Origin of the sequence: Mycobacterium sp. E2699, from assembly GCF_001666745.1 — a bacterium.
Taxonomy (GTDB): Bacteria; Actinomycetota; Actinomycetes; order Mycobacteriales; family Mycobacteriaceae; genus Mycobacterium.
The window spans coordinates 1-56,241 of sequence record NZ_LZJH01000048.1 but is presented as its reverse complement, the minus strand read 5'-3'; the positions used below and the strand labels follow the sequence as shown (position 1 = coordinate 56,241).

General features: G+C 68.5%; 56 protein-coding genes, 1 tRNA gene and 2 pseudogenes (1 of these 59 only partly in view). 29 read left to right on the top strand and 30 right to left on the bottom strand.

Annotated features, from left to right (window positions below):
* Together A5696_RS06070 and A5696_RS06065 are read left to right on the top strand one after the other, a co-directional pair.
* Positions 1–936: the end of an acyl-CoA dehydrogenase family protein gene (locus A5696_RS06070; protein ID WP_067874918.1), read on the top strand. The gene continues 990 nt to the left of window position 1, outside the view; the window shows 936 of its 1,926 coding nt (coding positions 991–1,926); the start codon falls outside the window, past its left edge; it ends in the stop codon at positions 934–936.
* Between the two features lie 22 nt (positions 937–958).
* Positions 959–1,963 carry a glutathione S-transferase family protein gene (locus tag A5696_RS06065; RefSeq protein WP_067874915.1) on the top strand — a complete coding sequence of 335 codons (1,005 nt, stop codon included), beginning with the start codon at positions 959–961 and terminating at the stop codon, positions 1,961–1,963.
* 73 nt (positions 1,964–2,036) lie between these two features.
* Here the strand turns inward: A5696_RS06065 and A5696_RS06060 are convergent, their stop codons facing one another.
* The 3 genes from A5696_RS06060 to A5696_RS06050 form a co-directional block, all read right to left on the bottom strand.
* Positions 2,037–2,903: an endonuclease domain-containing protein gene (locus tag A5696_RS06060; RefSeq protein WP_067874912.1), complete on the bottom strand. Its 867-nt coding sequence runs from the start codon at positions 2,901–2,903 to the stop codon at positions 2,037–2,039.
* A gap of 105 nt (positions 2,904–3,008) precedes the next feature.
* Positions 3,009–3,494 (bottom strand): DUF2771 domain-containing protein, encoded by a 486-nt coding sequence (locus A5696_RS06055; protein ID WP_067875269.1) that lies wholly within the window; start codon positions 3,492–3,494, stop codon positions 3,009–3,011.
* A 14-nt stretch (positions 3,495–3,508) separates the two neighbouring features.
* Positions 3,509–5,170, bottom strand: a complete 1,662-nt coding sequence (locus A5696_RS06050; RefSeq protein WP_067874909.1) for an MFS transporter — start codon at positions 5,168–5,170, stop codon at positions 3,509–3,511.
* Positions 5,171–5,289: 119 nt separating this feature from the next.
* On the opposite strand from A5696_RS06050, the gene A5696_RS06045 reads away from it, so the two are divergent.
* Positions 5,290–6,186, top strand: a complete 897-nt coding sequence (locus A5696_RS06045; protein WP_067874906.1) for a DUF3027 domain-containing protein — start codon at positions 5,290–5,292, stop codon at positions 6,184–6,186.
* Here A5696_RS06045 and A5696_RS06040 read toward each other — a convergent pair.
* Together A5696_RS06040 and A5696_RS06035 are read right to left on the bottom strand one after the other, a co-directional pair.
* Positions 6,183–6,638 (bottom strand): SRPBCC family protein, encoded by a 456-nt coding sequence (locus tag A5696_RS06040; RefSeq protein ID WP_067874903.1) that lies wholly within the window; start codon positions 6,636–6,638, stop codon positions 6,183–6,185. The genes A5696_RS06045 and A5696_RS06040 overlap by 4 nt on opposite strands.
* Before the next feature lie 18 nt (positions 6,639–6,656).
* The gene (locus A5696_RS06035) at positions 6,657–6,932 is read right to left on the bottom strand and encodes a DUF2530 domain-containing protein (RefSeq protein WP_067875266.1); all 276 of its coding nucleotides are present in this window, start codon (positions 6,930–6,932) and stop codon (positions 6,657–6,659) included.
* A 119-nt stretch (positions 6,933–7,051) separates the two neighbouring features.
* On the opposite strand from A5696_RS06035, the gene A5696_RS06030 reads away from it, so the two are divergent.
* From A5696_RS06030 to A5696_RS06020, 3 genes are read left to right on the top strand one after another with little or no spacing between them, the layout of a single operon-like run.
* A complete protein-coding gene (locus tag A5696_RS06030; protein WP_067874900.1) occupies positions 7,052–7,483 on the top strand; it encodes a MarR family winged helix-turn-helix transcriptional regulator in 432 nt (143 codons plus the stop codon).
* Entirely contained in the window at positions 7,480–8,304 is an 825-nt protein-coding gene (locus A5696_RS06025) for an RNA methyltransferase (protein WP_067874897.1), read from the top strand. The genes A5696_RS06030 and A5696_RS06025 overlap by 4 nt, the downstream gene beginning before the upstream one ends.
* The gene (locus tag A5696_RS06020) at positions 8,301–8,570 is read left to right on the top strand and encodes a DUF2537 domain-containing protein (protein ID WP_067875263.1); all 270 of its coding nucleotides are present in this window, start codon (positions 8,301–8,303) and stop codon (positions 8,568–8,570) included. Before A5696_RS06025 ends, A5696_RS06020 begins: the two co-directional genes overlap by 4 nt.
* Positions 8,571–8,597: 27 nt before the next feature.
* Here A5696_RS06020 and sepH read toward each other — a convergent pair whose 3' ends face one another.
* Positions 8,598–9,392, bottom strand: a complete 795-nt coding sequence (gene sepH / locus A5696_RS06015) for a septation protein SepH (protein WP_067874894.1) — start codon at positions 9,390–9,392, stop codon at positions 8,598–8,600.
* A 121-nt stretch (positions 9,393–9,513) separates the two neighbouring features.
* Positions 9,514–10,632 carry a phosphoserine transaminase gene (serC, locus tag A5696_RS06010; RefSeq protein ID WP_067874891.1) on the bottom strand — a complete coding sequence of 373 codons (1,119 nt, stop codon included), beginning with the start codon at positions 10,630–10,632 and terminating at the stop codon, positions 9,514–9,516.
* A 198-nt stretch (positions 10,633–10,830) separates the two neighbouring features.
* Between serC and A5696_RS06005 the strand changes: the two genes are divergently transcribed.
* Together A5696_RS06005 and A5696_RS06000 are read left to right on the top strand one after the other, a co-directional pair.
* Complete coding sequence (locus A5696_RS06005) at positions 10,831–11,856, top strand: diiron oxygenase (protein ID WP_067874888.1); 1,026 nt, start codon at positions 10,831–10,833, stop codon at positions 11,854–11,856.
* Positions 11,857–11,874: 18 nt separating this feature from the next.
* Positions 11,875–13,572: an FAD-dependent oxidoreductase gene (locus A5696_RS06000; RefSeq protein WP_067874885.1), complete on the top strand. Its 1,698-nt coding sequence runs from the start codon at positions 11,875–11,877 to the stop codon at positions 13,570–13,572.
* Here the strand turns inward: A5696_RS06000 and A5696_RS05995 are convergent.
* A complete protein-coding gene (locus tag A5696_RS05995; RefSeq protein WP_067875260.1) occupies positions 13,569–14,024 on the bottom strand; it encodes a VOC family protein in 456 nt (151 codons plus the stop codon). The two genes, A5696_RS06000 and A5696_RS05995, sit on opposite strands and share 4 nt — an antisense overlap.
* Positions 14,025–14,229: 205 nt before the next feature.
* Entirely contained in the window at positions 14,230–15,348 is a 1,119-nt protein-coding gene (locus tag A5696_RS05990) for a citrate synthase 2 (protein WP_067874882.1), read from the bottom strand.
* 116 nt (positions 15,349–15,464) lie between these two features.
* Between A5696_RS05990 and pdxH the strand changes: the two genes are divergently transcribed.
* Complete coding sequence (pdxH, locus tag A5696_RS05985; RefSeq protein WP_156738276.1) at positions 15,465–16,091, top strand: pyridoxamine 5'-phosphate oxidase; 627 nt, start codon at positions 15,465–15,467, stop codon at positions 16,089–16,091.
* Positions 16,092–16,277: 186 nt separating this feature from the next.
* Positions 16,278–17,573: a citrate synthase gene (locus tag A5696_RS05980; RefSeq protein WP_067874877.1), complete on the top strand. Its 1,296-nt coding sequence runs from the start codon at positions 16,278–16,280 to the stop codon at positions 17,571–17,573.
* 44 nt (positions 17,574–17,617) lie between these two features.
* Here A5696_RS05980 and A5696_RS05975 read toward each other — a convergent pair whose 3' ends face one another.
* Positions 17,618–19,177, bottom strand: coding sequence for an NAD(P)/FAD-dependent oxidoreductase (locus tag A5696_RS05975; RefSeq protein ID WP_067874874.1), 1,560 nt, complete (start codon positions 19,175–19,177; stop codon positions 17,618–17,620).
* Positions 19,178–19,209: 32 nt separating this feature from the next.
* Positions 19,210–19,473 (bottom strand): DUF2630 family protein, encoded by a 264-nt coding sequence (locus A5696_RS05970; protein WP_067874871.1) that lies wholly within the window; start codon positions 19,471–19,473, stop codon positions 19,210–19,212.
* A gap of 86 nt (positions 19,474–19,559) precedes the next feature.
* On the opposite strand from A5696_RS05970, the gene A5696_RS05965 reads away from it, so the two are divergent.
* The 3 genes and pseudogenes from A5696_RS05965 to A5696_RS05960 form a co-directional block, all read left to right on the top strand.
* Positions 19,560–20,558, top strand: a complete 999-nt coding sequence (locus tag A5696_RS05965; protein WP_082968933.1) for an OmpA family protein — start codon at positions 19,560–19,562, stop codon at positions 20,556–20,558.
* Positions 20,559–20,569: 11 nt separating this feature from the next.
* Positions 20,570–20,719: a hypothetical protein gene (locus A5696_RS27940; protein WP_197516900.1), complete on the top strand. Its 150-nt coding sequence runs from the start codon at positions 20,570–20,572 to the stop codon at positions 20,717–20,719.
* Positions 20,720–21,570: 851 nt separating this feature from the next.
* Positions 21,571–21,792, top strand: a pseudogene (locus A5696_RS05960) (hypothetical protein); the annotation flags it as partial.
* Between the two features lie 38 nt (positions 21,793–21,830).
* Here A5696_RS05960 and A5696_RS05955 read toward each other — a convergent pair.
* From A5696_RS05955 to A5696_RS05945, 3 genes are all read right to left on the bottom strand, one after another.
* Positions 21,831–23,171, bottom strand: coding sequence for a HAMP domain-containing sensor histidine kinase (locus A5696_RS05955; protein ID WP_067874868.1), 1,341 nt, complete (start codon positions 23,169–23,171; stop codon positions 21,831–21,833).
* A 13-nt stretch (positions 23,172–23,184) separates the two neighbouring features.
* Positions 23,185–23,895, bottom strand: coding sequence for a two-component system response regulator PrrA (gene prrA, locus A5696_RS05950; RefSeq protein ID WP_156738272.1), 711 nt, complete (start codon positions 23,893–23,895; stop codon positions 23,185–23,187).
* 81 nt (positions 23,896–23,976) lie between these two features.
* Positions 23,977–25,134 (bottom strand): FAD-dependent monooxygenase, encoded by a 1,158-nt coding sequence (locus tag A5696_RS05945; RefSeq protein ID WP_067874864.1) that lies wholly within the window; start codon positions 25,132–25,134, stop codon positions 23,977–23,979.
* A gap of 99 nt (positions 25,135–25,233) precedes the next feature.
* On the opposite strand from A5696_RS05945, the gene A5696_RS05940 reads away from it, so the two are divergent.
* A complete protein-coding gene (locus A5696_RS05940) occupies positions 25,234–25,782 on the top strand; it encodes a TetR/AcrR family transcriptional regulator (RefSeq protein ID WP_067874861.1) in 549 nt (182 codons plus the stop codon).
* A gap of 16 nt (positions 25,783–25,798) precedes the next feature.
* On the opposite strand, the gene A5696_RS05935 is transcribed toward A5696_RS05940, so the two are convergent.
* Positions 25,799–27,310: a carboxyl transferase domain-containing protein gene (locus tag A5696_RS05935; RefSeq protein WP_067874858.1), complete on the bottom strand. Its 1,512-nt coding sequence runs from the start codon at positions 27,308–27,310 to the stop codon at positions 25,799–25,801.
* Between the two features lie 26 nt (positions 27,311–27,336).
* Here A5696_RS05935 and A5696_RS05930 point away from each other — a divergent pair, with 26 nt between their 5' ends.
* Positions 27,337–28,071 carry an enoyl-CoA hydratase gene (locus A5696_RS05930; protein WP_067874855.1) on the top strand — a complete coding sequence of 245 codons (735 nt, stop codon included), beginning with the start codon at positions 27,337–27,339 and terminating at the stop codon, positions 28,069–28,071.
* A 5-nt stretch (positions 28,072–28,076) separates the two neighbouring features.
* Positions 28,077–29,195 (top strand): MBL fold metallo-hydrolase, encoded by a 1,119-nt coding sequence (locus A5696_RS05925; RefSeq protein WP_067874853.1) that lies wholly within the window; start codon positions 28,077–28,079, stop codon positions 29,193–29,195.
* Positions 29,196–29,199: 4 nt separating this feature from the next.
* Here A5696_RS05925 and A5696_RS05920 read toward each other — a convergent pair whose 3' ends face one another.
* Complete coding sequence (locus A5696_RS05920; protein WP_067874851.1) at positions 29,200–29,838, bottom strand: hypothetical protein; 639 nt, start codon at positions 29,836–29,838, stop codon at positions 29,200–29,202.
* Positions 29,839–29,971: 133 nt separating this feature from the next.
* Here A5696_RS05920 and A5696_RS05915 point away from each other — a divergent pair, with 133 nt between their 5' ends.
* From A5696_RS05915 to A5696_RS05890, 6 genes are all read left to right on the top strand, one after another.
* Positions 29,972–31,564 carry a serine hydrolase gene (locus A5696_RS05915; protein ID WP_067874849.1) on the top strand — a complete coding sequence of 531 codons (1,593 nt, stop codon included), beginning with the start codon at positions 29,972–29,974 and terminating at the stop codon, positions 31,562–31,564.
* A complete protein-coding gene (locus A5696_RS05910) occupies positions 31,561–33,951 on the top strand; it encodes a cation-translocating P-type ATPase (protein WP_067874847.1) in 2,391 nt (796 codons plus the stop codon). Before A5696_RS05915 ends, A5696_RS05910 begins: the two co-directional genes overlap by 4 nt.
* 34 nt (positions 33,952–33,985) lie before the next feature.
* Positions 33,986–34,171, top strand: a complete 186-nt coding sequence (locus A5696_RS05905; RefSeq protein ID WP_067874844.1) for an antitoxin — start codon at positions 33,986–33,988, stop codon at positions 34,169–34,171.
* A gap of 3 nt (positions 34,172–34,174) precedes the next feature.
* Positions 34,175–34,648: an SRPBCC family protein gene (locus tag A5696_RS05900; protein WP_067874841.1), complete on the top strand. Its 474-nt coding sequence runs from the start codon at positions 34,175–34,177 to the stop codon at positions 34,646–34,648.
* A gap of 198 nt (positions 34,649–34,846) precedes the next feature.
* Positions 34,847–35,629, top strand: coding sequence for a VOC family protein (locus A5696_RS05895; protein ID WP_067874838.1), 783 nt, complete (start codon positions 34,847–34,849; stop codon positions 35,627–35,629).
* Between the two features lie 10 nt (positions 35,630–35,639).
* Positions 35,640–36,074, top strand: coding sequence for a hypothetical protein (locus A5696_RS05890; RefSeq protein ID WP_067874835.1), 435 nt, complete (start codon positions 35,640–35,642; stop codon positions 36,072–36,074).
* Positions 36,075–36,078: 4 nt separating this feature from the next.
* On the opposite strand, the gene A5696_RS05885 is transcribed toward A5696_RS05890, so the two are convergent.
* The 4 genes from A5696_RS05885 to A5696_RS05870 form a co-directional block, all read right to left on the bottom strand.
* Positions 36,079–36,561 (bottom strand): VOC family protein, encoded by a 483-nt coding sequence (locus tag A5696_RS05885; RefSeq protein WP_067874832.1) that lies wholly within the window; start codon positions 36,559–36,561, stop codon positions 36,079–36,081.
* 2 nt (positions 36,562–36,563) lie between these two features.
* The gene (locus tag A5696_RS05880; RefSeq protein WP_067874829.1) at positions 36,564–38,078 is read right to left on the bottom strand and encodes a carotenoid oxygenase family protein; all 1,515 of its coding nucleotides are present in this window, start codon (positions 38,076–38,078) and stop codon (positions 36,564–36,566) included.
* A gap of 2 nt (positions 38,079–38,080) precedes the next feature.
* Entirely contained in the window at positions 38,081–39,307 is a 1,227-nt protein-coding gene (locus tag A5696_RS05875) for an acetyl-CoA acetyltransferase (RefSeq protein ID WP_067874827.1), read from the bottom strand.
* 229 nt (positions 39,308–39,536) lie between these two features.
* Positions 39,537–40,958 (bottom strand): MFS transporter, encoded by a 1,422-nt coding sequence (locus tag A5696_RS05870; protein WP_067874824.1) that lies wholly within the window; start codon positions 40,956–40,958, stop codon positions 39,537–39,539.
* Between the two features lie 313 nt (positions 40,959–41,271).
* On the opposite strand from A5696_RS05870, the gene A5696_RS05860 reads away from it, so the two are divergent.
* Complete coding sequence (locus A5696_RS05860) at positions 41,272–42,777, top strand: DUF4185 domain-containing protein (RefSeq protein WP_082956565.1); 1,506 nt, start codon at positions 41,272–41,274, stop codon at positions 42,775–42,777.
* 78 nt (positions 42,778–42,855) lie between these two features.
* Positions 42,856–43,143 (top strand): hypothetical protein, encoded by a 288-nt coding sequence (locus tag A5696_RS05855; protein ID WP_067874819.1) that lies wholly within the window; start codon positions 42,856–42,858, stop codon positions 43,141–43,143.
* An 87-nt stretch (positions 43,144–43,230) separates the two neighbouring features.
* Here the strand turns inward: A5696_RS05855 and A5696_RS27935 are convergent, their stop codons facing one another.
* The 4 genes and pseudogenes from A5696_RS27935 to A5696_RS05835 form a co-directional block, all read right to left on the bottom strand.
* The gene (locus tag A5696_RS27935; protein ID WP_156763164.1) at positions 43,231–43,593 is read right to left on the bottom strand and encodes a hypothetical protein; all 363 of its coding nucleotides are present in this window, start codon (positions 43,591–43,593) and stop codon (positions 43,231–43,233) included.
* Positions 43,594–44,148: 555 nt separating this feature from the next.
* Positions 44,149–44,221: transfer RNA gene (locus A5696_RS05845), tRNA-Arg, on the bottom strand.
* 229 nt (positions 44,222–44,450) lie between these two features.
* Positions 44,451–46,010 (bottom strand): annotated as a pseudogene (locus tag A5696_RS05840) (APC family permease); the annotation flags it as partial.
* 42 nt (positions 46,011–46,052) lie between these two features.
* Positions 46,053–46,274 (bottom strand): hypothetical protein, encoded by a 222-nt coding sequence (locus A5696_RS05835; RefSeq protein ID WP_067874813.1) that lies wholly within the window; start codon positions 46,272–46,274, stop codon positions 46,053–46,055.
* A gap of 200 nt (positions 46,275–46,474) precedes the next feature.
* Here A5696_RS05835 and polX point away from each other — a divergent pair, with 200 nt between their 5' ends.
* The 4 genes from polX (at position 46,475) to A5696_RS05820 (ending at position 49,898) form a co-directional block, all read left to right on the top strand.
* The gene (gene polX / locus A5696_RS05830; RefSeq protein WP_067874810.1) at positions 46,475–48,235 is read left to right on the top strand and encodes a DNA polymerase/3'-5' exonuclease PolX; all 1,761 of its coding nucleotides are present in this window, start codon (positions 46,475–46,477) and stop codon (positions 48,233–48,235) included.
* Between the two features lie 182 nt (positions 48,236–48,417).
* Positions 48,418–48,771 (top strand): ANTAR domain-containing protein, encoded by a 354-nt coding sequence (locus A5696_RS05825; protein WP_067874808.1) that lies wholly within the window; start codon positions 48,418–48,420, stop codon positions 48,769–48,771.
* A gap of 13 nt (positions 48,772–48,784) precedes the next feature.
* Entirely contained in the window at positions 48,785–49,006 is a 222-nt protein-coding gene (locus A5696_RS27585) for a hypothetical protein (RefSeq protein WP_068279376.1), read from the top strand.
* A gap of 7 nt (positions 49,007–49,013) precedes the next feature.
* Entirely contained in the window at positions 49,014–49,898 is an 885-nt protein-coding gene (locus A5696_RS05820) for a universal stress protein (protein ID WP_067874805.1), read from the top strand.
* A 28-nt stretch (positions 49,899–49,926) separates the two neighbouring features.
* On the opposite strand, the gene A5696_RS05815 is transcribed toward A5696_RS05820, so the two are convergent.
* From A5696_RS05815 to A5696_RS05805, 4 genes are all read right to left on the bottom strand, one after another.
* Positions 49,927–50,400: a DUF5709 domain-containing protein gene (locus tag A5696_RS05815; RefSeq protein WP_067874802.1), complete on the bottom strand. Its 474-nt coding sequence runs from the start codon at positions 50,398–50,400 to the stop codon at positions 49,927–49,929.
* A complete protein-coding gene (locus A5696_RS05810) occupies positions 50,397–50,849 on the bottom strand; it encodes a hypothetical protein (protein WP_156738271.1) in 453 nt (150 codons plus the stop codon). The genes A5696_RS05815 and A5696_RS05810 overlap by 4 nt, the downstream gene beginning before the upstream one ends.
* A 233-nt stretch (positions 50,850–51,082) precedes the next feature.
* Positions 51,083–51,250, bottom strand: a complete 168-nt coding sequence (locus A5696_RS27930) for a hypothetical protein (protein ID WP_197516899.1) — start codon at positions 51,248–51,250, stop codon at positions 51,083–51,085.
* Between the two features lie 213 nt (positions 51,251–51,463).
* Positions 51,464–52,801, bottom strand: coding sequence for a phosphoribosyltransferase family protein (locus tag A5696_RS05805; RefSeq protein WP_067874796.1), 1,338 nt, complete (start codon positions 52,799–52,801; stop codon positions 51,464–51,466).
* A 180-nt stretch (positions 52,802–52,981) separates the two neighbouring features.
* Here A5696_RS05805 and A5696_RS05800 point away from each other — a divergent pair, with 180 nt between their 5' ends.
* The gene (locus A5696_RS05800) at positions 52,982–54,154 is read left to right on the top strand and encodes a CapA family protein (protein WP_067874791.1); all 1,173 of its coding nucleotides are present in this window, start codon (positions 52,982–52,984) and stop codon (positions 54,152–54,154) included.
* Positions 54,155–54,163: 9 nt separating this feature from the next.
* Here A5696_RS05800 and A5696_RS05795 read toward each other — a convergent pair whose 3' ends face one another.
* Complete coding sequence (locus A5696_RS05795; protein ID WP_082968931.1) at positions 54,164–54,988, bottom strand: LLM class F420-dependent oxidoreductase; 825 nt, start codon at positions 54,986–54,988, stop codon at positions 54,164–54,166.
* A 24-nt stretch (positions 54,989–55,012) separates the two neighbouring features.
* Entirely contained in the window at positions 55,013–56,068 is a 1,056-nt protein-coding gene (locus tag A5696_RS05790; protein ID WP_067874785.1) for a poly-gamma-glutamate hydrolase family protein, read from the bottom strand.
* Positions 56,069–56,241: the final 173 nt, after the last annotated feature.

Sequence of the window (56,241 nt, the reverse complement as noted above, 5' to 3'; positions counted from 1 at the left end):
AGCAAGATCTCTTTCATCGCCGCCACCACCTATGCGCTCGACGCCGTGCTCGAGTTGTCCGCGCAGATGGCCGACGAAGGCCGCAACGACATCAGGATCGAGGCGGCGCTGGCCAAGTTGTGGTCCAGCGAGATGGCCTGCCTCATCGCCGACGAGCTCGTGCAGATCCGCGGCGGGCGGGGCTACGAGACCGCGGAGTCGCTGGCCGCGCGCGGCGAGCGCGCGGTGCCCGCCGAGCAGGTGGTGCGCGACCTGCGGATCAACCGCATCTTCGAGGGATCGAGCGAGATCATGCGTCTGCTCATCGCGCGGGAGGCGGTCGACGCCCATCTGACCGCGGCCGGCGACCTCGCCAAGCCCGACACCGGTCTGCGGGAGAAGGCCGCCGCGGCCGTCGGCGCCAGCGGATTCTACGCAAAGTGGTTGCCGCAGTTGGTGTTCGGTGAAGGGCAGCGGCCCACCGCGTACAGCGAGTTCGGCCCGCTGGCGGCACACCTGCGGTTCGTCGAACGCTCCACGCGCAAGCTGGCCCGCAACACCTTCTACGGGATGGCGCGCTGGCAGGCCAGGCTCGAGCAACGGCAGGGGTTCCTGGGCCGGATCGTCGACATCGGCGCGGAGCTGTTCGCGATGTCCGCGGCGTGCGTCCGCGCCGAGGGGCAGCGGGCCGCCGACCCGGCCGTCGGTCGGCAGGCATACCAGCTGGCCGAAACGTTCTGTGAGCAGGCGACGCTGCGGGTGGAGGCCCTGTTCGAGGCGCTGTGGTCCAACACCGACAGCAGCGACGTGCGGCTGACCCGTGACGTGCTGGCCGGGCACTACACCTGGCTGGAGGACGGCATCATCGATCAGTCGGAGGGCACCGGTCCGTGGATCGCCCACTGGGAGCCGGGGGCTTCGACCGAGACCAACCTGGCGCGCCGCTTCCTGACCTGAGTTCCCGGGCAGAATTGTCGCCATGGCCTCCTATGTCGCCCCGGCGGGCGAATTCACCCGTGACACCAACTACATCACCACCCGCATCACGGCCGACGGACGCGACGGTTACCCGGTGGAGCCCGGACGGTATCGGCTTGTCGTGGCCCGCGCCTGCCCGTGGGCCAACCGCGCGATCATCGTGCGGCGGCTATTGGGCCTGGAAGACGTTCTCTCCATTGGGTTTTGCGGCCCCACCCACGACGAGCGCAGCTGGACTTTCGACCTGGACCCGGGCGGCGTCGACCCGGTGCTGAAGATCCCGCGGCTGCAGGACGCCTACTTCAAACGCTTCCCCGACTACCCCAAGGGCATCACGGTGCCGGCGATCGTCGACGTGCCGAGCGGCGCGGTGGTCACCAACGACTTCGCGCAGATGACGCTGGATCTGTCGACCGAGTGGACCGCCTACCACCGCGACGGCGCACCGCGGCTCTACCCCGAGCCGCTGCGTGCCGAGATCGACGAGGTGAGCAAGCGGGTCTACACCGAGATCAACAACGGCGTCTATCGCTGCGGTTTCGCCGGCTCGCAGCAGGCCTACGAGGCGGCCTACGACCGGCTGTTCACCGCGCTCGACTGGGTGAGCGATCGCCTTTCCGGGCAGCGCTACCTGGTGGGTGACACCATCACCGAGGCCGATGTCCGGCTGTTCACCACGCTGGCCCGCTTCGACCCCGTCTACCACGGGCACTTCAAGTGCAACCGGAGCAAGCTGTCCGAGATGCCGGTATTGTGGGCCTACGCGCGTGACCTGTTCCAGACCCCCGGCTTCGGCGACACCGTCGACTTCGTCCAGATCAAGCAGCACTACTACATCGTGCACGCCGACATCAACCCCACCCGTATCGTGCCCAAGGGCCCCGACCTGGCCGGCTGGCTGACCCCGCACGAGCGAGAGGCGTTGGGCGGCAGGCCGTTCGGGGACGGCACCCCGCCCGGGCCGCCGGTCGAGGGGGAGCGAGTGCCGGCCGGCCACGGCGCCTGAGATCTTCCCGCCGAGCGTGGAGTTGTTGCGAGAAATTGTTGTGTTTTCACGCAACAACTCCACGTTGGGCGCGTCATAGTGGGCAACCAGCCGCGAGCAAGGCGCGATGCACGCGCGCGACGACGACGTCCGGTCGGTTTCGTAGCATCTCGGCGCTGACGCGGACGATCGCCCAGCCACGCGCCTCGAGTTCCGCCAGTCGGTCGATGTCGCGGCTTCGCTGCGCAGGATCGGTCCAATGGTGCGCGCCGTCGAATTCGACGCCCACCTTCCACTCCTCCCATCCCATATCGATCCGGGCCACCACCAAACCCCATTCGTTGAGCACCTCGATCTGGGTCCGAGGCCGTGGCAACCCGGCGCTGACCAGGGCCAGACGGGTCTTCGTCTCGTACGGCGATTCCGAGCCCCCATCGGCCAGGTGCAACACCCGTCGCAACTGAATCAACCCGCGGGCGCCGCGATGGCGGTCGGCGACCAGCTCGATGTCAGCAGCCTTCACCCCTGTTGCATGCATGAGAGCGTCCAGCCGAATCACGGCCGTTGTCAGGCCTTTTCGCCTTCCGAGGTCGAATGCCGTGCGGGCCGGCGTGGTCATGCGAATGCCGTCGCGCGCAGACGTTTCGTCGTCGTCCAAGGTGTCGCTGTGCACAATGATGCCGCGCGCCTTATGGCGGCTGGGTCGGTTCAGTTCGGCCGGCAGCCAGTGGTCGATCCAAGCCGTGCGGTGCAACGCCGCGGCGGACAGGCCCGCCAACGTCGCGGTCCGCTCGGACCACAGCCAGGCGGCGACCGCTCGGGTTACGGGCGTCAACTTCAGGCCGCGACGGATGTAGACGTTGCGATGGACCATCTCGAAATCGGTGCGTAACCGATGCCGGTTGAGGACTCCGGCCGCGAGCGCGTCGGTTCCTCTGAACGGCCAATCCAGGATCTCCATGCGCACACGGTGCCGGTCGCCACCGACACCCGCGGTCCAACGTCGAGTTGCTGCGGGAAATCACGTGGTTTGGGCGCAACAACTCCACGTTCGGCCAGCAATAGGTCAGGACGTCAGGCGCACCGACCATTCCGCGTGCGGCACGGCGCGCAGCGCGGCGGTGTCATTCGATTGGCCCTCGTCGACCACCAGCGTCAGCAACTGCACGACGATCCCGGTCAGCCGCCCGCGCTGCGGGTCGACCGACGGGATGGTCACCGCGAAGCGGCTGTCCGGCCGGTACATGGTCACGGTCGTGTTGGCGGGATCCTCGTAGACCCGCAGCAGGCGCCACGGCGCCCGCGCGATCGCTTCCGGGACGGAAAGCTGCACCGGGTAGCGCTCGTTGAACGGCAGCTCGCCCTGGGCCTGCGGCGTCTGACAGTCGTTGAGGTTCAGCACATTGCAGTACAGGTACGGCCCGACCCGGGTCAGGTGCCCGTGCGAGTACGCGCTGATCTCGGGCCGCTGCACACCGGGCCGTCGCACCAGCAGCCACGCCCCGACCCCGGCGCCGATGCACGCGAGGGCCACCACGGCCGCGACGATCATGACCGTGGCGCGTTTCACTCAGGCACCGCCGCCGGCCTGCCGGCGCGCATGCCCTCCTGCTCGACCATGACGGGCCGGTTGCCGCCGAGGCCGGGGATCAACGAATTGCCGCGGAAGCTGACGAGGGTCTGCGCCAGGCCCAGGATGAGCAGGGCGCTGACGGCGGTGAAGCCGACCCACAGCTCGGTGTACACGAGCACGCCCAGCGCACCGCCCAGCACCCAGGCCAGCTGCAGCGTGGATTCCGATCGCCCGAACCCCGATGCGCGCGATTCCTCGGGCAGGTCGTGTTGCAACGAGGCATCCAGCGAGGCCTTGGCGATCGCACTGGACCCCGAGGTGACCAGGGTGGCGATCACGGCCGCCGCCAGGGTGCCCGCCACCGAAGCGGCCAGCGCGACCGCGGACACCGCCACGGTGCAGCGCACCACCAGCACGGCCGGCCTGCCCAGCTTCAGGCGGGCGCTGGTGAAGTTGCCCGCGAAGTTGCCGATCCCCGCCGCGGCGCCGATCATGCCCAGCATGGCCAGTTGTTCCCACCCGTTGGATTGATGGGCCTTGGCGACGAACGCCGGGTACAAGAACAGGAAGCCGACCATCACCTTGATCGTGCAATTGCCCCACAGCGAGGTGATGATGTTGCGGCCCAACGGTTGCCGAAGCGTGCCGCCGACCTTCCTGACCTCCTCAGGCCAGCCCCGCCGCGGCGGCCCGCCGTCATTGCGGTAGCTCAGGGTGGCCGGGACCTCGCCCGCGGTCACCTCCACCCAGCGCGGGATCCGCATCGACAACAAGGCGCCGGCGATCGTGACGGCGACGACGACGAACAACGCGCCGGGCAGCTTGAACAGGTGGGTGCCGACGAACTCGACGCCGCCCGCGATGGCGCCGCCGGCGATCGTGCCGCCCAGGAGGCCGAATACCGTCAGCCGGGAGTTCACCCGCACCAGGTCGATGGACGGCGGCATCACCCGCGGCGTCACCGCGCTGCGCAGCACGCTGAACGATTTGGAGAGCACCATCATGGCCAGTGCGCACGGGTAGAGCACCATCGACGGGTAGCTGCCAGTGGCGCCGTCGTAGTTCATGATCAGCAACACCGCCAGCGCGGTGCGCAGCGCGAAGGACAGCGCGAGAGCGACGCGCCGGCCGTGCTGCAGCCGGTCCAGCGCCGGGCCGATGAGCGGCGCGATCACCGCGAACGGCGCGATGGTGATCAGCAGGTACAGCGCGACCTTCGACTTGCTCTCCCCGCTGGCCGCGGCGAAGAACAGCGTGTTGGCCAGCGCGACGGCCATCGCGGCATCCACCGCGAAGTTGGCGACCACCGGCCACGTCAGTGCCGTCAGGCCGGACTTGTCGGCGCCGTCGGCGGTGGCGGCCCGCTGCACCATCCAGTACATGCGGGAACCCATCTCGCGGCTGCGCATCGCCGCGGCGCGGGTGACCGTGATCCGTTCGCCGGCGGTGGGACCGCGTGGGGGTGTGTCACCCGTGCGGCCCGGCTCGGCCTGCTCGCCCAACGGCGGCAGATACCGGTTCGCGCTGGGCATCGGCGGGGGGCGCCGCGACCGCGCCCGGCCGGCGTCATCGGCCGGGTAGTTGGCCATGCCCGGGTGCTGGCCCGCCGAGCCGTTGCGGTCCGGGCCCCTCCGGCGACCCGGGTTGGAGGCCACCCGGCCCCGATCGTCACGCCGCCGTCCGGACACGAATCAATTCTGTCTTATGCCGGCAGGCAACCGGGCGTGGCTCGCCAACCTTAGTATTGGAGACGCAGTGCAAGAGAGGGGACAGCGTGACCGGACCCAGTGAAGGGTCGGTGGAACCCGCCGCGACGACCGTGGCCGACTGGCCCGACGAGTTGGCGGCGGTGCTCACCGGCGCGGCCGACCGGGCCAGGGCGGCCGTCGAGGAGTTCGCCGGCGCCGAGGCCGTCGGGGACTACCTGGGCGTCGGCTACGAGGACCCGACCGCCGCGACCCACCGGTTCCTGGCGCATCTGCCCGGTTACCAGGGGTGGCAATGGGCGGCCGTCGTCGCCGCGTACCCGGGTGCCGACCACGCCACGATCAGCGAAGTGGTGCTGATCCCCGGGCCGACGGCGCTGCTGGCGCCGCAGTGGGTGCCGTGGGATCAACGGGTGCGGCCGGGCGATCTGAGCCCCGGCGACCTGCTGGCGCCCGCGGCGGACGACCCGCGATTGGTCCCCGGCTACGCCGCCAGCGGCGACCCGGAGATCGACGAGACCGCCGCCGAAATCGGGTTGGGCCGGCGCTGGGTGATGAGCGCCGTCGGCCGCGCCGAGGCGGCCGAGCGCTGGCACACCGGGGAATTCGGTCCCGATTCGGCGATGGCCCGGTCCACCAAGCGGATGTGCCGCGATTGTGGTTTCTTCCTGCCCCTGGCCGGTTCGCTGGGCGCGATGTTCGGTGTGTGCGGTAACGAGCTGTCCGCCGACGGGCGCATCGTCGACAAGCAGTACGGCTGCGGCGCCCATTCCGACACGCCGGCCCCCGCTGGCACCGGCTCGCCCGCGTACGAGCCGTACGACGACGGCGTGCTGGACGTCGCGGAGAAGCCGCCGCCGCAATCGCCGGAGCCGATACCGGAGGCGGCCGAGGCCGAGCCGGAGCCGATACCGGAGCCCATACCGGAGGCCGCGGAGACCGAGCCGGCGGAACCGGGCGATTAGCCCCGCTCGGCGGCGGCCTTGATTCTCGCCAGCGAGGCGTTCATCCCGTCGAGCAGCTCGCGTTCGAAGTTCGCGGTCCCACCCATGAGCGCGTTAACCGACAGACTGGAAAACGCGCTGACGCCGTTCTCGGCGTGACGGCTCTCGATCACCCGCGTGCCCTGGCCGGTGGGCTCGAGCTCGTAGCTCCAGATGGTGCCGTTGATGTCGACACGGAACGCGAGCCTCTTTTCGGGGATGACCTCGACAACCGTGCAGGTGGTGGGCCAGAACATGCGGTGGCGGCGGTTGAGGTTGAGGGTGCGGGTGCCCGCGCGCAGCGGCCCGAACGGCCTCATCCAGCGGCACTGCGGGCTCCACTCCGGCATCCTGCCGAAGTCGGATATCAACGCCCAGACCTTCGATGCCGGTGCGTCGATGTCGACTTGCGCTTGCAGCAGCGGGGCGGCCATCGGTCCTCCAAGGCGGAACTAGTTGCGGTCGAGGTAGGTTTCCAGGCCCGTCTGCGCGCCACGGGCGCCGCGGCGAGCGCCGGCGAGCTGCAACACGAAGATGCTGGTGCCGAGCAGTCCCACGCCCAGCCCGCCCAGCGTCACCGGGCGCCAACTCTGCAGGGCCGGCACGGCGAAAGCCAGCGCCGCGCCGATCAGCCAGCCCAGGAAGCCGACCGCGATGACGGGCCACACCTCCAGCAGCGCCCGCGGGAGCGGCGGCGGCTCCGGGGTGTGGCCGGGTTCGACAGACATCGCGATCAACATACCCGGCGGCGACGGGGCCCGGAACCGCCCGAGCGAGGTCGAGGACCAAAGTCCACGGATGTCAGTTTGGTGTCCCGCATCAGTGGCGTTACGTGTAACCTCGCGCCATGCCTGACAGCGACGCCCGGCTGGCGAGCGACTTGTCGCTGGCGGTGATGCGGCTGGCCCGCCAACTGCGGTTCCGCAATCCGTCATCGCCGGTGTCGCTGTCGCAGTTGTCGGCGCTGGCGACGCTGACCAACGAGGGCGCGATGACGCCCGGCGCGCTGGCGATTCGCGAGCGCGTGCGACCGCCGTCGATGACCCGGGTGATCGCGTCGCTCGCAGAGATGGGGTTGGTGGACCGCGCCCCGCATCCCGTCGACGGCCGGCAGGTGCTGGTCTCGGTGTCCGAGTCCGGTGCCGAGTTGGTCAAGGCCAACCGTCGCGCCCGCCAGGAGTGGCTGGCCAAGCGGCTGGCGACCCTGGACGGCGACCAGCGCGAGACCCTGCGCGAGGCCGCCGATCTGATGCTTGCGCTGGTCGACGAAAGCCCGTGACCGGCGGCTTGGATGTTCAGGACGTCACCGACCCCGACGACCCGCGCGTCGACGATTTCCGCGACCTGAACAGCGTCGATCGCCGTCCCGATCTGCCGACGGGCAAGGGGCTGGTGATCGCCGAAGGGGTGCTGGTCGTGCAGCGCATGCTGGCGTCCCGATTCACCCCGCACGCCCTGCTGGGCACCGAGCGTCGGCTGTTGGAGCTCAAGGACGACCTGGCCGGTGCCGCGGCGCCGTTCTACCGGGCGTCGGCCGAGGTGATGGCGCAGGTGGTCGGCTTCCACCTGAACCGCGGCGTCCTCGCGGCCGCCCGCAGGGTGCCGGAGCCCAGCGTCGCGCAGGTGGCGGAGTCCGCCAGGACAGTCGCGGTGCTCGAGGGTGTCAACGACCACGAGAACCTGGGCTCGATCTTCCGCAACGCGGCCGGGCTGGGGGTCGACGCGGTGATATTCGGCGAGGGCTGCGCCGACCCGCTGTACCGCCGGGCCGTGCGGGTGTCGATGGGTCACGCGCTGCTGGTGCCCTACGCGCGGGCTTCGCACTGGCCCCACGACCTTCTGCTGTTGAAGGAGAACGGGTTTCGGCTCATGGCGATGACACCGCAGCGCGAGGCGTCCGCGCTGGCCGAAGCGATGGCGGCGGCGGTCGACGAGCGTGTCGCGGTGCTGGTCGGCGCCGAGGGCCCCGGGCTGACGACGGCCACTCTGCGGCTCAGTGACGTGCCGGTGCGGGTCCCGATGTCGCGCGGCACCGACTCGCTCAACGTCGCGACGGCGGCGGCCCTGGCGTTCTACGAGCGGGCTAGGCTCACGTGGTGAGTGACGAGTCCGTCCCCTGGGCAACGGGTTTGACGGTTTCCGCGTTCGTCGCCGGCGTGACAGGCGTCGCCGTGGTGGTGCTCAGTCTCGGGCTGATCCGGGTGCATCCGTTGTTGGCGGTCGGGCTCAACGCCGTGGCGGCGGGTGGCTTGGCGCCGACGTTGTGGGGCTGGCGGCGCACGCCGGTGCTGCGCTGGTTTGTGCTGGGCGCGGCCGTGGGGGTGGCCGGGGCATGGCTGACGCTGCTGGCGATGACGGTCGGCTAGCGGGGACCGCGGGCCCCCGCCATCGGGCTAGCGGTGGCCGCCGGATCGGACGCCGAGCAGCACGTCTTCCCACGCCGGGATGACCGGCTTGCCGCGCCGCGTGTGCACCGGCTGTTCCGGCGGTGCGGCGGGCTCGGCGGGCTCGGCGGGCTCGGCGGCTTTTCCTTCGGGGGCGGGAGGTTGCGGGGCCTCGAAGTCCAGGCGGGCCACCCGGGCGAGCGGCCGCAGCGGGCGCTCGAAGGCCGGGTCGATCAGCTCGCTGGCCGCGTCGTCGACCGCCGTGACCGTTCCGCCGTGGGCGCCGGGGGCGAAGCTGAAGTGCGCGATGTTGTCGGAACGCCCCGCCTTCCAAGCGAGTTGCACGGTCCAGCGGCTGTCTTCGTTGCGCCAGGCGTCCCAGCTGAGCCGGTCGGGCTCCAGCCCGCGCGCCACCAAGGCGGCGCTGACCGTCTCCAGCAGCGTGAGGACGGCGGGCCCGTCGGCGAGCATCGGGTGCGCCGCCGTTGCCAGTTCCGCGGCGCGAGCGCGTTCCAGCAACACGGGGTGAGCGAACCGGCGGACCCGGGAAATGTCTGAGCCCGACGCGGTGGCCACCTGGTCGACTGACGCGCCGGCGCGGATTCGGGCCTGAATTTCTTTGGGGCTCAACATGTTAGTGACCTGGATGTCCAGCTGCGGCTGCTCGGGCGGTGGCGACTCGCCGCGGAGGACGGCCCGGAGTCTGTCGTCGGCCACCAGCTTGAACCGTTCTGCGGGGTCGTCACCCTGGCAGAGGATGTATTTGCCCTCGTCATCGAGACCAACCACTTTGAGTTCCCGCATGGCTTCTCCTCGGAGGCTCCGCGCCGGTCAGCGACGGACCCGTCAGGTCCGCACTCTAATGCAGCCAACGCCGGTAACCCGCTCTGACACGCTGGCGGGTTGCGGGCCGGTGACGGTTGAGTTAAAGGCGCTCGACCACCCAGTCGACGCACTGGGTCAGGGCGCTGACGTCATCGGGGTCGACGGCGGGGAACATCGCCACCCGCAACTGGTTGCGGCCCAGTTTGCGGTAGGGCTCGGTGTCGACGATGCCGTTGGCCCTCAGCGTCTTGGCGACGGCCGCGGCGTCGACCTCGTCGACGAAGTCGATCGTGCCGACCACCTGGGACCGCAACGCCGGATCGGTGACGAACGGCGTGGTGTAGGGCCGCTCCTGCGCCCACGAGTACAACCGCTGCGAGGAATCCGCCGTGCGCTTCACCGCCCAGTCGAGGCCGCCGTTGCCGAGCAGCCAGTCCAGCTGCTCGGCCATCAGTGCCAGGGTGCCGATCGCCGGGGTGTTGTACGTCTGATTCTTCAGGCTGTTTTCGACGGCTATCGGCAGCGACAGGAAGTCGGGAACCCAGCGCCCGGAGGAGGCGATGGACTCGATGCGCGCCAGCGCGGCGGGGCTCAGGACGGCCAGCCACAGCCCGCCGTCGCTGGCGAAGTTCTTCTGGGGCGAGAAGTAGTAGGCGTCCGCCTGGGTGATGTCGACGGGGAGGCCGCCCGCGCCCGACGTCGCGTCGATGAGGACCAGGGCGCCGTCCGAGCCGGCGGGCCGGCGGATCGGCACCGCGACGCCGGTCGACGTCTCGTTGTGCGCCCAGGCGACCGCGTCGACCGACGGATCGGCCTGCGGCTCGGGCGCGCTGCCGGCGTCCGACTTGATGATGATGGGGTCGCCGACGAACGGGTTCTTGGCGACGCAGGAGGCGAACTTCGAGCTGAACTCGCCGAACGACAGGTGCAGCGAGCGCGTGTCGATCAGCCCGAAGGCGGCGGCGTCCCAGAACGCCGTCGCACCGCCGTTGCCAAGGATGACCTCATAACCGTCGGGCACGGAGAAAAGCTCTCGCACTCCGGAGCGAACCCGGCCCACCAGATCCTTGACCGGCGCTTGCCGGTGCGACGTGCCGAACAGCGGCGCGGCGGTGGTGGTCAACGCCTTCAGCTGCTCGGGTCGGACCTTGGAGGGGCCGGAGCCGAAGCGGCCGTCGCGGGGTTTGATGTCGGAGGGGATGTCGAGCTGGTCAGCCATGTCAGCCAGCCTAGTGAGCGATCCGAAGGCGGCGGCGCCGCGGGCTGGAGTGGGCGACGGGTTGTGAGCCAGACCACACGGATCGGGTGACCACTGGTCAGCCCACAGTGCCTTGGAGCGGTCTAGAAAATATCCGGTACCTGCGGTACTGTCTGGACATTGCACGTCCAAATGTAAACCTCGTTGGGGAGGCTTGGAATGGACAGGACGCGAATGGTCCGGCGTTGGCGACGCAACATGGAAGTGCGCGACGACGCCGAGTACGTGAACATGCTTGCCACACTGTCCGAGGGGTCGGTGCGGCGCAACTTCAACCCGTATACCGACATCGACTGGGACTCACCGGAATTCGCGGTCACGGAGAACGACCCCCGATGGATCCTGCCGTTGACCGATCCATTGGGGCGGCATCCCTGGTATCAGGCCCAATCCCAAGAGCGCAAGATCAAGATCGGCATGTGGCGACAGGCCAACGTCGCCAAGGTGGGATTGCATTTCGAGTCGATCCTGATCCGCGGCCTGATGAACTACACGTTCTGGGTGCCCAACGGGTCGCCCGAATACCGGTACTGCCTGCACGAATCTGTCGAAGAGTGCAACCACACCATGATGTTCCAGGAGATGGTGAACCGCATCGGCGCCGACGTGCCGGGAATGCCGCGGATGCTCAAGTGGCTCTCGCCGCTGGTTCCACTGGTCGCCGGCCCGTTGCCGGTGGCGTTTTTCATCGGCGTGCTCGCCGGTGAGGAACCCATCGACCACACGCAGAAAAACGTGCTGCGCGAAGGTAAGTCGCTGCACCCGATCATGGAGCGGGTGATGGCCATCCACGTGGCCGAGGAGGCCCGGCACATCTCGTTCGCCCACGAGTTCCTGCGCAGGCGGTTGCCGGAGCTGACCGACCGCCAACGGTTCTGGACGGCGCTGTACCTGCCGCTGACCATGAAGGTGTTGTGCCGCGCAATCGTGGTGCCGCCCAAGGCATTCTGGCGCGAATTCGAGATTCCGCGCGAGGTCAAGAAGGAACTGTTCTTCCGGTCCCCGGAGTCGCGCAAGTGGCTCAGCGACATGTTCGGTGATGTGCGAATGCTGGCTCACGACACCGGGCTGATGGAAACGCGGTCGGCCCGGCTGATGTGGCGGCTCTGCAAGATCAACGGCAAGCCGTCGCGCTACCGCAGCGAGCCGCAGCGCCGGCACCTGGCCGCCGCGCCGGCCGCTTAGGACTGCACGGGTTCCCTTATGCCGCACGTTATTACCCAGTCGTGCTGCAACGACGGGTCCTGTGTTTTCGCGTGCCCCGTCAATTGCATCCACCCGTCACCGGACGAGCCGGGGTTTGCCACCACCGAGATGCTCTACATCGATCCGGTGGCGTGCGTGGACTGCGGCGCGTGCGTGAGCGCCTGCCCGGTCGGCGCCATCGCGCCCGACACCCGGCTGGACGCCAAGCAGCTGCCGTTCGTGGAGATCAACGCGTCCTTCTACCCGGAGCGGCCCGAGGGCGAGAAGCTGCCGCCCACCTCGAAGCTGGCCCCCGTGATCCCCGCCGCCGAGGTGCGCGCCCGCCGGCGGCCGTTGACCGTTGCCATCGTCGGCTCGGGCCCCGCGGCGATGTATGCCGCCGACGAGCTGCTCACCCAACAGGGCGTGCGGGTCAACGTCTTTGAGAAGCTGCCGACGCCCTACGGGCTGGTGCGCGCCGGGGTGGCGCCCGACCACCAGAACACCAAGAAGGTCACCCGGCTTTTCGACCGGATATCCGCCCACCGGCACTTCCGGTTCTACCTGAACGTCGAGATCGGCAGGCACCTGAGTCACGCGGATCTGTTGGCCCACCATCACGCCGTGGTGTATGCGGTGGGTGCACCCGACGATCGTCGCCTCGGCATCGACGGCATGGGCCTGCCGGGCACCGGGACCGCCACCGAGTTCGTCGCGTGGGTCAACGGGCATCCCGACTTCACCGACCTGCCAGTCGATCTCAGTCAGGAGCGGGTGGTGATCATCGGCAACGGCAATGTCGCCCTCGATGTGGCCCGCGTCCTCACCGCGGACCCCGACGTTCTTGCCCGCACCGACATCTCCGACCATGCGCTCGAGGCGTTGCGGCGCTCCGCGGTGCGCGAAGTGGTGATCGCCGCCCGGCGCGGCCCGGCCCATTCGGCCTTCACCCTGCCCGAACTGATCGGGCTCACCGGCGCATCCGAGGTCGTGCTCGACGCCGTCGACCAGCAAAGGGTGGCAAGCGATCTCGCGGTCGAGTCGGATCCCTTGACCAAGAACAAGCTGGAGATCCTGAGCAAACTGGGTGACGCCGCGGTGCCGACGTCTCGCCGCCGAATCCGGCTGGCCTATGGGCTGACGCCGCACCGCGTGCCCGGAGAGCGGCGCGCCACGGGCGTCGAGTTCACCGTCACCGGCACCGAGGAGGTGCGCCGGCTGGAGGCGGGCCTGGTGCTGACGTCGATCGGCTACCGCGGCAAGGAGATCCGTGGGCTTCCGTTCGACGAATCGGCGGCCGTCGTGCCCAACGACGGCGGCCGCGTCGTCGACCCCGGCTCCGGGCGTCCGGTGCCCGGCGCCTACGTCGCGGGTTGGATCAAGCGCGGACCGACGGGGTTCATCGGCACCAACAAGTCCTGCTCCCTGCAAACGGTCCAGGCGCTGGTCGCCGATTTCAACGCCGGCCGGCTCACCCACCCGGCCGCCACGCCCGGCGCATTGGACGAACTGGTGCGTGGGCGCCAGCCCGACGTCGTCGACTCCGCGGGATGGCGCGCGATCGACGCCGCGGAAATCGAACGCGGCGGCCACAGTGCCCACGGCGGGCGGCCGCGCAACAAATTCACCGATGTCGCCGACATGCTCGCCGTGGCAGCCACCGCGCCGGCGCCGCCGCGGCGACGCCGGCTGCTGGCACGGCTACTGGACGCCTAGCCCGGCTGCCCGGACATCGCGGCTGCGATCTCTTCGGGGCTGACCTCGCGCACCGGCTGCCCCAGCGACCAGTGGTGGCCGAACGGGTCGGCGACCACGCCGTAGCGGTCTCCCCAGAACTGGTCGTCCAGCGGAGCCACCACCGTGGCGCCCGCGTCCAGCGCCTGCTGGAACTTCGCGTCGACGTCCGTGACCGTCAGGTGGATGGTGACGGGGGTGCCGCCCAGGGCCTTCGGCGTCATCGACTTGCCGCCACAGGTTTCCGGAAAGTCGTCGTTGAGCATCACGGTGGAGCCGTTGATGGTCAGCGCGGCGTGTACCAGCCTGCCGTCGGGGCCCGGCACCCGGCCCAGCTCGACGGCGCCAAAGGCCTTGACGTAGAAGTCGATCGCCGCGGCGGCGTCGTCGACGACGAGGTGCGGGGACAGTGCGGGTTCGATGTCGATCGCCATGGTGGTCTCCTTGTTGTCGGTCTCCCGTGCCAACCCCGGCGTGGGCCGGCACACGGGTATTGACTCGTCCCGCGATGCAAAGTCATCGGGGTCATCGCGAAACACGCCCATTCAATCGCCGGGCACCGACAACTAACTCACGCGAGCGTGACCGCAGTGCGAAATGTTGGGCCGAAATTCGCGGTGTGGTTATCGCTCGCCGAACTCAGGCGTGGGTGAGAACCCGGTCCCAACCCTCGACGGCTTCCGGGCTGCGCGGGCCCGGACCGACGTAAATGGCCGACGGGCGGACCAGCTTGCCCAGCCGCTTCTGCTCGAGGATGTGGGCGCACCATCCCGCGGTGCGTCCACAGGTGAACATCGCCGGCATCATGTTGGCCGGCACCCGGGCGAAGTCCAGGATGACCGCGGCCCAGAACTCGACGTTGGTCTCGATGGCGCGGTCCGGGCGCCGCTCCCGCAGCTCGGCCAGCGCGGCCTGCTCCAACGCGACGGCGACCTCGTGGCGCGGGGCGCCCAGCCGCTCGGCGGCCGCCCGCAGCACCCGGGCCCGCGGGTCCTCGGCGCGGTACACGCGGTGGCCGAAACCCATCAGCTTGTCTCCGCGGTCCAAAATGCCCTTCACCAGGCTGCGCGCGTCGCCGGTGCGCTCGACCTCCTCGAGCATCGGCAGCACCCGGGCCGGCGCGCCGCCGTGCAGCGGGCCGCTCATCGCCCCGATCGCCCCCGACAGCGAAGCCGCGACGTCCGCTCCGGTCGAGGCGATCACCCGCGCGGTGAACGTCGAGGCGTTCATGCCGTGCTCGGCGGCCGACACCCAGTAGGCGTCGATCGCCTCGACGTGCCGGGGGTCGGGTTCGCCCTGCCAGCGGGTCATGAATCGCGCTGTGACGGTCGGGCATTCGTCGATGACCCGCTGCGGGACGGCGGGCTGATAGATGCCGCGCGCCGACTGCGCGACGTAGGACAGCGCCATCACCGAGGCGCGGGCCAGCTGATCGCGGGCGGTGGCGTCGTCGGTGTCCAGCAACGGCTTGTAGCCCCAGATCGGCGCCAGCATGGCCAGCCCCGCCTGCACGTCGACCCGCACATCGCCGGTGTGGATCGGCAGCGGGAAGGGCTCGGCGGGCGGCAGCCCATGACCGAACTTGCCGTCGACCAGCAGCGCCCACACGTCGCCGAAGGTCACCTGCTGGCTCACCAGGTCTTCGATATCCACGCCGCGGTAGCGCAGCGCGCCGCCGTCTTTGTCCGGCTCGGCGATTTCGGTGGTGAACGCCACCACGCCCTCCAGGCCGGGGACGAAGTTCTCGGGCACAGTCATACGCAAATTCTCGCACCCCATCGGCGGGCGGATGCTACCGGCCGGTAGCGACCCCCGGTAGCGTTGGCGCAATGGCAGGACCGGGGCCCGGAGCAGGCAGAGAACACCTGGAGACGATGCGCGTGGAGTACGGGTCGGTCGAGAAGGACGGCAGCACGGACCTCGACGCGGACTGGCTGGCGGAGGGCTGGCTTGTCTTGTTTCGCAAGTGGATTGACGACGCGGAGCGCGCCGGCGTGGCCGAACCCAACGCCATGGTGTTGGCCACCGTCGCAGACGGCCGGCCGGTCAGCCGATCGGTGCTGTGCAAGAGTGCGGACGAGACGGGGATCACTTTTTTCACCAACTACGACTCGGCCAAGGGCGCCGAGCTGGCGGCGACGCCGTACGCGTCGGCAACCTTTCCCTGGTACCTGCTGGGCCGGCAGGTGCACATCAGCGGGCGGGTGAGCAAGGTCGACCCGCAGGTCACGCAGGACTATTGGTCCAAGCGGCCGCGGGGCTCACAACTGGGTGCGTGGGCGTCACACCAATCGCGGCCGATCGCGTCGCGCGCCGCACTGCTGGACCAGCTCGCCGAGGTCACGGCCCGCTTCTCCGACTCCGAATGCGTCCCCGTGCCGCCCAACTGGGGCGGGTACCTGCTGGCGGCCGAGGTGGTCGAATTCTGGCAGGGCCGAGAAAACCGGGTGCACAACCGGATTCGGGTGATCGGCGATCGAATCGAGCGCCTTCAGCCCTGAATGCGCCCCACGCTCGGCCGCGGTATGACGCACGTCACGTCGGCAATTCACCGTGGTTTAACCAGCCGACGGCCGCCAGACCGGCGGACTTGACCCCGGGCAGGCACGCCGTCCCGACAACGACTACCTTCAGCAGTAAGCACCTAGTCAGGGCAGCCATACCAGCCAGAGCGCAAAGGGGTTCTCGTGGCCGACACCGACGACACCGCAACTCTGAAGTACCCAGGGGGCGAGATCGACCTTGAGGTCGTGCAAGCCACCGAAGGAGCCGACGGGATTGCGCTCGGCCCCCTTTTGTCCAAGACCGGCTACACGACGTTCGACAACGGCTTCGTCAACACCGCCTCGTGCAAGAGTTCCATCACCTACATCGACGGTGACGCCGGCATTCTGCGCTACCGCGGCTACCCGATCGAGCAGCTCGCCGAGAAGTCGACCTTCATCGAGGTCAGCTACCTGCTCATCTACGGCGAGTTGCCGAACAAGGAACAGCTCGACGAGTTCACCAACCGGATCCAGCGGCACACGATGCTGCACGAGGACCTCAAGCGTTTCTTCGACGGCTTCCCGCCCAACGCCCACCCGATGCCGGTGCTGTCCAGCGTGGTGAACGCGCTGAGCTCCTACTACCCGGACGCGCTGGACCCGATGGACAACGGCCAGGTCGAGCTGTCGACCACGCGTCTGCTGGCCAAGCTGCCCACTATCGCCGCGTATGCCTACAAGAAGTCGATCGGGCAGCCCTTCCTCTACCCGGACAACTCGCTTTCCCTGGTGGAGAACTTCCTGCGGATGACGTTCGGGTTGCCGGCCGAGCCGTACCACGCCGACCCCGAGATCGTGCGGGCGCTGGACATGCTGTTCATCCTGCACGCCGACCACGAGCAGAACTGCTCGACGTCGACGGTCCGGCTGGTCGGCTCCTCACGGGCCAACCTTTTCACCTCCATTTCCGGCGGCATCAACGCGCTGTGGGGTCCGCTGCACGGCGGCGCCAACCAGGCGGTGCTGGAGATGCTCGAGCAGATCCGGGAGAGCGGCGACGACGTCGGCGAATTCGTCCGGAAGGTGAAGAACCGCGAGGCCGGCGTGAAGCTGATGGGCTTCGGGCACCGCGTCTACAAGAACTACGACCCGCGGGCCCGGATCGTCAAGGAACAGGCCGACAAGATCCTGGGCAAGCTGGGCGGCGACGACTCGCTGCTCGACATCGCGAAGGAACTCGAAGAGGCGGCGCTCACCGACGACTACTTCGTCGAGCGCAAGCTATACCCCAACGTCGACTTCTACACCGGCCTGATCTACCGGGCCCTGGGCTTCCCGACCAGGATGTTCACGGTGCTGTTCGCGCTGGGCCGGCTGCCGGGCTGGATCGCGCACTGGCGTGAGATGCACGACGAGGGCGACAGCAAGATCGGGCGTCCGCGCCAGATCTACACCGGGTACACCGAGCGGGACTACGCCACCATCAACGACCGCTAGTTTTCCCGCCGAGCAGACGCAAAAGTACCCATTTCGACACCAAATCAGGGGCTTTTGCGACTGCTCGCGAGGGTGGCCAGCACGGCCATCGCGGCGTTGTGCCCGCCGATGCCCGACACCGCCCCGCCGCGGCGGGCGCCCGAGCCGCACAACATGATTCGATCGTGCGCCGTGGCGACCCCCCATTGCCGCGCCGGCGTGTCCACGTGGTCGTCGTCGTCGGCGAAGGGCCACGTGAGGCCGCCGTGGAAGATGTTGCCCGCCGTCATCCCCAGTGTGCGGTGCAGGTCCAGGGTGGTCGTCGTCTCGATGCAGGGCCGGCCCTGCACATCGGTCATCAATGCCTCCTGAATCGGCTCGGCCAGAACGGAATTCAGCGACGCGAGCACAGACTCGGTCAGGCGGTCACGCAGGGCGCCGGAGTAGTTGCCGTCGAACAGCGAGTGCGGGGTGTGCAGGCCGAACACCGTCATGGTGTGGGCGCCCGACTCGCGCAGCTCGGCCGACAGAATGCTCGGATCGGTCAGCGAATGGCAATAGGCTTCGCAGGGCAGCGGATTCGGGATGTCCCCGGCCGCCGCGCGCGCATACGCGGCGTCCAGCTGGGGCCAGGTCTCGTTGGCGTGGAACGTCCCGGCGAACGCCTGTTCGGGTGTGACGCCGCTGTCGCGCAATCGGGGCAGGCGTCGCAGCACCATGTTCACCTTGACCTGTGCGCCCTGCGCGGGGGTCGTCGGCCGCTCGCCGAGCAGGCCGGCCAGGACCGTGGGTGTGACGCCGGCAAGCACGAACCGGCCCCGCACCGCGTGCTCTTCGTCGCCGACCCGGTAGCGCACGCCGCCGTCGGGTTCGACCGCGAAAACGTCTGCGCCGGTGATGATTTCGGCACCATAAGCGAATGCCGCCGACGCCAGGGCCGCGGACAGCGAGCCCATCCCGCCGACGGGGACGTCCCAGTCCCCGGTGCCCCCGCCCAGCACGTGGTAGAGGAAGCAGACGTTCTGCCGCAGCGACGGGTCGTCGAGCGGGGCGAACGTGCCGATCAGCGCGTCGGTCGCGATGACGCCGCGAACCAGGTCGTTGCCCACCGCCCCGGTGATGGCGCGGTCGAGGGGCTCGTCGATCATGGCCCGCCATGCGGCCTTGGCCCCGGGATCGCCGCCGTCCACGACGTGCCGGCGGGCCTCATCACGGGTGCGCAGCGGCTCGAGCAGCGTCGGCCAGAGCGGTTCGGTCACCAGCCGGCATTGCCGGTAGAAGGCGGCGAAACGGCCCTCGTCTTCGGCGGCGCCGATGGCGCCGAACGTCCCGGGGCGCCCGATCAGCAGCCCGCGGCGGCCCCCGGTCTCCGGATCAGGCGTGTAGGACGAATATGGCCGGCGAGCCAGTCGCACCGCGGCGCCCAGGTCGTCCACGATCCGGGCCGGCAGCAGGCTGACCAGGTAGGAGTACCGCGACAACCGGACGCCGACACCGGGGAAGGCCTGCGCCGAAATCGCGGCCCCGCCGGGGTGCTCCAGCCGCTCCAGCACCCGGACCCGCAGGCCCGCGCGGGCCAGGTAGCCGGCCGCGACCAGCCCGTTGTGGCCGCCGCCGACGACGATCGCGTCGAAGGCGTCGGCATTCCCGCGGTAGCTCAGCTCAGGTAGCCCTCGACCTCGTCGGGCGGGCGCACCTGCGCCTCGCGTGGGTCACCACCGCTTTCCCGCAGCGCACGGCGCTGCCGCAACAGGTCCCAGCACTGGTCGAGCTCGACCTCCACCCGGCGCAGGCGATCATGCTCCTCTGACCCACTGATGTCGCCCCGCTGCACCTGCGAGCGCAGGGCCTTCTCCTCGTCGACGAGGGTGCGGATGTGAGCGAGGGTGTCGCTGTCGGTCGGTTTTCTGCCGTTTCCCATGCGTCCAGTGTGCCCGACCTGGCAGGCGTCGCCCCGCCGAATCGGTAGGCTGCATATCGCCTGCAAAACGAAAGTGCGGGTGAATAATGACCGAGGGGGCAATAGTGGGGATAGGCACGGATTTGCGGCAAGTGCCCGCAGATACCGACTCGCGGCCGGAGCCGGAATTGCACCGGCGGTCGCCTGGACTGCCCTGGCTGATTGCCGTCGCGCTTATTCCGTTGTTCATTGCCGCAATCGGTTACGGCGGGTGCGCGCGACCCCGATCCGCCCATGCCCCGCCCGCCGGGGCGCCGACAAGCGCGTCCGCCGCCCGGAAGCTGTCCCTGTCGCCGCTTTCAATTACGCGCAGCGGCAATGACTTAACCCTCAGCGGGGATTTCCCCGACGACTCCGCCAAGGCGGCGTTGTTGAGGGCGCTTAACGGTTCGCTGCCGCCGGGTGTCAACATCGTCGACCAAATACACATCAATCCCAATATCGACGCGCTCGACTTTTCAAAAGCCGGACCGATTTTCAAAGACAGCGCCTCGATTCCCGATTTCAGTCTGATGGTCCGCGGGGACACCATCACCGTGGCCGGCACCGCCGCATCGCAAGAGCAAAACAACGTTGTCCACCAGGAGGCGGTGCGCACCTGGTCCAAGCTGAACGTCGTTGACAACCTTGTGATCAGGGGGTCGGTTGCGCCGCCCGTACCACCCGTCGCCCCCGTCGCCGTGCAGTGCACCGACGTGCGGGGGGCGATCATCGCCGTGACGGGCGGCCCGATCGAGTTCGCCAATGACGGTGTCAGCCTGACCCCGGCCGATGAGCCGGTACTGACCCAGGTGTCCGACAAGCTCAAGGCGTGTCCGATGGCGCGGGTGACGCTCAACGGCTACGCCGACAATTCCGGAGTCGAGGCGATCAACATTCCGCTGAGCACCCAGCGTGCCCAAAAGGTCGCCGATTTCCTTGTCGCCCATGGCGTCGCGGGCACTCAGCTGGTGGTCAAGGGCCTCGGTTCGGCGAACCCCATCGCCCCGAACGACACGGCCGAGGGCCGCGCCAAGAATCGCCGCGTCGAAATCGTTGTGAGTTAAGGAGATCCGGCATGGATTTTGTAATCCAGTGGTTGTGGTACCTGCTCGCATTCGTGGCCGGCTCGGCGGTCGCCCGGGTGATCGCCAACGTCATGAACAAGCGCGTCGGCGTTGAAGAGTTCCCCGCCGCCCGGACCGGCCCCGGGATAGGCGGAAAGTGATGAGCCACGTGCACTGGTTGCTCTTCGGCCTGTCCTTCGTGATGGGTTTGGTGTTGACGCTTGCGCTGAAGGTGCGGCCCGTCAAACGGCCGATGCCGGTGGCGGCGCAGGCCGACGCGTTGGCCGTCGCGGCGGACATCGAGCCCGAGCCGACCACCAGGATTTCGGCTCCCTACGAGTTCTTCGCGACCGACATCCCGGCCGACGACGAACAGCTCACGACGACGGTCCCCGTCGAGCCGGACGCGCCGACGAGGGAGATCCCCGTCACTGAAGAGTGCACTGACGAGCCGCCGGCCGCGGACGTCCACGTCGAGCCCGCCCAGCCTAAGACCGCGGTCCCGGTCGGCGACGAGCCGCGCCTCCCGGACAATCCGGTCGAGCCGGAGCCGCCGCCGACGGCGATCCCGGTCGACGACGCGCCGCCGGCCACCGACGCACCCGTCGCGGAAGAGTCGCCCGCCACCGAGCTGCCCGTCGCACAAGAGCCGCCGACGACGGAGATCCCGGTCGCGGAAGAAGCGACGACTCCGGAGCCGAAGCGGCCGCCCAAGGCCAGGTTTTTGTTCCTGAGAAGGTTCTTTTCCCGCGCGGCACGGGCCGACAAGGAGCCGAAGGCCAAGCCCGCGTCGGCGAGGAAACCGCCGCCGAAGAAGGCTCGCCCGGGCGCCAAGGGATCGCCGGTCAAGAGGGTCCCGGGTGCGAGAAAGGCGGCACCGAAGAAGGTTCCGCCCGGCAAGAGGGTGCCGCCGAGAAAGGCCACGGGGCGTCCGGTGAAAAAAGCGGCGCCGATCGCCGAACAGTCGGCGCCGAAGAGGCTGCCCGGCACCGCGGAGTCACCCAAATGGAAGCCCGTCTTGCCGTATGAGCCCTACGGTCCGGGGTCCGCCCGCGCCACCCCCGACGGCGGGGGACCGGCCGGATGGCTGGTCAAGGGCCGTTCGGACACCCGGCTCTACTACACCCCGGACGACGAGACTTACGACCCGACCGTCGCGCAGGTCTGGTTCAAAGATGAAGAGTCCGCCGCGCGTGCGTGTTTCACGCCGTGGCGCAAGAGTTCGAGGAAGTGACGTCCGGCACGGGCGTAATGTCGCGCCAGCATCCGGCGTCAGCTCGGCGCGGGGATGTGCAGCAGCAGCCGCGCACCGCCCAGGGGGCTGTCCTGAAGCGCAGCCGTCCCGCCGTGTAGCTGGGCCTGCTGGGCCACCAACGCCAGCCCCAAACCCGAGCCCGAATGCGACGCCGTCGACCCGCGCGAGAATCGCTCGAACACCACCCGGCGTTCGGCCTCGGGAACCCCACTGCCGTTGTCGTCGACGGCGATGTCCACGCCGGCACGCGAGCTGACCGCGGACAGCTGAACGCGCGTCGCGCCACCGTGTTTGACGGCGTTGGCGATCGCGTTGTCAACGGCCAGCCGCAACCCCGCCGGCAGCCCCACGATGATGCACGTCGGCGACGGCACCAGCGACACGTCGAGTTCCGGGTAGACCCGCATGGCGTCGTGCGCGGCGCGGTCGAGCAACTCGGTGATGTCGACCGGCACGTGATCGTCCGACGTCGACAGCTGGCCCTGGGCCAGCCGCTCGAGCGCGCTCAGTGTGGCCTCGATCCGCGACTGGGTGCGGATGACGTCGCTGAGCACTTCCTTGCGCTGGTCGTCCGCCAGGTCCAGGGTGGACAGCACCTCGAGGTTGGTGCGCATCGCGGTGAGCGGCGTGCGCAGCTCGTGGGAGGACACCGCCGCGAAGTCGCGGGCCGACTCGAGCGCCTCCTTGGTCCGGTTCTGCTCGTCCCAGATGCGCTGCAGCATCCCCCGCATCGCCTCGGCGATCTCCACGGCTTCACTGGCGCCGTGCACTTCGACCCGCGGCGCCTCGTCTCCGGCGTCGATCAGCCGCGTCTGCTGGGCGAGCTGTTTGAACGGGCGCACCGCGAAGGCGGCCAGCAACCAACCGAACACGGCCGCCGCGCCGATGGCGAATCCGCAGATCAGCATGACCCGCCGGTGCAGGTTGTTGGTCTCGGCGATGGTGGCGTCGTACGTGGCGCCCACGGCCAGCGACGTCGGCACCGGGCCGGGTATCTCAACCGTCCGCACCCGGTAGCGCACGCCCCTGACGTAGGTGTCGGCGTAGTCGACGTCCAGCTTGGGCAGCGTGACGTCGGAGTTCGACTTGACCTGGTCGCCGCGGCGGATCGTCATGATCGCGTCGCGGCTGTTGGGCGAGCGCGGGATTTCGTCGAGTCCGCGCGGCAGGAAGGGAATCGCGAAGCCGGCGGCCTCGTCGAGCCGGCGGTCCAGCCGCTCCTTGCGGTCGTTGGTGATCCCGACCCAGACCACCGCGCCGACGATGAGCACCGGGATGGCGGCGCCGATGGCCGTCGCGACCACGACCCGGGTCCGCAGCGAAGGCGTACGGGCGAAAATCCGGGACAACAGGTTCATGCGCACTTCATGGTTACTGCATTCGCAGCACGAACCCGACTCCGCGGACGGTGTGCAGCAGCCGGGGACCGCCGTTGGCCTCCAGCTTGCGGCGCAGGTACCCGATGAAGACGTCGACGACGTTGGTGTCGGCGGCGAAGTCGTACCCCCACACCAGCTCCAGCAGCTGCGCGCGGGACAGCACCGCCGTCTTGTGCTCGGCCAGCACGGCCAGCAGGTCGAATTCCCGCTTGGTCAGGTCGACGTCGACGCCGTTGACCCGTGCCCGCCGGCCGGGGATGTCCACCTCCAGCGGGCCGACCGTGATGGTCTCCGAGGACGACGTCGCGGTCGAGCCGCGGCGGCGCAGCAGTGCCTTCACCCGCGCGACCAGCTCGGCCAGCACGAACGGCTTGACCAGGTAGTCGTCGGCGCCGGCCTCCAGCCCCGCCACCCGGTCGTCGACCGAGCTGCGCGCGGACAACACGCAGACCGGCACGTCGTTGTCCATGGCCCGCAGCGCGGTGACGACGCTGACGCCGTCCAGGACGGGCATGTTGATGTCGAGCACGATCGCGTCCGGGCGGGTCTCGGTCGCGCTGCGCAAGGCCTCGGCGCCGTCGACCGCGGTCGACACCTCGAACCCGGACAGGCGCAGGCCACGTTCGAGCGAGGCGAGCACGTCGGAGTCGTCGTCCACGACCAACACCCGAGGCGAGGTGGCACCAGTGTCCATGGCGTTCATTTTGCCTGATCCTCGCCGTCGGCGGTGGGAGGCGCGACTTGGGCGCCGGCAGACGCAAACGCCCCCCCGAACCGGTCCCGATCAGGGGCGTTTGCGACCGCTCGGCGCGCCCAGGCCGCTCAGTTGCACGGCCAGTCGCCTGCGCACGCCGGGGACGCGCGCGGCCAGGCGCATCCCGAGGTTGCGGACCGGGCCGAGTGGACGCGGCACGGTGGAGATCCGGGTCAGGCGACCGGTCAGTTTCAGCACGCGCTCGGCCCGCCCGCGCTGGGTCGCGGCGTAGGCGTCCAGCGCGGCGTCGGGACCGCCGCGCAGGACGTCGGTGAGCGCGCCCGCCAGGGAGATCGCGTCGGTGATACCGAGGTTCATGCCCTGGCCCCCGGCGGGGCTGTGCACGTGGGCGGCGTCGCCGGCGAGCAGCAGCCGGCCGGCCCGGTAGGTGTCGGCGACGCGGTGGTGGATGCGGAACCGCGTTCCCCACAGCAGCTCGGTGACCTTCAACTGGCCGGGCCCGAAGCCCCTGGCATCCAGCAGGGCCTGCACGAATTCCGGCGAGGGCGCCTTCGGCGCGTCCGGAACCGGAGCGACGATGCGGAAGATGTCGCCGGGCAGCGGTGCCAGCACGTTCAGGCCCTCCGCCGCGTAGAACAGGATCACCTCGTCGCGGGGTGCGTCGCCGTCCAGCCGGACGTCGGCGAGCGTGAAGGATTCGGCGAATTCGCCTCCGGTGAACCCGATTCCGGCGTGGTCGCGGACCGTGCTGTGCATGCCGTCGGCGCCGACGACGTAGCCGGCCCGGATGGTGTCGCCGTCGTCGAAGGTGGCGGTGACGCCCTGGCCGTCCTGAATGAGCCGGCTCAGCGTCTTGGGCCGGATCACCCGGCCGCCGAGTTCGTGCAGTCGCTCCAGCAGCAGCCGCTCCGTGTCGGACTGGGACAGCATCAACGTGTACGGGTGCTTCGTCGGCAGCGGACTGAAGTCGACGGGCATCAGGATGCGCCGGCCCTCCCGCATGGTGAATCGCGGCGCGATCAGCCCCGCTTTGACCATTCGCCGGGCCACGTCGAGGTCCTCGAGCACCTCCAGGGTGCGGGCGTTCACCGCGGCCGCGCGGGTCGTGTTCTGGCCCTCGGCGAGCGCGTCCACCACGACCGCCCGCACGCCGCGGACGAGCAACGAAGCGCCCAGTGCCAGGCCCGTGGGGCCGGCGCCTACCACCAAAACGTCGGTGTCATACATGATCGGCTCCTCTCGTCCAAAGTCAACGCTTGTTGGCATAAGTCCATGCTTGCGCGCCGATGCCCTGATGTCAACACTTGTTGGCCTACAATTGTTGACATGAAGAGATCCTCGGAACTGACCAAGGCGGCGATCCTGACGGCGGCCCGCGAGCGGTTCGGCGCGTCCGGTTTCCAGGGCGCCACCATCCGGGCCATCGCCGCCGACGCCGGGGTGGACCCCGCGATGGTGATGCGGTACTACGGCAGCAAGGACAAGCTTTTCGCCGCCGCGGCGGACTTCGACCTGAGGTTTCCCGACCTGGCCGCGGTCGACCGGACGGAGGTCGGGCGGTCGGTGGTCCAGCACTTCCTCGAACGCTGGGAGGGCGACGAGGCTCTGGTCATCCTGCTGCGATGCAGCGCCACGAATGGCGAAGCCGCGCAACGGATGCACGAGATCTTCGGGGCCCAACTGCAGCCGCTGGTCGCCACGCTGGCGCCCGCGGGGGAATCCGGGATGCGCGCCGGGCTGATCGCCACGCAGATCCTGGGGATGGCGTTGTGCCGCTTCGTGTTACGGCTGCCTCCGGTCGTCGGGATGACCCGCGACGAGATCGTCGAGTGGCTCGGGCCGACGATTCAGCGTTACCTCACCGGGGCGGCGTGAGCGGACACAAAAACCCCTAGATCGGGTCCGGTGCGGGGCTTTTGCGTCTGCTCGCGGCGGGTAGGCCGATGCGCCGGTAACGCCGCAGCCGGACGGCCAGGCGCTCCTCGGGGGGCATCTCGCGCAACGCGTGCACCTCTGCGGCAATCGCGCGCGACAGTCGTTGGGAGAACTCGACCGGTTCGTCGGCGGCGTCGGGATGCTCGGGCACGATGGCGTCGACGATCCCGGACGCCAGCAGGTCGGCCGAGCGGATCCCCTGGTCGGCGGCGAGTTCGGGAGCGTGGGCGGTGTCGCGGAAGACGATCGCGCTCGCGCCCTCGGGCGGCAGCGGCGCCAGCCAGCCGTGCAGCGCGGCCAGCACCCGGTCGGCGGGCACCATCGCCAGCGCCGGTCCGCCGCTGCCCTGGCCCAACAGGATCGACACCGTCGGCGTCTCCAGCGTGACGAGTTCGGCCAGGCACTGGGCGATCTGGCCGGCCAGCCCGCCCTCTTCGGCCTCGGCCGACAACGCGGGCCCGGCGGCGTCGATGAGGAGCACCAGCGGCAGGCGCAGTTCGGCGGCCAGCGCCATGCCGCGCCGGGCCTCGCGCAGCGCCGCGGGCCCCACGAGGCCCCCGGTGATCCGCTGCTGGCCCAGGACCACGGCGGGCTGGCCGTTGAACCGGGCCAGCGCCAGCAGCGTGGTGGCCGCCTCCCCGGCGCCCGTGCCGGACAACAGCACGCAGTCGGTGGCGCCGTGGCGCAGCAGCGTGCCGACACCGGGCCGGTCCGGCCGCCGGGACGCCACCACGGAATCCCACGCCGGCACGTCGGGCGTCGGCTCGGGCGGCTGCGTCGCGGGCAGCGGCTCGGGCGGGTCGGCGATCACCCGCAGCGCGCGATCGAGCGTCCGGCGCAGTTCGCCGAGCGCGACGACGCCGTCGATCACCCCGTGGCGCTGCAGGTTCTCCGCGGTCTGGATGCCGGGCGGAAAGGGTTCGCCATACAGCAGCTCATACACCCGCGGCCCGAGAAAGCCGATCAGCGCGCCCGGCTCGGCGACGGTGACGTGGCCCAGCGACCCCCACGAGGCGAACACGCCGCCGGTGGTCGGGTGGCGCAGGTAGACCAGGTACGGCAGGTGCGCCCGCTTGTGCAGCCGGACCGCCGCGGCGATCTTGACCATCTGCAGGAACGCGACCGTGCCCTCCTGCATGCGGGTGCCGCCCGAGCTCGGCGAGGCCAGCAGGGGCAGCCGTTCGGCGGTCGCCCGCTCCACCGCGGCGGTGATCCGTTCGGCCGCGGCCACCCCGATAGAGCCGCCGAGGAAGTCGAACTCGCACACCACCACCGCGACACGGCGCCCGGAGATGCGGCCCTCGCCGGTGAGCACCGCCTCGTCCAGGCCGGTGGCGGCGCGCGCGCCGGCCAGCTCCCGCGCGTAGGACTCGGAAACCGGCAGTGCCATCGGATCGCTGTCCCAGCTCTCGAACGAGCCCTTGTCGAGCACGGCATCCAGCAGCTGTCCGGTCGTGGTGCGAGTCACGACACGAGGCTATATAGGCTGGGTTAATGATCGGCGTGACCCAGACCGAAGCCGTAATGACCATCGAGCTGCAGCGCCCCGAGCGCCGCAATGCCCTCAATTCCCAGCTCGTCGACGAGCTTCGGGAGGCCATCGCCAAGGCCGGCGACGACGGATCCACCCGGGCGATCGTGCTGACCGGCCAGGGCACCGTGTTCTGCGCCGGCGCGGACCTGTCCGGGGACGCCTTCGCCGCCGACTATCCGGACCGGCTCATCGAGCTGCACAAGGTCATGGACGCCGCGCCGATCGTGGTGATCGGGGCGATCAACGGCCCCGCGATCGGCGCCGGATTGCAGCTGGCCATGCAATGCGACCTGCGGGTCGCCGCACCCGACGCGTTCTTCCAGTTCCCGACCTCGAAATATGGCCTGGCCCTGGACAACTGGAGCATCCGCCGGCTGTCCTCGTTGGTCGGCCATGGGCGGGCCCGCGCGATGCTGCTGACCGCGGAGAAGCTGACCACCGAAGCGGCGGTGCTGACGGGAATGGTCAACCGCATCGGGACGCTGGCCGACGCCCAGGCCTGGGCCGCCGAGGTCGCGGGCCTGGCGCCGCTGGCGATACAACACGCCAAGCGGGTGCTCAACGACGACGGCGCCATCCAAGAAGCGTGGCCCGAGCACAAGGAGCTCTTCGACCGGGCGTGGGCCAGCCAGGACGTCATCGAGGCTCAGGTCGCGCGCATCGAGAAGCGGCCGCCGAAATTTCAGGGAGCCTGACGGGCATGCCGCGGGGGGCGCTGCGACTGGCCGCCGGCACGGCCTCGCTGGCGGTCGGCGGTTGGCTGGTGCGCGCGCTGCACGGCGCCCCGGCCGCCCTCGGCGCGACGCCCGCGTCGATCCGGGCGGTCGCGGAGGCGTCGCCCAACTACTCCGACGGCGAGTTCGTCAACCTCGATCCCGCCTCGGTCTACCAGATGGACCGCGAGGAATTGCGGCTGATCGTGTGGGAGCTGCTGGCCGGTCGCGGCGGCAGCCGACCGAAGGGGCCCATCCCGTTGGCCGCGCCGGAAATCTTCGACGGCGCGCCCAGCCGGTTGGCCGTCAGCTGGTTCGGCCACTCGACGGCACTGCTGGAAATCGACGGTTACCGGGTGCTCACCGATCCCGTCTGGAGCAACCGGTGCTCGCCCTCGGACATCGTCGGGCCGCAGCGGCTGCACCCGCCGCCCGTGCAACTGGAGGGGCTGCCCGCCGTCGACGCGGTGGTGATCAGCCACGACCACTACGACCACCTCGACATCGACACCGTCACCGCGCTCGCGCGCACGCAGCGGGCCCCGTTCTTCGTGCCGCTCGGAGTGGGAGCCCACCTACGCGCGTGGGGAATCCCCGAGCACCGCATCGTCGAACTCGACTGGCATCAGGCCACCAAGCTCGACCAGCTCACCGTGATTTGCATGCCGGCGCGGCACTTTTCGGGCCGCTTCCTGGATCGCAACACCACGCTGTGGGCGTCATGGGCGTTCATCGGCCCGACGCAGCGCGCGTATTTCGGCGGCGATACCGGCTACACCAAGAGCTTCACGCAGATCGGCGCCGACCACGGCCCGTTCGACCTGACCCTGCTGCCCGTCGGGGCCTACAACACGGCCTGGCCGGACATCCACATGAATCCCGAGGAGGCCGTTCGCGCGCACCTCGACGTCACCGACTCGGGCTCGGGGTTGCTGGTGCCCATCCACTGGGGAACGTTCCGGCTGGCCCCCCACCCGTGGGCCGAACCCGTCGAGCGGGTGCTCAAGGCGGCTGAGCCCGTTCACGTACAGGTGGCGGTGCCGCTACCCGGCCAGCGCATCGATCCCGCCGCGCCGCGCAGATTCAACCCCTGGTGGCGGCTGTGACCCGCTACCCGTCCGGCCGGGTGCGCTCATACACCGTCACCCGATCGTGTTGGCCCCACCATTGCACCGGCTGGTGGGAATCGACTTCGGTCCAGTGGGTGTCGAGTATCCGGTGCATCCGATCGTCGCCGGTGGCGCCGCCGTGGCCGTCGCCGACATAGATGACGCGACTTCCCTTGTAGGCCTTCAGGATGCGAGCGCCGACGTCCTGGCCATGCGGTGGCCACGAAAGGAATAGCGTCCTGTCGGCGTGCATCGCCGCGGCCTCGGCGCAGTCCTTCGCGACGACCCGGACGTGCATAACGTCGTCGTGCCATCCGTTGGTGGCCAGATCCGCGCCCGGGTTGAGGTCGTAACAGACGATGTCGACGCCCACCTGCGCGAGCAGGTAGGCCCAATAGCCCGTGCCCGCGATCGGATCGACCAGTCCGCCTTGGGCGTGCCGCGCGACGAACGCCACGGTGCCGGGGTCGGGGATGGTCCAGGAGTATTTCCGGACGAGCAGCTGCCGGTTCGGCGCGCGCGCCATGCTTTCTTGTACGCTTCGGTCCAACCGGAACTCGCCGACCACGGGGTTGCCCTCGAAACTGTCGGCCTCGACGCAATCCCTCACGGCCTCCCAGTAGGGATTGTCGATGTCCAAATCGTCCGTGTCGACGACCTTTCGTCATGCCCTGTTGGAGATAAATGTCGCGCCGCGTGGTGTCCGCGGGGGGTCGGGAATGTTAAATCGATTGTCGTCCCGGCGGCCATTGCTGTCACGCTAGAGTTCCGCCATGACAAAACGCGCGGCGGCGGCCGCGGTGGTGCTGGGCCTCCTCGCGTTGACGGGATGCCGGTCCGCGCCACCGGCGTCCGGCCCGCCGCCCGTCCCGTCCGGCGCGCCGCCCAACGAGGTGTCGGGCGTCGAGATTCCCGCCGGCCGCATCGACGACGCCGTCGCCAAGGTCGACGGCCTGGTCGGCGACCTGATGAAGAGCACCGGCATCCCCGGGATGGCCGTGGCCATTGTTCACGGCGGGAAGACCCTGTACGCCAAGGGCTTCGGGGTCCGGGATGCGAGCAAGGGTGACGCGCCGGACAACAAGGTCGGCGCGGACACCGTCTTCCAGTTGGCGTCGGTGTCGAAGTCGGTCGGCGCGACGGTGGTGGCCCGCGAGGTCAGCGGCAACGTCGTCAGCTGGGACACGCCCGTGGTCTCGAAGCTGCCATGGTTCGCGCTGAGCGACCCGTACGTCACCGCCCACGCGACGATCGCCGACCTGTATTCGCATCGCTCCGGGTTGCCCGACCACGCCGGGGACAAGCTGGAGGATCTGGGCTACGACCGCCGGCAGGCGCTCGAGCGCCTGAAATATCTGCCGTTGGCACCCTTTCGAAACAGCTACGCCTACACCAACTTCGGTGTGACGGCCGCCGCCGAGGCGGTGGCGGCCGCGGCGGGCAAGCCGTGGGAGGACCTCTGCGACGAGGCGCTGTACCGCCCCCTGGGCATGGCGGCCACGAGTTCGCGCTTCGCCGACTTCGCGGCCAGGCCGGACCACGCCGTCAACCACGTCAAGGTCGGCGACAAGTGGGAGCCGCGCTTCCAGCGCGATCCGGATCCCCAGTCGGCCGCGGGCGGCGTGAGCTCGTCGGTCAACGACATGGCACGCTGGCTGATCATGTTGCTGGGCAACGGAAGTTACCAGGGCCGGCGCATCGCCTCGCCGGAAGCGCTGCTCCCCGCCACCACCGCGCAGGTCGTCTCCGTGCCCGCCACCACACCCAGGGCGCGCTCCGGCTTTTACGGGTACGGCTTCAACGTGTCGGTGACCTCCTCGGGCCGCACGGAATACAGCCACTCCGGCGCCTTCTCGTTGGGTGCGGCGACGAACTTCGTGGTGATGCCGTCCGAGGACCTGGGCATCATCGCGCTCACCGACGCCGCGCCGATCGGCGTGCCCGAGACGCTGACCGCGGAGTTCATGGATCTGGTCCAGTACGGCCAGATTCGGGAGAACTGGGCCGAGCAGTACAAGCAGGTGATGGGCTGGATGAACAACCCGGAAGGCTCGCTGGTGGGCAAACGGCCGCCGGCCAACCCGGCGCCGGCCCGACCGCTGAGCGACTACGCCGGCGTCTACGCCAGTGACTACTGGGGCCCGGCCGTCGTGACCGAACGCGACGGCGCGCTGCAGCTGTCGCTGGGGCCGAAGAATCGGACGTTCGCGTTGACGCACTGGGACGGTGACACGTTCACCTTCCCCGTGACGGACGAAAACGCCCCACCGGGAACGATTTCCAAAGCTACATTTTCTCGTGCGCCGGCGCCTACGCTGAACCTGGAGTACTTCGACTCGGACAAGCTGGGAACCTTCACCCGATGATCGCGGGCCTGACCGATGCCGAGGTGGCGCAGCGGGTAGCCGGGGGCCAGAGCAACGCCGTCCCGGAGCGCGCCACGCGCAGCGTGGCGGCGATCGTCCGGGCCAACGTCTTCACCCGGATCAACGCGATCCTGGGCGTGCTGCTGGTGATCGTGCTGGCGACGGGCTCGGTGATCAACGGCCTGTTCGGGCTGCTGATCGTCGCCAACAGCGTCATCGGCATGGTGCAGGAGATCCGCGCCAAGCAGACGCTGGACAAGCTCGCGATCGTCGGTCAGGCCAAACCGTTGGTGCGCAGGCAATCCGGCGCTCGAACGCTGCGGCCCGGTGAGGTCGTGCTCGACGACGTCATCGAGCTCGGTCCCGGCGATCAGGTCGTCGTCGACGGCGCGATCGTCGAGGGGGAGAACCTCGAGGTCGACGAGTCGCTGCTGACCGGCGAGGCGGATCCGCTCACCAAGGTCCCGGGCGATGCGGTGATGTCGGGCAGCTTCGTCGTCACCGGCGTCGGGGCCTATCGGGCGACGAAGGTCGGCGCGGAGGCGTACGCGGCCCGGCTGGCCGAGGAGGCCAGGAAGTTCACCCTGGTGAAATCCGAACTGCGCAATGGGATCAACCGCATTCTGCAGTTCGTCACCTATTTGTTGGTGCCGGCCGGTCTGCTGACGATCTACACCCAGTTCTTCACCACGCACGCGGGATGGCGCCGGTCCGTGCTGCGGACCGTCGGCGCGCTGGTGCCCATGGTGCCCGAAGGACTCGTTCTGCTGACGTCGGTCGCGTTCGCGGTCGGGGTGATCCGGCTGGGCCAACGCCAATGCCTGGTGCAGGAATTGCCCGCCATCGAGGGCCTGGCCCGCGTCGACGTGGTCTGTGCGGACAAGACCGGCACCCTGACCGAAACCGGCATGCGGATTACCGAGGTATCTGCGATCGGCGCGCGATCCGAGGCGATCGCCGACGCGCTGGCGGCGCTGGCGGCGGCCGACCCACGCCCCAACGCGAGCATGCAGGCCGTCGCCGCCGCCTACGACCGCCCGCCGGGCTGGACGCCAACCGCCACAGCGCCTTTCAAGTCGGCCACCAAGTGGAGCGGGGTGTCGTTCGGCGATCACGGCAACTGGATCATCGGCGCGCCGGACGTGCTGCTGGATCCGGCGTCGCCGGAAGCCGAACGGGCGGAGCGGATCGGGGCCCGGGGGTTGCGGGTCCTGCTGCTGGGGTGCAGCGAGGTGGCTGTCGACGACCCGGCCGCGCCGGGTCGCGTCACGCCCGTCGCGCTGGTGGTGCTCGAGCAGAAGGTCCGCCCGGACGCCCGCGAGACGCTGGACTACTTTGCGGCCCAGGGTGTTTCGGTCAAGGTGATCTCCGGTGACAACGCGGTGTCGGTCGGCGCCGTGGCGGCCGAGCTCGGGCTGCGTGGCGACACGATGGATGCCCGGGAATTGCCGGCCGATCCGGCCGAATTGGCCGACACGCTGGACAGCCACACCACGTTCGGCCGCGTGCGGCCCGACCAGAAGCGCGCGATCGTGCGCGCGCTGCGATCGCATGGCCACGCCGTCGCGATGACAGGCGACGGCGTCAACGACGTGCTGGCCCTCAAGGATGCCGACATCGGCGTCGCGATGGGCGCCGGCAGCCCGGCATCGCGCGCGGTGGCGCAGATCGTCTTGCTGGACAACAGGTTCGCCACACTGCCGTACGTGGTCGGCGAGGGCCGGCGGGTGATCGGCAACATCGAGCGAGTGGCCACCCTGTTTTTGACCAAGACCGTGTACTCGGTGCTGCTGGCGCTGCTGGTGGGCATCGAGTGCCTCTTCGCCCGGCCCCTGCACGTCGACCCGCTGCTGTACCCGTTCCAGCCGATCCACGTCACGATCGCGGCGTGGTTCACCATCGGGATCCCGTCGTTCATCCTGTCGCTGGCGCCCAACAATGAACGCGCCTACCCGGGGTTCGTGCGCCGGGTGTTGAGCTCCGCCCTGCCGGCCGGGCTGGTCGTCGGCGCCGCCACGTTCGCCTCCTACCTGGTGGCCTACCACGGGCGCCACGCCACGTTCCAGCAGCAGGACCAGGCCTCGACCGCGGCGCTGATCACGTTGCTGGTGAGCGCGCTGTGGGTGCTCGCGGTCGCGGCGCGTCCCTACCAGTGGTGGCGGGTGGCGCTGGTCGCCTCCTCGGCGCTGGCGTACGTGGTGCTCTTCAGCACCCCGCTGGCGCAGCAGAAATTCCTGCTCGACCCGTCGAACCCGGTGGTGACGTCGACGGCGCTGGGGATCGGTGTGCTGGGCGCCGCTGCCATCGAGGCGATGTGGTGGACGCGGGCCAGGATGCTGGGCGTGCAGCCGCGGTTGTGGCGCGAGCCGGCGATGGCCGCCAAGTAAAATTCCCGGCGGATCCTCGGGGAAGGGGCACAAGATGGGATTCCTGGACAAGGCGAAGGACCTGTTGTCGCAGAACGCGGACAAGGTCGAGATGGCGATCGACAAGGCCGGTGAGTTCGTCGACGACAAGACGCAGGGCAAGTACTCCGACACCATCCACAAGGTGGCCGACGAGGCCAAGAAGGCCGCCGACTCCGCTAACAACGAGCCGCAGAACTGAACTATGGCGAAACTATCCGGATCCATCGACGTGCCGCTGCCTCCCGAGGTGGCCTGGAAGCACGCCTCCGACCTGTCCCGGTACAAGGACTGGCTGACCATCCATCGGGTGTGGCGCAGCATGCTGCCCGACGACATCGACAAGGGGACGGTCGTCGAGTCGATCGTCGAGGTCAAGGGCATGTACAACCGGATCAAGTGGACGGTCGTGCGCTACAAGCCACCGGAAGGCATGACGCTCAACGGCGACGGCGTCGGTGGCGTCAAGGTCAAGCTGATGGCCAAAGTGCGGCCCACCGACGACGGCTCCATCGTCGGATTCGACGTGCACCTCGGCGGCCCGGCGCTGTTCGGGCCGATCGGGATGATCGTCGCCGCGGCGCTGCGCAGCGACATCAACCAGTCGCTGGAGAACTTCGTCAGGGTGTTCACGCGGCCCGACCCGGGCATGAACGGGCACGGCGGCGTTCGTCGTTGACCTGCCGCCGACCCGCCCCCACGCGAGACATAATTCCTCGCGAGCGGTCTCGGCGTTTCGTCGCAGGCGTTTATGTGTCGCGGTGGCCGGGTGCCCGCCGCTGACCCCTCGGCCGATGAGTTTTCGCGTCGGCGCCAGTCGATATGTGCGAACCCCGCTGACGGGGCCAGGACACACGACACATGAGGAGAGGTCATCGTGCCCATCCGTGACGGCGCGCCGCTGGGCGCGCCCTGCTGGATCGATTTGACGACATCGGACATCGACCGCGCCCAGGACTTCTACGGCACGGTCTTCGGCTGGACGTTCGAATCCGCCGGGCCCGAGTACGGCGGATACGTCACCGCCGCCAGGGACGGCCACCAGGTCGCCGGCCTGATGGCCAACCGGCCCGAATTCGGCTCGCCGGACAACTGGGCCACCTACTTCCACACCGCCGACATCGACGCGACCATGTCCGCGGCGACCGGGGCGGGTGGCGCGGCGTGCATGGGACCGATGGAGATACCGGCCAAGGGCCACATGGGCCTGGTGACCGACCCGTCGGGCGCGCTCTTCGGGCTTTGGCAGCCGCTGGAGCACCGCGGCTTCGAGATGATCGGCGAGGCCGGCTCCCCGGTGTGGCACCAGCTGACCACCCGTGACTTCGGCGCCGCCGTCGATTTCTACCGTGAGGTGTTCGGATGGCGCACCGAAAAAGTTTCCGATACCGACGAATTCCGTTACATCACGGCCTGGTTCGGTGACCAGCAATTGCTCGGCGTGATGGACGGCGCGCGCTGCCTGCCGGACGGCGTCGGGTCGAACTGGACGATTTTCTTCGGCGCCGAGGATGTCGACAAGACGCTGCGGGTGATCGCCGACAACGGTGGCGCGGTGGTGCAGGCCGCCGAGGACACCCCCTACGGCCGGTTGGCCGCTGCGACCGACCCGACGGGCGTCATCTTCAACCTGTCATCGCTGGAGAGTGACGTCGGCTAATCTCGCAACCATGACTCGCCGGCTGCGCCCTGGTTGGCTGGTGGCGTTTTTCGCCCTGCTCATTTCGGCCAGCACCTGGATGCCGTGGCTCACCACCGCGGTCAATGGCGGTGGCTGGGCCAACGCGATCGGCGGCACCCACGGCAACCTGGAACTGCCGAGGGGATTCGGGGCGGGGCAGCTGATCGTGTTGCTCGCATCGACCCTGTTGGTGGCCGGCGCCATGGTGGGCCGCGGCCTGTCCGTGAGGGCCGCTTCTGTTGCCGCGCTTGTCATTTCGCTGCTCATCGCGGCCCTCACGGTGTGGTATTACAAGCTCAACGTCAACCCGCCGGTGGCGGCCGAGTACGGGCTCTACGTCGGCGCCGTCGGCGCCGTCTGCGCGGTGGTGTGCTCGGCCGCCGCGGTGATCGCGGCGCTGGCGTCCGGCCGACAGGGCCGGTGAGGTCTCACGCCGAGGGAAACTCGTGCTTACCCGAGCCGGTGCTGTCCGCGGGCTCGTTGACGCCGAACACGAACGGCGCGAACACCACTTCGCGGCCATCGGGGTCGCGATAGGTGGCCGCACCGGTCGCCTCCCAGTACGGATGCTGTTCGACGGGCGGCACTCCCGCGCCATGCAGGCGCGCGATCGCGGCTTGCTGAGCCTGCCGGTCGGGGAAATACAGGCACAGCTGTTCGTGGTCGTCCACCGCGACGGGGTCGACCGACTCGACGACCTCCAGCGTCAGGTTCCAGCTGGGCAGGCCGAAGATGGCGCCGTTGCTGCCGAAGCTGGCCTCGAACGTCTCGTACAGCGGCAGGCCCACCAGCTCACGGTAAAAGCGCACCGTCTCTTCGAAATTCGAGGAGCGGCGGGCGAAGCGGATGGCGCCGAGCGGCGCCAAATGCGGGGGCCAGTGCGTTGCCCGATGGTTGGATTCGGGATACATCGTCACAGCCCCAGCCCGCTTGCCGCCGACTCCGCGGTATGCCAGCGCCGCAGCTGATCACCCGGCGCCCAGGTCGAATGTGTGCCGCTGGAAATGCGTTCCGGCAGTTGAAGTTTGCACACCGGGCCGTCGGCGATGCGGGCGGCGTCGAAAATGAGGCAGTACGAGGCGTCGGCGTTCATGTCGGTGGTCAGGGTGACCAGGTAGCCGTCGTCCTCGCCGGTCGCGCCGAGGCGCGGCGCCATCGCGGTTTCGCTGCCGTAGACACCGTCGCCGAACGCGATGCGTTCCTCGCCGCCGGTGACCACGTCGTGGCGGACCAGGCCGTCGAACAGGAACCAGCCCGGCTTGCCCGTGGCGGCGTAGGTGTACCGGTAGGCCCGCGCGGCGTAGTCGGGATTGATGGTGCCGAACTCGGTGATGGACTCCGACAGCCGCTCCTCGGTCACCGCGCCGGTGACCAGGTTGAGGCGCCACCGGTGCAGCCGGGCCTGCAGGCGATCCAGCGCCAGGAACCGAAAGAGCCTCTCCCACTTGGTTCCCCCGGTGTCGAGCGGCTGCGGGTCGCCCTCGAAGAAGCCGTCGAGCACGATCTCATCGCCCTCCTCGTAGGCGTTGACGAAGTGCAGCACGAACGTCGGGTCGGCCTCGAACCAGCGGATGTCGCCGGTGCCGCCCCGCCGCGGCAGCACGGCGAAGCGCGACGGAATGTCGGGATAGAAGCGCGGCAGGTGCACGTCGTGCTCGAGCAGCCGCGGATCCCAGAACAACGGGAAATCGTTGAGGATCACGTAGTTTTCGGTGAACGCCATGTCGTGGGGCAGCCGCGGCCCGGGCAGCGGGACGTCGACGTAGTGGACCAGCTCGTCGCTGTCGTCGACCACGCCGTAGCGCATGAAGGGCTCTTGCTTGCTGTAGTTGAAGAACAGCAGCTCGCAGGTTTTGGCGTCCACCTTGGGATGCGCCGACACGCCCCAGTCGTTGGGGAAGCGCCCATTCCAGGTCTCCTTGCCGAGCGTGTCGGCCGAGTACGGGTCGAGCCGGTACAGGTCGCCGCACTGGTAGAAGCTGGTCAGCGCGATGCCGCGGTGGACGATCACGTCGGTGCTCGACGCGTCCTTCATCCGCGTCCGCGCGCCCCAGCCGTCCTCCCGTCGGGCCAGTTGCACCGCTTCGGCCAGGCCCGGCCACAGCGGTTCGCCGGCCTCGTTCTCCGCCAGGAATCCGTCGGTGCGCACAAACCGGTTGCGGTAGAACGCCTTTCCGTCGCGGAAGCCGACCACGTGCAGCATGCCGTCGCCGTCGAAGGGATGATACGTCTTCAGCGCCGGGTGCAACGGGTTCTCGGTGTTGCGCAGGTAGACGCCGTCCAGGTCGCGGGGGATTTCACCGTCCACCGCGGTGAGGTCTTGGGCGTCCCACTCGGTGGTCTGGGGCCGCCACGGTCCCGTCCGGTAGGGGTGGTCGTCGTCTTCGGGCAGGGTCGAGAGGAACTTGCCGACGATCTCGACATCCATGGTCACCAACCTTCGGTTGCGCTCACGACGAAGCTGACGGTGGTGGCGGTGCTACCGCCGAAGTTCAGGGTGCCGAAAACCTTCGCGTCCTCGACCTGGTAGTCGCCGGCCGCGCCGCTGACCTGCTTGGCCGCGTCGAGCAGCATCCGCACCCCCGACGCCCCGACGGGGTGGCCGCCGCCGATCAGTCCGCCGCTGGGATTGATCGGCAGCCGGCCGCCGATCTCGAGCTCGCCGTTTTCGATGGCCTTCCACGACTCGCCCGGGCCGGTCAACCCGATGTGGTCGATCGCCAGGTACTCGCTGGGCGTGAAGCAGTCGTGCACCTCGAACCCGTCGACGCCGTCGAGGGTCAACCGCGCGCGGCGCAACGCGTCGAGGACGGCGGCGCGCACGTGGGGCAGCACATACGCATCGTCCGCAGCCCGATCCAGTTTCTGCCGCAGACCCAGGCCGACGGTGCGGTGCCCCCAGCCGTCGATGCGGCCGATCGGGCGCGCCGCCGGGTGGTCGCGCAGGTACGCGTCGCTCACCAACACCACTCCGGCGCCGCCGTCGGTCATCTGGCTGCAGTCGAACCGGCGCAGCCTGCCCTCGGTCACCGGATTGGTCGCGTCGTCGTCGGTGATCGGGTCGGGCACCGTCCACGCGCGCGTCTGTGCGTTGGGGTTGCGCCGCGCGTTGGCGAAGTTGAGCTGCGCGATGGCCCGCAGGTGCGCGTCGTCCAGGCCGTAGCGCCGGTCGTACTCGTCGGCGATCTGGGCGAACATCGACGGCCACAGGTAGCGGGCGCCGTCGCCCTCGTGTCCGGTCCACGCCGCGGCGCCGAGGTGTTGGGCGGCGGTGTCGCCGGGCACCGTTTTCTCTAGTTCGATCCCCACCACCAGCGCGGTGTCGTAGGCGCCCGACCGCAGATCGGCCATGGCCGACAGCGCCGCCACGCTGCCCGACGCGCAGGCGGCCTCGTGCCGCGACGCCGGGGTGTCCCAGAGTTGGTCGCAGACGGTGGCCGGCATCGCCCCGAGGTGGCCCTGGCTTGCGAACATCTCGCCGAAGGCGTTGCCGACGTGGACGACGCCGATATCCGTGGCGTCTATCTTCGCGGCGGAGAGCGTGCCGTCGACGATCTCGGCGGTCAACGACGCGAAGTCGCCGCCTTCCCTGGTGAGGTTGCGGGCGAAATCGCTTTGGCAGCCGCCCAGTATCCACACGCCCGTCGAGCCGTCCATACGCGGAACGCTACTCCGCCGGCCCCCTGAATGAGGGCGGCCCCGTCGGCTCTCGGGCTGAACCGACGGGACCTAGACGGGCGCGAAGGCCGGCCGACGCGCACGCCTCTTTTGCATCATTACCGCGCGGCGGGGTTGACAAACATTGGGAATCAACGCGGCCGCCGACCCGAGAATGCGTGCTGATCTCGGTGGATTCGGCTTTGCGCTGTTCAGGGCGCCGCCAGCGCTAAACCGGGCCTTCGACGAGCGCGGTCGGCTCCGGTCCATCCGATTCCGCGGCGGGGGTGGCCGCGCGTCCGCGGAGGGCCTCGGCGTCGGCGAGGTCGACGGCCGCCAGGTCGATGCCTTTGGTCTCGCGCGCGGCCAGGGCGGCGACCGCGCTCACCGCCGCGGTGGCCGCCAGGTACCACGAGATCGGCACCGAAGACTTGTACGTTTCGAGCAGCCGAACCGCGATGATCGGTGCCAGCGAGCCGGCCACGATCGAGGTGACCTGGTAGCCCAGCGACACCCCCGAGTAGCGCATCCGGGTCGGGAACATCTCCGCCATGGCCGCCGGCTGGACCGCGTACATGAGGCCGTGGAACACCAGACCGATGACGATCGCCGCCATGATGACCGCGTTGCGCCGGCTGTCCATCATCGGGAAGGCGAAGAAGCCCCAGGTGCAGGCGCAGAGGGCGCCGATGAAATAGATTGGGCGCCTGCCGAATCGGTCGCTGAGACGGCCGACCAGTGGAATGACCACGAAGTGTACGGCGTGGGCGGCCAGCAGCCACCACAGGATGACCTTGGTGTTGGCGTGCACCTGCACCTTCAGGTAGGTGATGGAAAAGGTGACCACGAGGTAGTACATGGTGTTCTCACCGAAGCGCAAGCCCATGGCGGTGAAAACGCCACGCGGGTAACGCCTTAACACCTCGAGGGCACCGAGCCGGGTGGTCTTGGAGCGCTCGGCTTCCTGCTGGGCCGCCAGGAAGATGGGTGCGTCCGTCACCTTCGTGCGGATGTAGTAGCCGATCAGGACGACGACCGCGGACAACCAGAACGCGACGCGCCAGCCCCAGCTCAAAAACGCCGCGTCCGACAGCGTCGAGGTCAGAGCCAGCAGCACGACGGTGGCCAGCATGTTGCCGACGGGCACCGCCGCCTGCGGCCAGCTCGCCCAGAAACCGCGGCTGTCCTTCGGGCTGTGCTCGGCGACGAGCAGCACCGCGCCGCCCCATTCGCCGCCCACCGCGAAGCCCTGGAAGAAGCGCAGCACCACCAACAGCGCGGGGGCCCAGTAGCCGATCTGCGCGAAGGTCGGCAGGCAGCCCATCAGGACGGTCACGGCGCCGACCAACAGCAGGCTGAACTGCAGCAGCTTCTTGCGCCCGTACCGGTCCCCGAAGTGGCCGAAGACGAGCCCGCCGAGCGGGCGGGCGGCGAAGCCGACGGCGTAGGTCACGAAGGCGGCGAGGATGGCGTCGAGCTCGTTGCCCCCGCGCGGGAAGAACACCTTGCTGAACACCAGCGTGGCCGCCGTGCCGTAGAGGAAGAACTCGTACCATTCGACGACGGTGCCGGCCATGGACGCTGCGACCACCCGCCGAAGAAACCCGGGCCGCTGGAACGGATCCGGCTGCAACTGATCAGGGACACTCACCGGATGGCCTCCTTGGTGGAGCGCCCGCGCGGGGCGCCGACCGGGGTGTGCTGGCGGTGGGCAGCGTACCGCGGCTCGGCGGGCTCCGCCCCTCGGGCTCGAGAGTGTCGACGTGATCCCGGGGATGTGCCGTTGTGTCCGCCTTGCAGCGACAAGCGCAGGCGCCTCGGCCGGAAACCGATGCGTTGCGACACGGTCACGGATGCATACCTATCGGCAGATCACTGGTCACACGAGCCACGCGAATCACTATCGTCACATGAGCCAACCGCGGACGTCAATGCGACGGCCCCGCCCCTGGAAAGGTACGACTTTGACGGCGATTCCCCGAGTCCTATCGCTATCGGTGGCGTCGGTGACCGCCGTCGGTTTCTTCGTGGCGATAGGTCCTGCGCCGTCGGCGAACGCCACACCCTGCAGCGCGCCGGAAGCCAACGTCGACCCCCCGGCCGCGCCGCCGGCGATGCCCGCGCCCCAGCCGGTCGTCCAACCGCCGACGGGGCGCAGGCCCTCGCACACGAACGACCAGGCGCCCTTGCCCAAGTTGGGCCCGCTGATCAGTTCTTTCATGAGGCCGGGAGCGGGGGGCCAGCGTTACTCCGCGCCGATCCAACCCCAGGCGGGCGTCGTTCCGCCGCCCGGACCCAATCCGCAGCCGCCGGGCATGCCGCAGCCGCCGAACGCCAACCAGCTGCAGCCCAACGCGGCACCCGTTCAGCCGCAGCCCGCACCCCAGCCGGCCCAGCAACCGGCGCCGCCGCCTCCCGCCAACATCGCGGGGGCACCGACGTCGCTGGTCGACTGGGTGACCGGAACGGACGGGCCCAATAAGACCCTGCAGCGCTTCGGCATCTCCGGTACCGACCTCGGGATCGCTTGGGACAACGGCGATCCCGCCAACCGTCAGGTCCTGATGGCGTTCGGTGACACCTTCGGCTATTGCAAGGTGCACGGCCAGCAGTGGCGATACAACGTGCTGTTCCGCAGTTCCGACCGCGACCTGTCGCACGGAATTCACATCGCCGAGGGTGTGCCCAACGACCGCTACTCCGGCTCGCCGGTGTGGACCACCGGGCTTTCCAAGCAGGTCGTCAATACCATCCACAAGGCGACGCACGAGACGGGCATCATCCCGACCGCCGCCATCTCCCTCGGGCGAACCCAGTACATGAGCTACATGTCCATCAGGCAGTGGGGCCGCGACGGGGAATGGAGTACCAACTACTCGGCGATCGCGAGATCCGTTGACAACGGCCAGAACTGGGGGATCTTCCCGAGCACCATCCGCACGGCCTCGGCCGACGCGATCCCCGGGATGGGGTTCACGCCCGGCAACGAGAACTTCCAGATGGGCGCGTTCATGAAGGGCAACGACGGCTACCTGTACCAGTTCGGGACGCCGTCGGGCCGCGGCGGTGCGGCATTTCTGGCGCGGGTTCCCCCGAACTACCTGCCCGACCTGAGCAAGTACCAGTACTGGAACGGCGACAACGGCGGGCACTGGGTCGCGGCCAATCCCGGTGCGGCAACGCCGCTGTGGCCCGGCCCGGTCGGCGAGATGTCGGCCCAGTACAACAGCTACCTCAAGCAGTATCTGGTGCTGTACACCAACGGCGGCAGCAACGACGTGGTGGCGCGGACCGCGCCCACGCCGACGGGACCGTGGAGCGGGGAGCAGCCGCTGGTGTCGGCGTTCTCGATGCCGGGTGGCATCTACGCGCCGATGATCCACCCCTGGTCGTCGGGCAGGGACCTGTACTTCAACCTGTCGCTGTGGTCGGCATACGACGTGATGCTGATGCACACCGTGTTGCCGTAGCCGTTTGCGGCGTACGCAATCCGAGTGAAGTAGTGCACTACTCGTGCCCGCCGGCGGCATCCCGCAGACGATCGAGCCATGAAACCCAACCTTGCACCACCCGCCCGCGCGACCCGCGTCGGTGAATGGGAAGACTTCGGGGTCGGCTTCCGGGCATTCGACGGCCCCGAGTGGCGAATCAAGCACGCCACCGGCGATGCGGGACGCGTCGACATCGTGGTGTCCGTCATCGGTGTGCAGTACGCGGACGGCCGCGCGTTGCGCGAGATCATCATCGACTGTCCCGATACCCCGGTCATGACGTTGCCCCAAGCCCGGAAGTTGGCCAGGGCGTTGATGGCGGCGGCGGACTCGGCCGGCGGGTGACTCGCGCCCTCATGCGAGCGTGTCAAGCATGAGCCGAGCTAACACACCAGATGAGCAGCTAGCGCCCTGCGCGGAGGCGGGGCGCAGTTACGTGGATGACTCCTCACCGCTCGAGGAGGCAGGGGGAGGGCGGCCCACGAAGTCATTTTCTGCCATTTGGCGCAGCCGCTGGGCAATGCAGCGGTCTTCCTGAGCGTACTTGCGGTGTTGAGCCGCGTGGCGCCCGTATTCATCCCGCCGACGTTCGTTTTGCTCAGCAGATTCCTCGTATGCCTTAGCAGTTCGGTCGTGACTGTCCGCGGAGGCGTCCAAACTATCGGCTGCAGATCGCTGGGCCGCCTGCGCATCTCGCCGTGCATGCTGCGCTCGCTGACTGGCGTGGAATGCTTCTTCGGCGAGCGATTGGGGATCATCCCAGTGGGCTTCAGCGGGGTTCTCGTTGTCAGACATGGCCGCGCCTTTCGTTGACTGACGGATTGACTCTAGCGGTGCACGGCATTGAAGGGTGTTTCCGTTCTAAAGCCGTGCGGCAGTATCAATTCGCCCGCGGGCATCGGAGGTTGCCGAATTCGTGCGAAAGGCCAGTCAACGCATCCCTGGAGTCAGCCAAATTCTGCATCAGGGAGCTGCCGTCGTGGACTCGCGACTTGGGCTGACGGCACCGCCGCCTGCAGGCGCAAAAGCGCGCTTTGACTCCCGAGCCGAGTGCTTGTTTCCGGGGCCGCACTGCATCACTGCCTGAGCTCTGCGCGGCCACGCGCAACTCGGCATCTAGTGAGTGTCAAGCGTCAGCCGAAGTACCTGTCAAGCATCAGCCGAAGCCGAACAACCCGTCACCAATCACCGCCATTACGGCCTGATACCGCTGCTCAGCCACGCTTAACTCCCTCATTCCAGGAGTGTCGCGGATCAACCGAAACCACTGTCACGCATCAGCCGAAACACTGTCACCCATCAGCCGAAGACGAACTGTCACGCATCAGCCGAGGTCATACATGACAAGAGTGCCCCCGGCAGGATTCGAACCTGCGACACCGGCTTTAGGAGAGCCGTGCTCTATCCCCTGAGCTACGAGGGCGAGGGACGCCTTTGAGTACCTGACTAAACCTAGCGGGTCGAGGCCTTGGGCGCGGGTCGTGGTGCGGTTGCGGGCTCGAGGTCCGGTCGTGGTGATCTGCGGGTATGAGTGTAGCGGGCGTGGCGGTAACCGCGTGACGCGCGGCCTCCGGGACCGGCTACGGCGAGCCTCGTCGTCATGGGCCTGCCGGTCGAACGACGTCCCCACCGGCATCCGCTCCGGTGCGGACGCGCGTCATGGTGCGGCCCCGGAAGAAACCCGGGGCTATCGCCCACCAGAGCACCATCAGAATCAATCCGAGCACCAGTGCGCCGATGCCGATCGCCGCGACGGCGCCGAACCCGAGGATGGTGATGTTGTTGCCGTCGTCGTCGGTCAGCCACCCGGGCTTGGCATACTGGATTAGCCCGTAGATCAGCACAATCAGCAGGCCCACGCCACCCAGCAACGGAACGACGCCGCGCATCACAAAGTCCCGGACCGATCCGGTAAGGGTGTTGCGGTAGTACCAGGCGCACGCAAACCCGGTAAGCCCGTAGTAGAACGCGATCATCAACCCGACCGATCCGACCAGCGCGGCAAGCAGGTTCTCGCTGATGAGCGTGAAGAGGATGTAGCAGAGGATGGACACCACGCCGACCGCGATTGTGGACGTGGTCGGCGTGAGGTAGCGAGAGTGAGTCTTCGCGAAGGAGTCAGGTAGCGCTTTGTACAGCCCCATCGACAAGGTGGTGCGCGCGGTCTGCAAGATCGTCGTCTGTGTCGACGCGAGGGCGGACGTGAGGATCGACGCCGCCAGCAACAGCGGTGCAGTCGTCCCGAGGACGCCTTTGCCGAACAATTCGGAACCGATGGATGCGAAGATGTCTTTCGAGTTGTGCGGGTTGCCCAGCCCGATACCCCGCGTCCCGACACCGGCGAACGCGACCGCCGACACGGTCACCAGGGCGTAGGTCGCCAGCAGCAGGAAAGTCGAGATGATGGCGGCCCGGCCCGGCGTGCGGCTGGGGTCGTCGGACTCCTCGTTGCATGCCACAGCGGTGTCGAAGCCCCAATACATGAAGATCGCCATGAGAACCGCTGGGGCGATGGTCTTCTCGACATCAAGACCGCCCGGCCAGAACCACGACAGCGACGGATGCAGCGAAAAGGCCTGGGCGTTATGGGTATACGACTTGACCAGCGCAACCACCGAAAAGACACTCAGCACCACGATTTGAGTGGATAGCAGAGCGTACAGCAGCCCGGCCGAGACCTCGATGCCGCGATAGCAAACATAGGTCATCACGACAGTCCAGAAGACGCCTATCACCGTCGACCAGAACTTGTTGTTGGCCAGATCCGCGACCGAATGCCAGCCGAGGTTGCTGGCGAACCTGAACGAGTACGACGCGGAGACCTCGGCCAGGTTCGCCATCGCAATTACTTGCGCGGCTATGATCCCCCAACCGCCGAGCCATCCGGCGATGGGTCCAAATGCCCGCGATGCCCACGTGAACGTGGTGCCACAGTCCGGTTCGGCCCTGTTCAATTCCCGGTAGGCGACGGCGACCAAGTACATCGGGATGAATGAAATGAGAACGATCGCAGGGGCTTTGACGCCGGCGAGCAGCCCACCGCCGCTCGCTACGATGAGACCCGATGTCGCGGCAAGGCTGTAGGCCGGTGCCATGGACGCCAAGCCGACCACGACGCTCGAGAGAAGGCCGAGCGCGCCGCCCCTGAGGCCTTTGCTCTCGACGGTCGCGGCCTCGCTGCCCGGACCGATCGCGACCTCACCGTTGCTCATTGCGCCGGAATGTTCGCCGCGCTTAACGTGGCGCCGTGGCGATCACTGCCATCTGAGATCTTCGTCAACCTGTTGGGCTGGTTCGGCTCGCTCGCCCGCGGCGCGGGTGTCGATCGTGACCTCTTGCCAGTACGCCGGACTGTAGAGGTGAATATCCTTGCCGCTGCTGACCTTTAAGACGCCGCCCGTGAGCACTTCATAGGTGGCGCCGTCCGGATATTCGTCATCTTCGTCGTGGCCGTCAATTTGGATCCACATCTGCATGCTGAACAGTCCTCCGGATCGGGCCGATCGAATTCTTGAGGCTACCGCTGCGACCGCGAACTGGGGAGTCGGAGGTCCTCCGGTTCCGTGGTCAGGAGTCCCAACAATAGGGTCTTTAGCCTGCTGACCAGCAGCCGTGCTGCGCTTCATCCTGTATCTAGTCGACAACAGGTGCACGGCTTGGTTTGGCGGGATGTTTCATGCGTTCGAATGACGTTGCGGCCGAGGCCCTGCAGGAATTGGCCGATCTGATCGCCATCTCCGGAGGCGACCCCTATCGGGTACGCGCGTACGAGAAGGCGGCCCGCTCGGTCGCGGGCCACCCCATCGATCTGGACACTCTTGACCGCAAAGGTTTGATGGCGATCCCGGCGGTCGGTGCGCACACCGCCGAAAAGCTGCTCGAGCTGAGGCAGACAGGCCGCATCTCCGCCCTCGAGGAGCTACACGCGCAGTTGCCGGCCGGGCTGCGCACGCTGCTGGGAATCCCCGGGCTGGGGCCCAAGCGGGCTCATCAGGTGTACGTGGAGCTGGGCATTTCGTCGATGCCCGAGCTACTCAACGCGTTGCACGATGAGCAGCTGCGCAACCTGAAGGGCTGGGGCGAGACCAGCGAACGCAACCTGGCGCGCGCGATCCGCCAGATGCAGGAGGTCGGCGGGCGCATGCCGCTGGCGATCGCTCTGGACATCGCCGAGGATCTGGTCGCGCGCCTTGCCGCGCTGCCCCGCGTCAGCCGGGTCGACTACGCGGGATCCTTGCGGCGGATGCGCGACACGGTCGGCGACATCGACCTGTTGGTGGCCGCCGACGAGGACCCGGTGTCGGTCATGGACGACTTCTGCGCGATGCCGTTGGTCGATCGCGTGCTGGCCCACGGTCCGACGAAGTCTTCGGTGGTGACTACGAAGGGCATCCAGGTGGACCTGCGGGTGGTGCCTGAGAAGGTCTGGGGCGCGGCGCTGCAATATTTCACCGGGTCGAAAGCCCACAACATCCGCATCCGCGAATTGGCTGTCCGGGCCGGGCTCAAATTGTCCGAGTACGGGCTGTTTCGGGCCGACACCAACAAGCTCTTGGCGTCGAAGGACGAAGCCGACATCTACGGCAAGCTCGGGCTGCCCTGGATCCCTCCGGTTTTGCGCGAAGACCGCGGCGAAGTCGAAGCCGCGCTGGCCGGCCATCTTCCCGACCTGGTGGAGGTGGACGACATCGTTGGCGACCTGCACGTGCACACCAATCTCACCGACGGCATCGCCAGCCTGGACGACATGGTCGGCGCCGCCTCCCGGCGCGGTTATCGCTACTGCGCCATCACCGACCACGCCACCCAGCTGGCGATGCAACGGATGACGCCCGAAAAGGCGCTCCAACAACGCGGTAAGCTGCCCGAGCTGTCCCGTCGACATGGCATCGAGTTGTTGCACGGCTCGGAACTCAACATAGCCGCCGACGGTTCAGTGGACTGGGACGACGACTTCTTGGCCGGCTTCGACGTCCTGGTTGCCTCGGTGCACTCCGATTTCGACCAGAGCCCCGAGGAGATGACCCGGCGCCTGGTCGCCGCGATCGAACACCCTTACGTCAACATCATCGGCCATCCGACCACCCGCGTTGTGGCCCGGCGTCCGCCGATCGACTTCGATGTCGATGCGGTGTTCGCGGCGGCCGCACGCACCCATACCGCCCTGGAAATCAACGCTTTTCCCGACCGGCTGGATCTCAACGACGAACTCGTGCGTCGTGCCCGCGAGTATGGCGTTGTCTTCGCGATCGATACCGACGCCCACGCGGTCCCGCACCTGGACTACATCCGTTACGGTGTCGCCGTGGCCCAGCGCGGCTGGGTATCGCCCGGCGAGGTGATCAACTCCTGGCCACTCGACCGGCTCCGCGCGTTCCTGGCAAAGGGACGCCGCCTGTCCACCGCACACCGCCGCGCCGCTTCCCGGCGTCATTGAGCAGGCGGGAAAGCTCGGCGGCGACGAACGACCACCGGGGATGGGACTTCGGTCCCTACCGGTCGGCTGCACGCCGTCGAAAAATCGCCTGCATGGCCACGAAGTTGTGACCACGGCACATTTAACCGTAGCCACTGCTCAGTACTGGTCAGCTCCGCAACCACCGCAGAAGGGATCGTACGGTGAAGCCGCAGGTAGACACCGATCACCGCAGGGATCCTCGCCGCAGCGGCCAGCGCAGTCTTGGCGCCGCCGAAGGCGTGCTGGTTGCCCTGCGCCACTGCAGCCTCGACGAGGCGTTCGCCGACATTGTGCAGACGGCCAAACGGCACAGCGTGGCCCCCCTGGAGTTGGCCGATGCGCTCGTGGCGATCGCCGAGAATTATCCGACCTCCGACTTGGATGCCGCGCTCATCGAGGTCGTTGACCTAGCTTGGGGCGCCTTGTTGGCGAGCAGAACGAGTAACGACTGTGACTGCGACCGGGCGCAACAGCCGCCGGTGAAGGCAACGCATCCGACGCTCAAGCCGAACTGATGGGATCTGTGCCGTGACCGAGCCGACTTCGCAAGCCGCCGACGCTGACATCGCTGAGCAAGCTCGTCCAGTCGACGATGACATCGAGAAGCTGTCGGTTTCGGTCCACGGAGGGGAGGCGGCGTCGGCCGATAGCGCCTTCTGGCCGATCATGCAATTCAATTCGCTTGCACCACAACGTTCTTTCATTGACGACATGGCGTCGCTGGGCGGCCCCTACCGACCAAATTGGTGACGATCCAATGCCTGGTCGCAGCACACACTCGGGTGTCATAGTCGGAGTCGACGGATCCCCGTCGTCGACGACCGCCGCAAAGTGGGCCGCACACCAAGCAACCATGCACGGGGTCGGACTGACCGTCGTCCATGTCACAAGCCCACTCGTCGTCCGGCCCGGCGTCCCCCTTCCGGCTGCCCTCTCCCGGCAGCACAAAGAACGGGCTCGCAGGGTCATCGCCGATGCGATTCGAGCCGCCGAAGACGGTGCGCGGGAGAACAATCGACCTGAGATCGACAGCAAACTGGTGTGCGCGGCACCCGTCCCCACCCTGATCGAACTGTCTGAAGAGGCGTACATGGTGGTGGTCGGGTGCCGCGGACAAGACGCGCCGGAGCGGATCTTGCTCGGCTCGGTCAGCACCGGATTGATCCAACATGCCCACTGCCCGGTCGCCGTGATCCACGCGGAGGCCCCCATCCCGCTGGGGTCCTCGCAGTTACCGGTGTTGGTCGGAGTCGACGGGTCCAGGGCGTCGGACCTGGCCACCGCAATTGCCTTCGACGAGGCCTCTTTTCGCGGTGTGGACCTCGTGGCCGTCCACGCCTGGACGGACTCGGACACCTCGGGTGTGCTGAGCAAGGAATGGTCGGCCCTGCAATCGAGGGCAGCGGAAATCCTGTCAGAACGCCTGGCCGGATGGCAGGAACGCTATCCCGACGTCACCGTTCACCGCCGGCTGGTGCTCGACCGCCCGGCCCGCCATCTCCTCGAGGAATCCGAGTCTGCCCAACTTGTCGTGGTCGGCAGTCATGGCCGGGGCGGATTCGCCGGAATGTCGCTCGGTTCGGTGAGCAATGCCGTGGCACACGCTGCCCGTATCCCGGTGATCGTCGCCCGCGGGGACTAATGCGTTGCCTGGCGGACCAACAGGTTAGCTATTCCTCGTCTTCGAGGAAGGGAACCTCGTCGTCGATGATGTGCACCGCAGCCTCCTCCGCAGATGCTGCGCCCCCGCTGATCCCGACGTCCTCAGCGACCAACTCCGCCTCGGAGTCTTCGCCAAATCCCAGGTCCGGGGCCACAAGTCGGCCTGCTCGCGCGCGGCCCACTTCACCGCGCTCGGGAAACTCGGTTTCGCGCTCGGATTCGTCGGAGCACTGCTGCTCGGTCTCATCGAGCAAGACGTCGATTCGCGATGCCGGATCTGGCTCTTCCTCGGCGAGCAGCTGGTCCATGGTTTCGGACGGGCCGAAGGCGCCGCGTCCATACGGTCGCTCGGGCGGCGAATAGCCCTCGTCGAGGATGTCGTCCATGCCGCGGTCGATCAAGGTGTCCTCGGGCTGCAGCTGGTTGTCGTCCTCCCCGCTGTACTCGCCGGGCGCCGGGCCGGTGCCGTAGTGGGTGCTCATGAGTTGCTCCCCGGGTTGTGTCGGCCACTGAGGCGCTCCATCTCGTCGGCCGCCTCGCTCAGCGCGGCCGCCAGCTCGCGGGCCGACGGTGGATCCAGCGCCGCCAGGTGGCGGGTATGCACGGCGATCCACCGCCGCGTGGAGCCGTCGGCCTGCTGTCGGCCGCAGATTTGAACGCGGGCCGGCCCGCCGCGGCGCGCGGTGCCCTCGAAGTCGCGGAACCAAGTGCTGTCAAGCTGCCAGTCGAACGTCCGCACCGCTCCGTCGGGCGGCGCGACATCGCCGAATGGCATCCCAGTTGTCATGTTCTTGGCCGCCCACTGTCGCGCCATTTCGAGCAACGTCTGCGGTTCGTCGCGTTCCAGGCCCTCGAGCTGGGCGATCTGCTCGGCGGTGAGCTGGTCGGCCACGTCGCGCCAGGTTTGGGCGGTGTCGTCGTGTGCGGTCATGATGTGCAGTGTCGTGCGGTCGGGCCGCTGTTCGCGAGGGCCGAAGGTCATGTCTTGGTTTTCTTCTCCGGTGCGGTGGTTGCTGGGTGAGATCCGGTTCGTGCGATCGAGCTTCCGCCGTATGGCCGGATGCCGGCGTTTAGCCGTGGTCGGCATCGTGATGTACTGACTCTCCGATCGCGCCTTGATTACGTTGCTCTTCAACGGAGTTGACCCATCGCCGCGAAATTCGGCTAGCTGCGGGGAACATGCTCCCCGAGCCGTGGGCATTCATCGGGCAGGTGGATGAGGACCGCGTCGTCTTCGGCCACCTGTGATTGGCCGCGGCGATGCGCGATCAGGTACAGCCATCCCGGCCCGATGGGTTGCTTGCAGCGAGCGCACTCTGGATCGACGACCATTGTTCTCCCTTACCGGCCTTGCTATCTCGGTGATCGTTCTCGGCGCCTTCCCCGGTCGCCAAAGGGGCCCTTCCGGCGCATCGCTTCCGCAGGCCCGGTTGTGGAGGCGCGAGTGCGGCGTCGCGGTGACGCGCAGAGGACGGCGCTGTCCGTACCAGGCAACCGGGTTCCATCCCCATAGCACCTTTGCTCCATGGCTTTTCGTGCCCCGCGTTACGGTTGCGCGCCCACGGCCGCGCGGGTTAGGTGATCGATGAACCAGTCGCGGGCCAACACCGCGACTCGCTCGAGCGTTCCCGGCTCTTCGAAGAGGTGGGTGGCGCCGGGAACGATGGTCAGCTGGCACTCGACCCGCATCATGGCCTGGGCCTGTCGATTCAATCCCAGTACCACGTCGTCGTGACCGCCCACGATCAACAATGTCGGTGCCACAACTTTGGTCAGCGCCGCGCCTGCCAGGTCGGGCCTGCCGCCGCGGGACACCACCGCCGCGACCCCCGCGCGAGGATCGGCGGCCGCGACCAGTGCCGCACCGGCCCCGGTGCTGGCACCGAAGTAGCCGACCGGCAGGGCCGCGGTATCGGGCTGGCTGGCCAGCCATCCGGTGACGTCCACGAGCCGCCGCGCCAGCAGCTCGATGTCAAAAACGTTGGCGCGGTTGCGTTCCTCGTCCGGGGTGAGCAGGTCGAACAGCAGGGTGGCAAGGCCCGCCGCGTTCAAAACCTCGGCCACGTGGCGGTTGCGGGGGCTATGGCGACTGCTCCCACTACCGTGAGCGAATACCACCACACCGACCGGTCGTTCCGGGATCGTCAGATGTCCGGCCAGCAACGTCGGCCCGGCGCTCACCCGGACCTCCTCGTCACGAAGCGGCGGATCGGCAGGTGTGCCGGCGCCCTCGGTTTCGCGAAACCCCGCCCGCGCACGGTCAAGCAGCGCGATCACTTCGTCGTCGGAGGTCTGGGTGAAGTTGCAATAGCCCTGGCCGACGGCGAAGAAAAACGCGGGCGTCTCGAGGCAGACGACCTCGTCCGCGTATCCGTCGAATCTGGCGAAGATATCGCGCCCGCCGATGGGAACCGCCAGCATCACCCTGCTTGCGCCCTGCGCGCGCGCCACCTCGCAGGCGGCCCTGGCGGTGGCGCCGGTCGCCACTCCGTCGTCGACGATCACCGCGATCCGTCCCGCAATGGGGATGCGGTCGTGGCCACGGCGGAAGCGTTCCGAGCGACGCGCCAGCTCGGCGCGCTGCTCCGCTTCGACCCGCGCCATCTCCTCCTCGGACAGGTCGGCTTCGGCCACCACGGAGTCGTTGGTCACCCGCACCCCGTCCTCGCCGATGGCGCCGAACGCGAGTTCGGGCTGAAACGGCACGCCCAACTTGCGCACCACCAGAACATCCAGCGGCGCCCGCAGTGCCTTGGCGACCTCGAAGGCGACCGGCACCCCGCCACGCGGCAGGCCCAGCACCACAATGTCCTTGCCGCGTAAGGAGCTCAGGCGTTCGGCCAGGTGCCGGCCGGCGTCGGCGCGATCATCGAACACCCTCATGCTGCCGCGTAACGATGCGAGCCGCCGGGCCAACGGACGCCTGCCATCAGCGCTGTCGCCCAGTTTCGTCATGCCCCGAGTGTGGCGCGACGTGCCCGTCCGCCGAAGGGCCTTAAGACCACTCCCGGTCGGGACCAACGCCTCCTGACCGGCGGTCGCCGACCGGTTAGGGTCGGCGCGATGGAGGCGGATGCGTCGTCGCGTCCCCCGCGAAATTCCGGTGCGGTGACGGTGCTCCTGGGCGGTGACGTCATGCTGGGGCGCGGCGTCGATCAGATCCTGCCTCATCCGGGCGACCCGGAGTTACGTGAACCGCATTTGCGTGATGCGCGCGGATACGTCCGGCTGGCCGAGCGCACGAACGGGCCGATCCCGCGCCCGGTGGATTGGCGGTGGCCCTGGGGCGAGGTGCTGGCGCTGCTCGACGACGCCGCGCCCGACGTCCGACTGATCAACCTCGAGACGACGATCACCGCCGCCGGAGAATTCGCCGAGCACAAAACGGTTTGTTACCGAATGCACCCGGATAACACACCGGCCCTGACTGTGTTGCGGCCGGACGTGTGCGCCCTGGCCAACAACCACATCCTCGACTTCGGCTATCAAGGGTTGACCGACACGCTGGCGGCGCTCACCGCGGCGGGCATACAGGGCGTGGGTGCGGGCATCGACTTGGCCACCGCACGCCGCCACGCGGTGGTCAACGCTCACGGTGAACACCGGGCGCTGATCGGCTCGGTGGCGATGAAGTCGGCCGGCGTCCCTGAATCCTGGGCCGCACGCCACGACCGGCCCGGGGTGTGGCTGGTCCGGGATCCGTCGCTGCGGGACGTCGCCGATGAGGTGGCCGCGGAGGTGCTGGCGCGCAGGCGCGAGGGCGATGTCGCGATCGTCTCGGTGCATTGGGGCTCCAACTGGGGCTACGCGCTGGCACCGAGCGAAATCGCGTTCGCGCACCGGCTGATCGATGCCGGCATCGACATCGTGCACGGACATTCCTCGCACCATCCCAGGCCGATCGAGATATACCGCGGCAGTCCGATCCTGTATGGCTGCGGTGACGTCATTGACGACTACGAGGGCATCGGCGGGCACGAGCCGTTCCGCGGCGACCTCAGGCTGCTGTATCTGGCCGATTTCGATCCCGTTGGTGGGGAGAAGATTTCGTTGCGGATGATCCCGCTGCGCGTGCGGCGGATGCGCCTCGAACTGGCGTCCCAGGATGAAGCCGAGTGGCTGCGCAAGACCATCGAGCACACCAGCCGCAGGTTCGGAACCCGTGTCATGGCGCGGTCCGACGACTTGCTGGAGGTCGTGACACCGCGCGGTGACACGCATCGTCGCGCGGGCTGACAGCCCGAATCAGCGCAGCTCGGCGATGACCTTCGCGAAGGCGTCCAGGTTGTTGTCCTGCACGGTGAAGCTGGTCAGCCCGTACTTATCCCGGAGCCCGGACAACGTGTCGGCCATCTCGCGCGGTGACCCGCTGAGCACCGACGGCATCGACAGCAACTGCTCTTCGGAGAGGTCGGGTGCGTACTGGCGGGTCATTCTCAAGTCGGGTTCGGTCTCGCCTTCGCGCGGCATCGCCGTGATCACCATGTTCAGCTCCAGCGGCTCGAACCGGTCGCCGGCCGCGGCGCGGACGAACCCGATGCGTTCGGCCAGCGGGTCTTCGACGTCTCGGACCCGGGCGCCGGTCAGCCCGATGATGTCGGCTTGCCGAGCGGCGATGGTCAGCACCCGATCCCCGTTGCCCGCGATGAGGATCGGCGTGGTCGGGTGGTGCTCCTTCAGGTAGGTCGTCATGTGCGCGAGGTAGTCGACCCGGGCCCCGGCGCTGGGGTACGACAGCTCGGCGGCCTCGAATTCCTCTTTGACATAGCCAGTGCCGAGCCCGATCTCGAGGCGGCCGTCGCTGAGCAGGTCCAGGGCCTGAAGGTCGCGGCTGAGCAAGGCCGGCTTGTAGAACGCGGCGTTGAGCACGTACATGCTGAGTTTGATCCTGCTTGTCACCATCGCGACCGCGGTCAGCGTCGGCGACGGTGCGGCCGCGCCGAGATGGTCTGGCACGCAAAGGATGTCGTATCCGAGATCTTCCGCTCGCTTCACCTTGTCGACCAGTGCGGCGCGCGACTTGTAGAAGCGCATGCTCAACCCGAATCGAAAATCCTTGTCCACCAACAACCTCCGTTCGACGGATCCAACTACTTACCAGGACCGGGCCGCGGCCGCCAGCCCGCGCACCAGGGCGGTGGTGACCGGCGACAAGCCGTCGTCGCCGGGCAGCGGGCTGCGCGGACTGAGCCCCCTGACCCGGGCCGACAGCTCCAGCTGCGTCCCGCCGTCGCGTACCCGGTTGACCGGGTTGCGGGGATGCAGGCCCCGCAGTTCCGGCGGGATGTCGTCGATGTCGGTGACGACCTGATACCCGGTCAGCCGGACGTGGCGGGCCAGGTGGGCCGCCAGCGCGCGGTTGCGTCCCCCGGCGAGCAGTTGGGTGCCGCGCCCGATGCGCCCGTAGCCGTGCAGCGAGACAGCGACGTCGACGTGGTCGAGAAACTCGGCCAGCCGCGGCGACTCGGCGGGGTCATAGAGCGCCGACGGGAGGTGGTGCGGGTAGCGGTCGGGGTGCCGCAGCACGTACACCGACGCCCCGGCCGCCTCGGCGGCCCGTTCGGCGATCACGTCGGTCATCTCCTCCAGACCGCCACCGTGGATGGCGAGAAAACCGAAACGCGATCGCAGCCGACTCTCCTCGATCACTCCCGGATCGCGCAACACTTCGGAAAGCGATTGCGGGGCCGGGGTTTTCGCGGTCAGCGGTCGGGGCCAGCGGGCGGGATCCCACCGGCGCAGAAAGTCGACCCAGCGTTGCGGCAGCCCGTGATGCACGGCGCCGTCGATGATCCGGGGCAGGTATCCCGGTCGGGGCGGGCCCGGATCCACGCGGTGGTCGATGTAGACCCATGCCGGCGACGGGCCCTGACCCGTATGGACGGTCAGCCGGTCGCGCCGGTAGCGCACCGGCACGCCCTCGGCGCCGTCGAGCGTCGCCAGATCGTCGTCGGAGATTTGCCAGAGCACCCCGTGCACCTGGGCGCCGGCGAATGGCTCGACGGTTGCCACGCCGCGCTGGTTGATCAGCCAGTCGTGGTCCGCCAGCACCGCCGGCCGGGGATCCGCCGCCCCGGGGCAGCGCATCGCCATCTGCGTGACACACAGATTCGACCCGTATGCGAAATAGGGGTGCCGGCGGGCCGGCATCTAGTCCGGCACCGTCTCGGCGCTGAGGTCGTGACGCAAGCTAACTCCCACGGGCCCTTCCACCGACGATGACGCTCCTCATCCTGCCGCACGGGGGGGTCGCGCGCTACGTGCCGGTCACCGGATGATCGGGGCGGGCGCACTCGATACCGGGGGCGGCGGCCCGATTTGCC

Coding starts and splice junctions, on each gene's coding strand:
- A5696_RS05990 (WP_067874882.1), bottom strand. CDS start 15,348: ATGACTGTGCCCGAGAACTTCGTCCCCGGCCTGGAGGGCGTGGTGGCG.
- A5696_RS05880 (WP_067874829.1), bottom strand. CDS start 38,078: ATGGATGTCGAGATCGTCGGCAAGTTCCTCTCGACCCTGCCCGAAGAC.
- A5696_RS06055 (WP_067875269.1), bottom strand. CDS start 3,494: ATGATCGTCGCGGCCGTGGTGGCCCTCGCGTGCATCGGCGCCGGGGTC.
- A5696_RS06000 (WP_067874885.1), top strand. CDS start 11,875: ATGCCGCACGTTATTACCCAGTCGTGCTGCAACGACGGGTCCTGTGTT.
- A5696_RS05885 (WP_067874832.1), bottom strand. CDS start 36,561: ATGTATCCCGAATCCAACCATCGGGCAACGCACTGGCCCCCGCATTTG.
- A5696_RS05925 (WP_067874853.1), top strand. CDS start 28,077: ATGCCGCGGGGGGCGCTGCGACTGGCCGCCGGCACGGCCTCGCTGGCG.
- A5696_RS05965 (WP_082968933.1), top strand. CDS start 19,560: ATGACCGAGGGGGCAATAGTGGGGATAGGCACGGATTTGCGGCAAGTG.
- A5696_RS06005 (WP_067874888.1), top strand. CDS start 10,831: ATGGACAGGACGCGAATGGTCCGGCGTTGGCGACGCAACATGGAAGTG.
- A5696_RS05905 (WP_067874844.1), top strand. CDS start 33,986: ATGGGATTCCTGGACAAGGCGAAGGACCTGTTGTCGCAGAACGCGGAC.
- A5696_RS06040 (WP_067874903.1), bottom strand. CDS start 6,638: ATGGCCGCCCCGCTGCTGCAAGCGCAAGTCGACATCGACGCACCGGCA.
- A5696_RS05875 (WP_067874827.1), bottom strand. CDS start 39,307: ATGGACGGCTCGACGGGCGTGTGGATACTGGGCGGCTGCCAAAGCGAT.
- A5696_RS05900 (WP_067874841.1), top strand. CDS start 34,175: ATGGCGAAACTATCCGGATCCATCGACGTGCCGCTGCCTCCCGAGGTG.
- A5696_RS05835 (WP_067874813.1), bottom strand. CDS start 46,274: ATGCAGATGTGGATCCAAATTGACGGCCACGACGAAGATGACGAATAT.
- A5696_RS06035 (WP_067875266.1), bottom strand. CDS start 6,932: ATGTCTGTCGAACCCGGCCACACCCCGGAGCCGCCGCCGCTCCCGCGG.
- A5696_RS05805 (WP_067874796.1), bottom strand. CDS start 52,801: ATGAGGGTGTTCGATGATCGCGCCGACGCCGGCCGGCACCTGGCCGAA.
- A5696_RS05790 (WP_067874785.1), bottom strand. CDS start 56,068: ATGCCGGCCCGCCGGCACCCCTATTTCGCATACGGGTCGAATCTGTGT.
- A5696_RS27935 (WP_156763164.1), bottom strand. CDS start 43,593: ATGTCTGACAACGAGAACCCCGCTGAAGCCCACTGGGATGATCCCCAA.
- A5696_RS05945 (WP_067874864.1), bottom strand. CDS start 25,134: ATGTATGACACCGACGTTTTGGTGGTAGGCGCCGGCCCCACGGGCCTG.
- A5696_RS05815 (WP_067874802.1), bottom strand. CDS start 50,400: ATGAGCACCCACTACGGCACCGGCCCGGCGCCCGGCGAGTACAGCGGG.
- polX (WP_067874810.1), top strand. CDS start 46,475: ATGCGTTCGAATGACGTTGCGGCCGAGGCCCTGCAGGAATTGGCCGAT.
- A5696_RS06030 (WP_067874900.1), top strand. CDS start 7,052: ATGCCTGACAGCGACGCCCGGCTGGCGAGCGACTTGTCGCTGGCGGTG.
- A5696_RS05910 (WP_067874847.1), top strand. CDS start 31,561: ATGATCGCGGGCCTGACCGATGCCGAGGTGGCGCAGCGGGTAGCCGGG.
- A5696_RS05940 (WP_067874861.1), top strand. CDS start 25,234: ATGAAGAGATCCTCGGAACTGACCAAGGCGGCGATCCTGACGGCGGCC.
- A5696_RS05890 (WP_067874835.1), top strand. CDS start 35,640: ATGACTCGCCGGCTGCGCCCTGGTTGGCTGGTGGCGTTTTTCGCCCTG.
- sepH (WP_067874894.1), bottom strand. CDS start 9,392: ATGCGGGAACTCAAAGTGGTTGGTCTCGATGACGAGGGCAAATACATC.
- A5696_RS05810 (WP_156738271.1), bottom strand. CDS start 50,849: ATGACCGCACACGACGACACCGCCCAAACCTGGCGCGACGTGGCCGAC.
- prrA (WP_156738272.1), bottom strand. CDS start 23,895: ATGAACGCCATGGACACTGGTGCCACCTCGCCTCGGGTGTTGGTCGTG.
- A5696_RS05915 (WP_067874849.1), top strand. CDS start 29,972: ATGACAAAACGCGCGGCGGCGGCCGCGGTGGTGCTGGGCCTCCTCGCG.
- A5696_RS05955 (WP_067874868.1), bottom strand. CDS start 23,171: ATGAACCTGTTGTCCCGGATTTTCGCCCGTACGCCTTCGCTGCGGACC.
- serC (WP_067874891.1), bottom strand. CDS start 10,632: ATGGCTGACCAGCTCGACATCCCCTCCGACATCAAACCCCGCGACGGC.
- A5696_RS05855 (WP_067874819.1), top strand. CDS start 42,856: ATGAAACCCAACCTTGCACCACCCGCCCGCGCGACCCGCGTCGGTGAA.
- A5696_RS05800 (WP_067874791.1), top strand. CDS start 52,982: ATGGAGGCGGATGCGTCGTCGCGTCCCCCGCGAAATTCCGGTGCGGTG.
- A5696_RS06065 (WP_067874915.1), top strand. CDS start 959: ATGGCCTCCTATGTCGCCCCGGCGGGCGAATTCACCCGTGACACCAAC.
- pdxH (WP_156738276.1), top strand. CDS start 15,465: ATGCGCGTGGAGTACGGGTCGGTCGAGAAGGACGGCAGCACGGACCTC.
- A5696_RS27940 (WP_197516900.1), top strand. CDS start 20,570: ATGGATTTTGTAATCCAGTGGTTGTGGTACCTGCTCGCATTCGTGGCC.
- A5696_RS06060 (WP_067874912.1), bottom strand. CDS start 2,903: ATGGAGATCCTGGATTGGCCGTTCAGAGGAACCGACGCGCTCGCGGCC.
- A5696_RS05930 (WP_067874855.1), top strand. CDS start 27,337: ATGATCGGCGTGACCCAGACCGAAGCCGTAATGACCATCGAGCTGCAG.
- A5696_RS27930 (WP_197516899.1), bottom strand. CDS start 51,250: ATGGTCGTCGATCCAGAGTGCGCTCGCTGCAAGCAACCCATCGGGCCG.
- A5696_RS05970 (WP_067874871.1), bottom strand. CDS start 19,473: ATGGGAAACGGCAGAAAACCGACCGACAGCGACACCCTCGCTCACATC.
- A5696_RS05995 (WP_067875260.1), bottom strand. CDS start 14,024: ATGGCGATCGACATCGAACCCGCACTGTCCCCGCACCTCGTCGTCGAC.
- A5696_RS05820 (WP_067874805.1), top strand. CDS start 49,014: ATGCCTGGTCGCAGCACACACTCGGGTGTCATAGTCGGAGTCGACGGA.